Consider the following 55,578-nt stretch of genomic DNA (forward strand, 5'->3'; position numbering starts at 1 on the left):
CGGACAGAGGATGAAGACGTGAAAATGGTTTTAGAATTTGAGCGTTTGACAGAGCATCCTGATGGATCAGATCTGATTTTTTACCCAAGAGATAATAGGGAAGATAGTCCAGAAGGTATTGTGAAAGAAGTTAAAGAGTGGCGAGCCGCCAACGGTAAGCCCGGCTTCAAATCTGCTTAATTGCTCTTTATCAGGCTCAGCCATTCAGTATTCTTGAATGGCTGAGCTTTTTATTGGCTAAACATCCTTGAGGATTAACTTGATTTGATGACCTAACGCTCACTTCCCAGGTAGTGAATACACGGCTACAAGGGGGAGAAGCCCCGCCACAAAGTATCGATAAACGCGGCTGCGTAACTCCGAATGGGTATATCGCAACCTGTGTGTTTCTGGAAAAGCTGAAGGGGGCGAACTAGGTTTAAAGGGTGTTTTTCCCACAACAGGATGGAAATCGCCATGAAGCTTTTTCAACGCATTGTATTGTTGCTCAAAGTGCTGGTGTTGCTGGCGGTGAGTGCTTCTGCGGCATGGGCGAGCAATCCGCTGAGCAGTGCCGGGGCAGGATTTTCGGCAACAGGCGTGCCGGGGCCGACGATTCATGCGCTCTACAAATCGGACTCGGAGCCGGGTGATCAGGGGCAGGGCGGCAGTTCGGGGGATGACGACCAGACCGATGGTGACGGCGGCGCGGATGGCGGTAGCAGCGGTGATAACGGCGATGACGGTGAAGAGGGCGATGAAGGCGATAGCCAGACGTAGTTTTTTGAACGGTGGGAGCGAGCAAGCCCGCTCCCACATAAGCGTCAGTCAGTTAGAAACTGCTCCGCGTGGTGGCAGGCGACCTGGCGGTTGTCGAGCAGGCGCAAGGCCGGTTCGTCAGTGCTGCACACCTGGGTCGCGTACGGGCAGCGCTTGTGGAAAGCACAGCCTGATGGCGGATTCAGCGGGTTGGGCAGTTCGCCAACAATCTTGATCTTCGGCTTGTCCGGATCCGGGTGGATGGTCGGGGTCGCCGAAAGCAATGCCTGGGTGTAGGGGTGCAACGGGCGGGTATAGATCTCTTCCTTGGGACCCATTTCTACCGGGCGACCCAGGTACATCACCAATACCGTGTCCGCCACATGCCGCACCACTGCCAGGTTGTGCGAGATGAACACATATGCAGTGTTGAATTCCTGCTGCAGGTCCATGAACAGGTTGAGCACTTGCGCCTGGATCGATACGTCCAGCGCAGACGTCGGTTCGTCCGCCACCAGCACTTTGGGTTGCAGCATCATGGCCCGTGCCAGGGCAATCCGCTGGCGCTGACCACCCGAGAACATGTGCGGATAGCGATGGTAATGCTCAGGGCGCAAACCGACCTGCTTCATCATGGCCTGCACTTTTTCGCGACGTTCGCTGGCGCTCAGGTTGGTGTTGATCAGCAGCGGCTCAGCCAGTTGATCACCCACTTTTTGCCGAGGGTTGAGCGAGGCGTATGGGCTCTGGAACACCATCTGCACGTCTTTGCGCAGTTGCTTGCGCTCGGCCTTGTTGGCCCCCGTGACTTCTTGACCGGCAATTTTCAATGAACCGGAGGATGGCTCTTCGATCAGGGTCAGGGCGCGGGCCAGGGTGGACTTGCCACAGCCAGATTCACCCACTACGGCCAGGGTTTTGCCGGCTTCAAGTTCAAACGACACACCGTTGAGTGCGCGCACCAGTGCATGGCCTTTGAACAGGCCGCGGGATACTTCGTAGTGACGGGTTAGGTCGCGGGCGGTAAGAACAACAGTCATTACGCCACCTCCTGATTCAAGGGGAAGAAGCAGCGCACCTGGCTGTGAGCCTTTTGCTCCAGCACAGGACGTTGTTGACGGCATTGTTCTTGTACGTAGGGGCAGCGCGGCGACAACAGGCAGCCTTGAGGCCGGTCGTAACGCCCCGGCACGATGCCGGGCAAGGTGGCCAGGCGTGCGGCGCCCATGCTGTGTTCCGGGATCGCGGCCAGCAGGGCTTCGCTGTACGGGTGCGCCGGTACGTCAAACAGCCCCGGCACGTTGCCGACTTCAACCGCTTGGCCGGCGTACATCACGCACACTCGCTGGGCGGTTTCGGCGACCACGGCCAGGTCGTGAGTGATCAGTACCAGGCCCATGTTTTGCTCGCGCTGCAGGTTGAGCAGCAACTCCATGATCTGGGCCTGGATGGTCACGTCAAGCGCGGTGGTCGGTTCGTCAGCGATCAGCAGTTTGGGTTCGCCTGCAATGGCCATGGCAATGGCCACGCGTTGGCTCATGCCGCCCGACAACTGGTGCGGGTAAGCGTCCATGCGGCTGGCGGCGCCAGGGATTTCGACTTTTTCCAGCAGCTCGATGGCCCGTTTGCGGGCTTCTTTTTTCGACATCTTCAGGTGCAGGCGCAGCACCTCTTCAATCTGGAAACCCACGGTGTAGCTGGGGTTCAGCGCGGTCATCGGGTCTTGAAAGACCATTGCCATGTCTTTACCGACGATTTGCCGGCGTTGACGGGCGCTGAGGGTAAGCATGTTCTTGCCGTCGAAGTTCAGCGCGTCGGCGGTCACGATGCCGGGGTGCTCGATCAGGCCCATCAGCGCCATCATGGTGACCGATTTGCCGGAACCCGATTCGCCAACAATGGCCAGAACTTCGCCTTTATCCACAGACAGACTCAGGCCATCAACCACCGGCACGGCCGTTGAGTCGCCAAAGCGGACGTTGAGATTCTTGATTTCTAACAGTGACATGGGAATCTCCTCAGGCGGCGTTCTTGAGTTTCGGGTCCAGCGCATCGCGCAGACCGTCGCCCATCAGGTTGATTGCCAGCACGCTGAGCAAAATGGTCAAGCCGGGCAGGCTTACGACCCACCACGCACGTTCGATGTAGTCACGGGCTGATGCCAGCATGGTGCCCCACTCAGGGGTTGGCGGTTGTACGCCAAGGCCCAGGAAACCCAATGCCGCAGCATCGAGAATCGCCGAGGAGAAGCTCAAGGTGGCCTGAACGATCAACGGTGCCATGCAGTTGGGCAGCACGGTGATGAACATCAGGCGTGGCAAGCTGGCGCCGGCCAGGCGGGCAGCGGTCACGTAGTCGCGGTTCAGTTCGCCCATGACGGCGGCACGGGTCAGTCGCACATAAGAGGGTAACGAAACCACGGCAATGGCGATGACGGTGTTGATCAGGCCAGGGCCGAGGATGGCAACAATCGCCACGGCCAGCAGCAAGGACGGCAGGGCCAGCATGATGTCCATCAACCGCATGATGCCAGGGCCGAGGATGCGCGGGAAAAATCCGGCAAACAGACCCAGGATCACGCCCGGGATCAGGGAGATCACCACGGACGACAAACCGATCAGCAGCGACAGGCGCGAACCTTCAATCAAACGTGACAGCAGGTCACGGCCCAGTTCGTCGGTCCCGAGCAGAAACTGCCACTGACCGCCTTCAAGCCAGACCGGTGGGGTCAGCAGGAAGTCGCGGTATTGCTCACTCGGGTTATGGGGGGCAACCCACGGCGCAAAGATCGCGCAGAACACGATGATGCTCATGAAGATCAGGCCCGCTACGGCGCCCTTGTTTCTGGAGAAGGCATGCCAGAATTCTTTGTAAGGCGATGGATAAAGCAGGCTTTGATCCAGTTCGGTAGTGCTTGGAGAAGTGCTCATGGTCAGGATCTCAGCGCTGGTGACGGATGCGTGGGTTGGCAAAGCCGTAGAGGATGTCCACTACGAAGTTGACCAGAATCACCAGGCAGGCGATTAGCAGGATGCCGTTTTGCACCACGGGATAGTCCCGGGCACCGATGGCTTCGATCAGCCATTTACCGATACCGGGCCACGAGAAGATGGTTTCGGTCAGCACGGCACCGGCCAGCAGGGTACCGACTTGCAGGCCGACCACGGTCAGTACCGGGATCAGGGCGTTGCGCAGGCCGTGCACGAACACCACGCGAGCCGGGGACAGGCCTTTGGCGCGGGCGGTGCGGATGTAGTCTTCGCGCAGCACTTCGAGCATCGATGAACGGGTCATCCGCGCGATTACAGCCAGCGGGATGGTGCCCAGCACAATGGCCGGCAGAATCATGTGGTGCAGTGCATCCCAGAAAGCTTCGGGCTGGTCGCTGAGCAGGGTGTCGATCAGCATGAAGCCGGTCTTGGGCTCTATGTCGTACAAGAGATCGATACGTCCGGACACGGGCGTCCACCCCAGGCCTACGGAGAAGAACATGATCAGGATCAGGCCCCACCAGAAGATCGGCATCGAATAACCCGCCAGGGAGATACCCATCACCCCATGATCAAACAATGAGCCTCGCTTGAGTGCTGCGATAACCCCGGCCAGCAACCCAAGGATACCGGCGAACAGTAACGCAGCGGCGGCCAGCTCCAGAGTGGCGGGGAACAGTGCGGCGAACTCGGTCCACACGCTTTCGCGGGTGCGCAATGACTCGCCAAGATCACCATGGGCGAGCTTGGTGACGTAGTCGATGTACTGCTCATAAAGGGGCTTGTTCAGACCCAGGCGCTCCATGGCCTGAGCGTGCATTTCAGGGTCTACCCGACGCTCACCCATCATGACTTCGACCGGGTCACCCGGGATCATGCGAATGAGTGCAAAGGTGAGCAAGGTGATGCCGAAGAAGGTGGGTATCAACAACCCTACTCGGCGGGCAATAAAACTAAACATCGTGTGGTGTTCCTTATCAGCCGGTTAGGCAAGTCCGCCAGGGTTCAGGTAAACCCTGGCGGGTTTTTTATTGTTCTACTTCACCTGGGTTGTGGCGAAGTTGTTGTTGGTCAGTGGACTCAGCGTATAGCCCTCGACATTTTTGCGCATCGCAGTAAACAGCATAGGATGGGTCACGTTTATCCAGGGTTGATCCTGATTAAAAATCAGCTGTGCCTGTTGATAGAGTTCTGCGCGTTGTGAGGGTTCAGTGATGCTGCGCGCCCGGGTGATCAAGGCTTCGAAATCCTTGTTGCACCAGCGTGCATAGTTTTCGCCGTTCTTGGCCGCCTCGCAGCTGAGCAGCGGGGTCAGGAAGTTATCCGGATCCCCGTTATCGCCCCCCCATCCGGTAGAGACCAGATCATGCTCGCCACTTTTGGCGCGCTTGAGCATTTCGCCCCATTCCATGACCCGGATATCCAGTTTTAGGCCGATCTTCTGCAGGTCCGACTGCAGCAACTGCGCGCCCAGCATCGGGTTGGGGTTGCTCGGGCCGCCACCGTTACGGGTAAACAGAGTCAGCACGGTGCCCTCGGGCACACCGGCTTCCTTGAGCAGCGCCCGCGCCTTGTCCAGGTCCCGGGGCGGGTTCTGGATGCGGGTGTTGTAGCCAAGCATGGTGGGCGGGTACGGGTTGATCGCTATCAGCGCATTGCCTTCGCCGTGCACGGTGTTGAGGTACGTCTGCTTGTCGAAGGCCATGTCGATGGCTTTGCGCACGCGTACATCGCCCAGGTACTTGTGGCTGGAGTTGATGGCGATATAGCTGGTCATGAGGGCCGCCAGTTCATCGACCTTGAGGTTAGGGTCTTTGCGGATGTTTTTGACGTCATCGGGTTTGGGGTACAGCGCGATCTGGCATTCGTTGGCCTTGAGTTTTTGCAGGCGTACGTTGCTGTCGGTGGTGATGGCGAAAATCAGCGCATCGCTCGGTGGCTTGCCGCGGAAGTAGTCCGGATTGGCCTTGAAGCGTACCTGGGCATCTTTGTTGTAGCGCACGAAGATAAACGGGCCGGTGCCGATGGGCTTGTTGTTCAGGTCTGCTGTTTTGCCTGACTTGAGCAACTGGTCGGCGTACTCAGCGGAGTAGATGGACGTGAAGGGCATCGCCACGTCACGCAAGAACGGCGCTTCAGGGTGGTTGAGGGTGATTTTTACCGTCAGATCGTCAATTTTCTCGACGCTTTTGAGCAGGTCTTTGAAGCCCATGCTTTCAAAGTAGGGATAACCGACCAGCGAAAGTGCGTGCCACGGGTGATTCGGGTCCAGCTGGCGCTGAAAACTCCAGACCACATCGTCGGCATTCAGGGTTCGCGTCGGTTTGAAATAATCGGTGGTGTGAAACTTAACGCCGGGGCGCAGGTAAAAGGTGTATTCAAGCCCGTCGGGGCTGATGTCCCAGCGTTCCGCCAGGGCTGGCTCCACATCCGTCGTGCCGGGTGCAAAGTCGGCCAGGCGGTTGAGTATGGTTTCAGCCGATGCATCGGCGGTGACGGCAGTGGTGAATTGGGCGATGTCGAACCCTTCAGGGCTGGCTTCAGTGCAGACCACCAGGTTCTTGGCGCACACACTGACCGTTGTGCTCAGCAGCGCCACGGCCAGGGCGGTGCGTAGTGGAAGTCTTTTCATATCAACCCTCTCCAGAATGGGGTAAGCCTGCGTAACGACTACGGCTGATTCGTCGAATCAGCCGCGATCTTTGGGTGTGTTATGGGCGTTACAGAATGTTGAATGGAATGGTGGTCACCAGGCGGAACTCGTTGATGTTGCCGTCAGACTGGTTTTTGCTGGCACGGTGCGTGGTGTAAGTGGCGCGAATCGCGGTGGCTTTCAGTGGGCCGCTCTGAACTGCATACGACGTGCCAATGCTGTATTCGGAGTGATCTTCGCCGTCCATGTTCTTCACGTCGTAAGCGGTGCCTTTGTAATTGGTACCGTCAATGTCCCAGCCACGAGCGTGGTAAGCGTTGAACTTCAGGCCCGGAATACCGTACTGCGCCATGTTGATGCTGTAGGCCAGTTGCAGCGACTTTTCGTTCGGGCCGTTGAAGTCCGAGAGCAGGGAGTTGGCCAGGTAGATACCGTTGGTTTCGTGCAGGTAATCGAAGTATTCGTCGCCGCTGACTTGCTGATACGACAGTGTCACGGTATGAGCCAGATGACTCAGGCCGAAGGCCAGGCTGAAGGTGTCGTTGTTGATGTTGCCCAGGGCCTTGCTGCCGGTGTCGAGGGTCTTGTAGTAGTTGAAGTTGGTGTTCAGGCCGAGCGTGGCGTTGTCGCCCATGTCGTGCACTGCACCGAAGTAGTACTGGTTCCAGAAGTCTTCAACGTGGGTCGCGTAAAGCGTGGTTTTCAGGCTTTTAAACGGCTGGTAGTTGAGGCCTGCAACGCTGGCGCGATCGGTTTCGACGCCGGTGGCGCCGTACTCGCTGCGGAACTTGCTCAGGCTTGCTTCTGTACGTGGGGATACGCGGTCAAAGGAGCCTGCATCGAAGGACAAGTTGTTGAACTCTTCGCTGTGCAAGCCCACCCCTTGAAAGCTTGAAGGCAGTGCACGGTTACCGATCACATCGATGGTCGGGCTGCTGAAGTTCTGTCGGCCTACGGTCAGCGTGGTGTTGGAGATGCGGGCGCTGAGATTGGCCAGGCCCAGCTTGCTCCACTGGCCGACCGCATCGCCATCGCTGTGGGTCAGGGTCCGGTTGTTGGGACCGGCAATGTCCTTGGCGTCACGGTCCAGTGCCACGGCGTTGTAAGCCGCTACCTGGGTGCTGAAACCGACAGTGCCTTCGGTGAAGCCCGAGGTGTAGTTGAGGATCGTGCCCTGTACCCAGTTGATCCGGCGCGGGGTGGATTCACGGGTGCCGTGGTTGTTGTAGCTGAAGCGATCATCGCGACGCTTGAGTTCATTGGCGTACCAGTTGCGGGTAGTGCCGCCCAGCGTCTGCTCTTCGACAAAACCCTTGGTTTCGCTTTGAGCGCTGGTTGCCTTCAGTTCGGTAGGCATGAACTCATCGGCATTGGCCATCGCGGCGAGGCTGCTGATGGACAAGGCTAGTAACGTGCTGCTGGTGACTTTCATGGTTGGGGCTCCTTTGGTTTCTTTTTTATTGCCGGTCTTTATTTGTTTTGACTCGGCTGTTGTGAAACGTCTTAAAGCATTGCAAACGTTTGCTTGGTACACGATTGGCGAAGCTAGAGCGGGCCACCGGTTAAGTGACCTGCTGATGCAACGGTGTTGTTTGTGGACTCTGGTGTGGGAGCGAGCCTGCTCGCGATGCTCTTGAAAACTTCGCGAGCAGGCTCGCTCCCACAGTGGCACTGTTCTATTGGTGTGTTTAGTCGTTGAGGCTGACGCCCGAGAAGGCGTTGCGCCCGAAGGGGCTGACCGTGAATCCTTCGACCTTGGCACTCAGTGGCTGGTTGACCGTGGAGTGCGCAATGGGAGTGATCGGCACCTGTTGCTTGAGCAACTGCTGGGCCTGTTTGTAGAGCACGGTGCGTTGATCGCGGTCGGTCACGATCTTGGCGTTCTTGACCAGCGTGTCGTACTCCTTGTTACACCACATGGAGTAGTTGTTACCGCCAATCGCGTCGCAGCTGTAGAGCGTGCCGAGCCAGTTGTCCGGGTCACCGTTGTCGCCAGTCCAGCCAATCAGGCTGATGTCATGCTCACCGTTTTTGGTGCGCTTGATGTACTCGCCCCATTCATAGCTGACGATCTTGACCTTGAGCCCGATCTTGGCCCAGTCCGACTGAAGCATCTCGGCCATGAGCTTGGCGTTCGGGTTGTAAGGGCGCTGTACGGGCATGGCCCACAGGGTGATTTCAGTGCCGTCCTTGACCCCGGCTGCCTTGAGCAGTTCTTTGGCTTTTTCGGGATTGTAGGCGGTGTCGGTGATGGTCTCGTCGTAGGACCACTGCGTTGGCGGCATGGCGTTGACCGCTTTCTGGCCAGCGCCCTGATAGACGGCCTTGAGGATCTCGTCCTTGTTGACGGCCATGTCCAGCGCCTGGCGAACCTGCAACTGATCAAGCGGTTTGTGCTGCACGTTGTAGGCGATATAGCCGAGGTTGAAGCCTGGCTTTTCGATGACCTGCAATTTCGGGTCGGCCTTGAGGCCGGCAACGTCGGCAGGCCGCGGGTTCAGCGAGACCTGGCACTCGTTTTTACGCAGCTTTTGCATGCGCGCCGAGGCGTCGACGCTGATTGAGAAGATCAGGTTGTCGAGCTTGACCTGGCTTGGGTCCCAGTAGTCCTTGTTGGCGGCGTAACGGATGTTGGAGTCTTTTTGATAGCGCTGGAACACGTATGGGCCGGTGCCGACGGGTTTCTGGTTGATATCGCTGGGCTTGCCGGTCTTGAGCAACTGATCGGCGTACTCGGCCGACAGGATGGCGGCGAAGCTCATGGCCAGGTTTTGAATAAAGGCGGCGTCGACCGAGTTGAGTTTCATGACCACGGTCTGCGGGTCGGTTTTTTCGACGCTGGCGATGTTCTTGTCCAGGCTCATCCCGGTGAAATACGGGAATTCGGTCGGGTAGGCCTTACGGAACGGGTGGTCGGGGTTGAGCATGCGGTTGAAGGTGAAGAGCACGTCATCGGCGTTGAAGTTGCGGGTCGGGGTGAACCATTTGGTGGTGTGGAACTTCACATCGTCGCGCAGGTGGAACGTCCAGGTCAGGCCGTCTTCAGACACATCCCAGCTTTTTGCCAGTGCCGGGCCTGCGGCGGTGCCGCCTTTTTCGAATTCGGCGAGGCGGTTGTAAATGGGTTCGGCCGCGTCGTTATCGGTAGCTGTGGTGTACTGCGCGGTATCAAAACCGGCCGGGCTGCCTTCGGAGCAAAACACCAGGCTGTTGGCAGCGTTTGCGATCGGGCTGCCGGCAAGTACGCCGGCGCTGAGTAACACAGATAAAACCAGAGGGTTGCGCATGGCGTTCCCTATCCTTTTCTTGTTTTTGAGTCCTGAGCGCGTGCCCTGGGTAAAGGCGTGCGGTTCAGGGCGTCGATTTCATCAGCTACGATGCCGCACCCGGCGCAATAGACTGTTTGGATGACGACGTTATGGCGTCGGTCCACAGCAGTAAATGCGTCAGGCCTGACAAACTTGTAGGAATTGTCTTGGCGTCCTATAGCCTCTGATGTAGTCAGAAGTGGCTTTAGGCTGTAGGTGATTTCCACCGTCCTGGTAGATGAGTGAATGCGGCCTTGTAGCCGCATTCACCGGTCCTTTTATTTGCCGACGCTGACCCCGTAGAAGGAGTTCAGGCCAAACGGGCTGATCTTGAAGTCCTCTACGTTCTTGCGCATGGGTTGATACACCGTCGAGTGTGCGATGGGTGTCATCGGAACCTGGCTTTTGAGTCGCTGCTGCGCCTGTTGATACAGTTTTGTGCGCTCAGCAACATCGGTGGTGGCCTTGGCGGCCTTCACCAGCTTGTCGAACTCGGGGTCACACCACTTGGAGAAGTTGTTGCCTTCCAGTGAGTCGCAGCCGAACAGGGTGCCGAGCCAGTTGTCCGGGTCACCGTTGTCGCCGCTCCAGCCAATCAGCATCGCGCCGTTCTCACCGCCCTTGGAGCGCTTGATGTACTCGCCCCATTCGTAGCTCATGATCTTGGCCTTGAGGCCGATCTTGCTCCAGTCCGACTGGAGCATTTCAGCCATCAGCTTGGCATTGGGGTTGTACGGGCGCTGAACCGGCATGGCCCACAGGGTGATTTCGGTGCCTTCCTTGATCCCTGCTTCCTTGAGCAGTTCCTTGGCTTTTACCGGGTCGAACGGTGCGTCCTTGATGCTGGTGTCATAGGACCATTGGGTCGGCGGCATGGCGCCAACGGCCAGCTGGCCTGCGCCCTGATACACCGAGTCGATGATTTGCTGCTTGTTGACCGACATGTCCATTGCCTGACGGACCTTGAGCTGGGCCATCGGGTTGGGTTCGTTGCTGCCCTTGATCTTGTCCATCACGTTGTAGGCGATGTAACCCAGGTTGAAGCCTGCCTGGTGGGGCATCTTCAGGTTCGGGTCTTCGCCAAGGGCCTTGAGGTCAGCCGGGCGCGGGAAGAGGGTGACCTGGCACTCGTTCTTCTTGAGCTTCTGGATGCGCACCGACGGGTCGGTGGTGATGGCGAAGATCAGGTTGTCGATCTTGACGTCTTCAGGCTTCCAGTAGTCCTTGTTGCCGGTGTAACGGATGTTTGAGTCTTTCTGGTAGCTCTTGAATACAAACGGTCCGGTGCCGATCGGCTTCTGGTTGATATCGGCAGGCTTGCCTTCCTTGAGCAGTTTGTCGGCGTACTCGGCCGACTGGATGGAGGCGAAGCTCATGGCCAGGTTCTGGATAAACGCGGCATCGACCGTGTTCAGAGTGAAGCGAACGGTCTTGTCATCGATCTTTTCCACCTTGGCGATGTTTTTATCCATGCCCATGTCGGTGAAATAAGGGAATTCGGTGGGGTAGGCCTTACGGAACGGCTGGTTGATGTCGAGCATGCGGTTGAAGGTGAAGAGCACGTCGTCGGCATTGAAGTCGCGGGTTGGCTTGAAGTACGGCGTGGTGTGGAACTTGACGCCATCACGCAGATGGAAGGTCCACGTCAGGTTGTCGGGCGAGACATCCCAGCTGGTTGCCAGGCCCGGCTCAACCTTGGTGCCGCCACGTTCAAACTGGCTCAGGCGGTTGAACATGGTTTCGGCCGACGCATCGAAGTCAGTACCGGTGGTGTACTGGCCCGGGTCAAAACCCGCTGGGCTGCCTTCAGAACAGAACACCAGGTTGGTCGCTGCGTGGGCGAAAGGTGCGCTTGCCAGCAGGCTGGCGCCTACTAAAAACGGAATGACCGCGTGTTTGAACATGGTGGCCTCATGATTTTTGTCATTTTTGGTTTGAGGGCGACCTTGTGAGTCGACCCGGCGATACTTATGCACAGCCCATACCCAATGCAATATGTGTAGGCGGCTGAAGTTTGAAAATGTGGAACGATCGTACAAGAATGTCGCTTATCTATAAGTTATGACGCATTTGATCGTTTGCGTCCGGCTTTTAGACTCATTTTCTTACGTGCTTTGGAGCCTTAAGCGTTGCGCATGCACTGTTTTGGTACAGCGTTGTTACTTATCTAGACTCTCGCCTTGGAAAGATGTAAGCCGGTGCTGACAGCGTCTGTAGGCCTATGCCTTTTAATATTAGGACCGTCTGTAGGTGTTTTCCGAAGGGCATAAAAAAACCCCTGAAGCCTCAAGGCTTCAGGGGTTTGTAGGACGTTTAAGGCTTATTGCATCTGTACTTCAATCACGCCATCGGCGCTCATGCTGACTTCGCTGGTGCCGGCTTCGACTTCTGGCGTTGGTGCAGAGTCCATCGCAGGCGCTGCGGCTTTCATCATCATCTCGCTACGCATGTAAGGCTGCGGGTAACCATTGGTGTTGAGGTTCAGGTTGACGATTTTGTAACCCTTGCCGCCCAGTGCGTCGGTGGCCATTTGAGCGCGAGCCTTGAACGCGTCTACGGCATCCTTGAGGAGCGCGTCTTCGCTGGTTTTACGAGTGGCTTTGGCGACGGTGAATTGCATGCTGCCCATTTTCAGGGTTTGCATCAGATCACCGGTGAGCTTGGACAATGCAGCGAAATCGGTGCTTTCCAGGCGCAATTCGGCGCGCTCGCGCCAGCCGGTGATCTTCTGGGTTTTATTGTCGTAAATCGGGTAGCTGTTGCGGTTGCCTTGACGCAAGGTCACTTCCTTGACGGACTTGGCCTGGCCGATGGCCTTGTTCATGGAGGTGGTGATTTCTGCGGCCAGCTTGGCGGCATCAGTGTTTTGCGCTTCGGTGTACAGCGTCACGATCATCAAGTCGCGGGGGACTTCCTGGCTCGCTTCGGCGCGTAGGGAAATCTGGTTGTAATGAATGTCTTCGGCCAGAGCGGGCAGGCTGGCCAGTGCACCGATGCTCAGGGTCAAAAGGGCCGCGGTGCGTTGAATGTTGGACATGGAAGCTCCTTGAATGAGGACAATAATGGCTATATGACTCTAATTAGCGGCCATCAGTTCGCCCGATTACATTTTCGATACATTTGGCGGCTACTTCTTTGTCCACTGTGGGAGCGGGCTTGCTCGCGAAGCAGGCACCAGTGTCTGTCAGCCAGACCGCATCGAAGCCATCGCGAGCAAGCCCGCTCCCACACAGTTTGCCCAGATGCAGGCCATTAGCCGCTTTTTCACAAAAAACACTGTGGCTCTTTGCCGCACTTTTGCCTGTGGGGCCGCCCGCTTGGTTATACTCTCGGCGATCCGCCTGGAGCGCTCATCAGGAGAGCTCATGCTCGCCCCCGTTCAGTTATTGTCCGCGACTCGCCAGAACCTCTGGCGTCTTACGTTTATCCGCATGTTGGTACTGGCCGCGCAAGCAGGTTCGGTTGGCTTTGCCTACCTGTTCAACTTGCTGCCGTTGCCCTGGTTTCAGCTGAGTATCACCCTTGGGTTTTCAATGCTGTTGTGCGCGTTTACCGCGATCCGGTTGCGCACAACCTGGCCTGTGACTGAGCTTGAGTATGCGCTGCAACTGGCCTGTGACCTGTTTATCCACAGCGCCTTGTTGTACTTCTCGGGTGGCTCGGCCAATCCCTTTGTTTCGTATTACCTGGTGCCGCTGACCATCGCCGCGGTCACGTTGCCCTGGCGCTATTCGCTGGTGTTGACCGGCATCGCGCTGGCGCTCTATACCCTGTTGTTGATGCAGTTTTACCCCATAGACACCGTGCCGTTTTTCCGCGAAAAACTGCAGATCTACGGAATGTGGCTGAGTTTTGCCCTGTCAGCGGCAGTGATTACGTTTTTCGCAGCCAAGATGGGTGAAGAGCTGCGCCGTCAGGAAGAACTGCGTGCGCTGCGTCGTGAAGAAGGCCTGCGCGACCAGCAATTGCTGGCGGTGGCAACGCAAGCGGCCGGTGCGGCCCATGAGTTGGGCACGCCGTTGTCGACCATGAGTGTGCTGCTTAAAGAGATGCGCCGCGATCACCAGGACCCTGAGCTGCAGGATGATCTGAGCGTGCTCCAGGATCAGGTCAAGTTGTGCAAGGAAACCCTGCAGCAGTTGGTGCGTGCCGCTGAGGCCAATCGTCGGTTGGCGATTGAGGTCCAGGACGTCACCCAGTGGCTGGATGAAGCCTTGAATCGCTGGCACTTGATGCGCCCTGAAGCCACTTACCGCTTTCAGTGCCTGGGCCACGGCCCTGTTCCACGCCTGGCGCCGCCTCCGGACTTGACCCAGGCATTGCTCAATTTGCTCAACAATGCAGCCGATGCCTGCCCTGAAGGGCTGGAAGTCTGCCTGGACTGGGATGCAGTTGATCTGACCATCAGTATTCGTGACCACGGTCCGGGTGTACCGTTGGCCATCGCCGAGCAAATCGGCAAACCCTTTTTTACCACCAAGGGCAAAGGCTTCGGTCTGGGCCTATTCTTGAGCAAGGCCAGCGTGACCCGCGCTGGCGGCTCGGTAAAACTCTACAGTCATGAGGATGGCGGAACGCTCACAGAGCTGCGCCTGCCACGTGTCGCCCGAGGAAATGAAAATGAGTGAAGAAATTCAGGTCGAAGGCGAAGAGCTGCCGCATTTGTTGTTGGTAGATGACGACGCCACTTTTACCCGTGTAATGGCGCGTGCCATGAGCCGTCGCGGTTTTCGCGTAAGCACCGCGGGTTCTGCCGAAGAAGGGCTGATTCTGGCTCAACAGGATCTGCCCGATTATGCGGCGCTGGATCTGAAAATGGACGGTGATTCTGGCCTGGTCCTGCTGCCCAAGCTGCTTGAGCTCGATCCCGAGATGCGAGTGGTGATCCTCACCGGTTATTCGAGCATCGCCACCGCCGTCGAGGCGATCAAGCGCGGCGCCTGCAACTACCTGTGCAAGCCTGCGGATGCCGATGACGTGCTCGCCGCCTTGCTGTCCCAGCATGCCGACCTTGAAACCCTGGTGCCGGATAACCCGATGTCGGTTGACCGCTTGCAGTGGGAGCATATCCAGCGTGTGCTGGGTGAGCATGAAGGCAATATCTCGGCCACTGCCCGTGCCTTGGGCATGCACCGTCGTACCCTGCAGCGCAAATTGCAAAAGCGTCCGGTCCGGCGCTAAGCCATTTGTAGTGAATGAGGCTAGTGGGGATGTCATGCCTGGGCTGCGGGGCGTTCTGGCACCGTGCTAGAGTGCGGCACCCCGCTTTTTGGAACCCGACATGAGCCTTCTGATTCGTAGTGCTGCGTTGAGCCTGCTGCTGGCCAGCTTGCCTTTGGCGGCAGCCCCTGTTGCTACACCGCTGCTGCATGGGCAGTTTCTGCCTGCGGATGATCTGCAAGTGCGCAGCGAGGTGCCCGAGCAACAGCAATTGATGCTGGTGACATCCTATTCGGTGGTGGTGGGGAGCCAGCGTCAATCCAATCAGCAACCGATCCCGGTGACCTCGCCTTTATTGGTGCGCTTGAAAGGCAAGCCCATGAGCCAAGGTGCTACGGTGCGCCAGGTGCTGATTTCGTTTGATGGCGAAAGTAAAAGCCTGAAAAAGCCCGTGTTTGACAGTAAAACGCGGACTTTGAGCCTTTCGTATCCGCTGTCCCAATACCGCGTCGTGATTGATTTGTTGCGCAACGACACGGTCTATTGCCAGTTTTTGACCTATGCCAATGGCCATATCTGGGCCGACTTGCACACCGGTAGCGTGCGCGCACGTTGAGCCTTGGGTAAACTGCGGGCCCGTGAAGTATCAGCAGGCTGGAGCCGGACATGCGTAAAGACAAGAAGCAGTTGATTGGTGACGAGATCGGCGACGAGCAGATCAAGTTGTTCCTGGATTTCGAGCCCGTAGACGCTACCTCGCCCTCGCTGCACAAACTGATCAAAGCCTATCGTGGCCTGCGTATCGATGACTTTGGGCGCTTCCTGACGTTCTTCAAGGAAGCCGGTTTTGACCTGGATGGCAAAGACGAGCACGGCCAGACCTTTGTCGACATCATCAAGGATCAGCGCAACGCCGACGAGTACATCGAACTGATTGACCAGGCTCGCGGTTGATTAGCCTGTAGGAGCGGGCTTGCTCGTGATTCTGGCGCCTCGGTCTTCAAGTTGAACCGCGTCGATTTCATCGCAAGCTAGCTCGCTCCCATTTAAAGCACTAACCCTCTCCTGATTAAAGATTGATCCCACACCACGCATGGGTTTTGCGGCGGGGAGCTTTTGTGTGGGCGATCAATACTCAAGGCTCAACTGCTCACAAGGGCTATGGGCAGGCCGCTCAGGGAAGGGGGTCGAACAATGAATCATTTATTCACGTGTTTCAGTGCGCTGTTTTTTGCAATCGTCAGTGGCTGGGCATTGGCTGGCGATGAGGTGCTGGAGGTTGAGATCTTCAATGCCACGGCTCAGGCGATTGTTCCGGGCAAGGATTTTTCGTGGCTTGAAGCGCCCGACGCTACCGGCCATGATTTTGTAATCGAGCCGCACTCCAGCCTGGAGTTGCTGTACTACTTGCCCACGTCCCGTGGTGCGGATCTGTTCACCTATCAGCAAGGTGAGCAGGCGTGCCTGTTCGGCTTCGGCCATCTCACGCCGGGGGGTGGTAACCTCGACCGCTGGGCTCAGGCCAGGTCGATTGGGTCAGTCCCCATTAGCTGTGCCGCTGAGCTGATTGCAGTCCCCGACGACGATGAATATTCGCTCAACGGCGGCTCGCGGGTGTTATTCACCATGGGCTGATGCTGCGGGATGGAACCACAAAAAAGCCCCTCGGCCTGAAGCAGGACGAGGGGCTTTTTTTGACGCCTCAAGACGTCGGTGGTGCGTTACGCGATGCTGGTGTTGGCGCTCTGTGGCTCAACCAGTTCCAGCAACTCGGAGTTGCGGGTGCTGATTTCGCGGTACAGCTGGGCGTCGGTCTCGAGAACGTGTTCCCGTGCCGGGAAGATTTCCTTGAGTTTGGTCGCCCACTCGCCAGTGGCTTTCTGCGGGAAGCAACGCTCGATCAGGTCCAGCATGATCGAAACGGTGACCGAAGCGCCCGGAGAGGCACCCAGCAGGGCGGCCAACGAACCGTCCTTTGCCGCAACCAGTTCGGTACCGAACTGCAATACGCCGCCTTTTTTCGGGTCTTTCTTGATGATCTGAACCCGTTGACCGGCAATCTCAAGACGCCAGTCTTCGGCTTTGGCCTGCGGATAGAAACGACGCAGGGAGTCCAGGCGTTGTTCCATCGATTGGCGCACTTCGCTGACCAGGTACTTGGTCAGGTCCATGTTGTCGCGAGCAACGGCGAGCATTGGCCCGATATTACCCAGTCGGATCGACATCGGCAGGTCAAGGAACGAGCCGTGCTTGAGGAACTTGGTGGTGAAGCCGGCATAAGGTCCGAACAGCAGGGACTTTTTGCCATCGACCACACGGGTGTCCAGGTGCGGCACCGACATCGGTGGCGACCCGACTGCGGCCTGGCTGTAAACCTTGGCCTGGTGCAGCTTGACCACTTCAGGGTTGTCGCAACGCAGCCACTGGCCACTGACCGGGAAGCCGCCATAACCTTTGCTTTCTTCGATGCCCGAAGCTTGTAGCAGCGGCAAGGCCGCACCACCTGCACCCAGGAACACGAACTTGGCATCAACGTGGCGGGTATTGCCGCTGTTGGTGTCTTTGATGCTCACCGTCCAGCCGCTGCCATTGCGCTTGAGGCCCGTGACCTTTTTGCTGTACTTGATCTGGGTGTCTGCTGCGCTGGCCAAATGCTTGAGCAACTGCTGGGTCAGGGCGCCGAAGTTCACGTCAGTACCCTGCAGTACACGGGTGGCCGAGATCTGCTGGTCCGCAGGGCGGCCCGGCATCATCAAGGGCATCCACTCGGTCATTTTGGCTTTGTCTTCGGTGTATTCCATGTCTGAAAACGCATGGTGCTTGCTCAGCACTTCAAAACGTTTTTTCAGGAAGGACACGCCTTTTTCGCCTTCAACGTAGCTCAGGTGAGGTACCGGGCTGATGAAGGATTTGCACGAACCGAAAGTCCCTTTTTGTGCCAGATAGGCCCAAAACTGCTTCGACACCTCGAACTGGGCATTGATATGCACAGCTTTTTTGATGTCGATCGAACCATCAGCCGCCTGCGGCGTGTAGTTCAGCTCACAAAGGCCAGCGTGACCGGTACCTGCGTTGTTCCACGGGTTGGAACTCTCCGCAGCACCTGAGTCCATCTGCTCAACAACTTCCAGCTTGACGCCGGGGTCGAGCTCTTTGAGCAGTACGGCGAGGGTGGCACTCATGATGCCCGCTCCAACCAGTACTACGTCGACTGCTTCGTTATGCGCCATTAACGCGTCTCCAAAATCTACGGCACCAAATTGACGGCATAGCTGCCAGGTGTTCCGAGGCGGGGTTCTGATTTGCCTCGGGTCACTCATGGCCGGGATCGCCATGTCCGATTCTTCGCAATTTCTTGCAACTTTAGCGGACGCCACCAACCGGGCCTTCAAGGTTCATATGAACGCATTTCAGTACTCGGGAGGCAATTCGACTTAAGGTCTAGAGCGTCCGTTTGTGCAACCAAATCCGTAAGCGGACAGGCTTCAGTCTTGTGCTGTGGAGCCGACTTCGATCCTGCTTGGTGGGGCAATTTCAGACGCTAATGGTGCATGTTCAGACGCAAAACTTTTCATTTGCTCGCCACACTCTTGTGAAGTTGTGAAACCCGTTTTTTTTCACGCTCTCTTGAAGACGTGAACCTCAAAAAAGGGCTACCGCACGCCGGGTACCGAACCCAGTGACCGAGCGTTATGGCAGCTCTGGCAGACCCTGTAAAAAGTGGGGATACGCAATAAAACGCAAGCGCACCTGCTTCACATGGTCTGTGTGGGCGGCTCTCTGTGGGCGGTGCGGGGGAGCTAATACAAGCGCATTAGCGATGCTGCGAGGCCCGATCAGGAGACGTCCTTATAATCGGGGGGAGATTGTAGCGAAGAAACGCGGGCAATTGATCCTGTTAAATGACTTTTATTGGTGCGTTGGTCAAAGTCCCAGCAGGGGTTGCACTGCTGAACGTGGTGCGGACGAGGCAATACGGGCGCTGGCGGGTAGTACCTGGTGCAACCAGTTGAGGCGGATTTCTTCGATTTCGACCCAGCTGTCGCCGACCGGCGGTTGTTTGCATTGCTTGAATGCCTGGCAGCGACCCGTCGGGTCGAGGCGGGCGAAGCAGCGGTGAGGGCGATTCAGGCCCAGCAACGATAAGAACCTGTTCATGGCAGCACCTGTTGAGTCAGTCAGTCAGACAATGCCCTGTTGACGTGACATCACGATGTAATGGCGATGACAGGGTGGTGACAGCATGCGGCTAGTTCGCAGGCGCACAGCACCCTATACTGACGGCCTGTTTTACCCAGTCCTGGAGAGATGAGCATGTTGCAACGCCTGTTGTTCGGTTTGATTACTGTGACCAGTTTGACTCTGGTCGGCTGCGCCCACAGCCCGCAACAACTCAGCCCGCAACCCAAGCTGACCACCCAGCTTGCGCCAGTGGGTCGTGGCCAGCCGGTAGTGGTGCGTGTGGTCGACGGTCGTCCTTCGCCAACCCTGGGTACCCGTGGTGGCATGTACCCCGAGACCAGCGCAATCAGCGTCAGCAGTGCCGACCTGATTCCCAAGCTACAAGCCCAGGCTGAAGCCGCCGTGCGTTTGCTGGGCTACACGCCTACATCCAATGCGATGAATGCCCCGACGTTGACCGTGACCCTGGCCGAACTGAAGTACCAGTCGCCCAAGGACACCATGTACGTGACCGAAGCGACCATTGGCGCGACCTTCCGCTCCGATGTGAAGAACGGTGGCCGTACTTACAGCGGTCGTTATGGCGCCTCCCTTGATCAGCGCTTCGGCATGGCGCCCAATCAGGAAACCAACACCAAGCTGGTGAGCGATGTGCTCAGTGACGCACTGACCCGTGTGTTCAAGGATCCAACCATCGGTCGTTTGCTCGGCGAGTAAATGCTGCAAAACAAAAAGCCCGAACTCAGTGAGTTCGGGCTTTTTTGTGTCTGGCTTCAGGCCGCTTCGGCATACAGCTCAAGGCGGCTGACGCCGGTGAGCAAGTCCAGTTCAGGCAAATCGGCATGGGTATGGCCGCTCAAGGCGCAATAGACCAGCCAGTGGCGATCCTGAACGTTAAAGGCCAAGCCCTCGATCAGTGCCTGTTGTTCGTCGCTGGGAGCGATGAGGTAAAGGCGGTCCTGGTTTTCTGCGTGCAACATGACAAGCTCCGTGTCGGTGTCGAGGGGCCACAGAGTGGCCTCTCTTCATGACGATACGGTGACAGCAGAAATTAAGCATTGCTGTGGGAGCGAGCCTGCTCGCGATGCGGGCGGCTCAGTTTGTCGGTGCATCGAGTCGATGCAATCGCGAGCAGGCTCGCTCCCACGGGTCTTATCGGGTTACAGGGGCAGCCCGGCCTTGACCCGATACTGATTACGTACCGGCATCGCATATTGCAGCACCAGGTACGGGCGGTGTTCGGCCGGGCAGGCGTCCAGGCGGCGCTGCCATTCCTGTTGTGCCTTGGCCAGTTCTTCGGCGCTGAATACCTCGGCAGCCGTTGGTACTTGCAACTCGGGCTCGGCATCAGCCCACTGCGCATACGCCAGGTAGTGCGCAGGGAACAGGCGGTAACCGCTGAGGATATGGCGATCCATTTCCGTGGCCAGCAATTTGCTGTCCTCGAAAAGCTCGGTAATGGGCGCGGCAAAGTTCACGTGTACGCGACCTTTGTAACCGGTAATGCCGTTGGCGATACTGGTGTCGTCTTCGCCCGGCGCCTTGCTGTATGTGCCCGTGGTTGCGCGGATATACAGCTCTCGAGCTTTGGCCTGATCGCAGGGGTCGTATTCGTAGCTGATCGAAACCGGGGTCAGGTTCAGAGACTGAATGACCTCGGCGAACGGCTCGCTTTTACGGCTCATGTGAAACATTTTCAGGATCGCCGAGTCGGTGCGGTCATCGCCGTCCTTGGCCCGGCCTTCAGCCTGGGCAATCCAGATTGACTGGCAGTCCGTGCGGATCGAGTGATTGATGTAAGCCGACAGCAGTTGATAAGCAGCAAGCTTTTCACGGCGCCCGGTGATCGAGCGGTGAACGATGAAGCTTTTGTTCAGGCGCATCAAATCGCTGACAAAGGGCTTTTGCAGCAGGTTGTCGCCAATGGCGATACGGGGTGTTGGCAGGCCCGCGTGATAAACCGCGTAGTTGACGAAAGCCGGGTCCATCACGATGTCGCGGTGGTTGGCCAAAAACAGATAGGCACTACCCGTCTTCAACTGTTCAACGCCGGTATAGGTCACACCATCAGTGGCATGCTCGATGGTGCGGTCGACGTAAACCTCGACCTTGTCTTGCAAAGTGGCGACGGAGGTCACGCTCGCGAACTCTTTACGCAGACGATGGGCTATAAGTGGTTTTAACAGCCAGCCGAAAGCGCCTGCCAGGCGCGGGAAGCGAAAGTGGGTCAGGATATCTAGAAACGCCTTGTCGCTGAGCAACCGGGCCAGCACTGCTGGGACTTCGGCGTCGTCGTAAGGTCGGATGGTATCGAATTCGCCCATCATGCTCTCTTGTTGGAAACGGCTAGGGTTGGTACGCAGGGCAGGGCAAAAAAATAGCCCTGCTAATAGACAGGCGATTATACGCACAAGTCACTCAGGAGACCGCGATGCTTGAAACTGAGCACTATGAATGCCCTTATTGTGGCGAGCAGGCAGAAGCTGTACTCGACCTATCCGGTGGCGATCAAAGCTACATTGAAGACTGCCCGGTGTGTTGCCGGCCCATTATGTTTCATCTACAGACCGACGGTCGGGAATGGATGCTCGATGTTCATACCGAAAATGAGTAGCGAGTGAAGCTCATGCAGCGCATCTACGAGCCGGAAAACCTGATGGAAGCCGAGCTGTTGCTGGGCATGCTTGCCAGTGAAGGGGTGGAAGCGCGGCTGGAGGGGCGCGACCTGATCGGGGCTACGGGCGAATTACCCGTGTTCGGTCTGCTGGGCTTGGCGGTTGCCAATGATCGCGCGCAATACGCGCGAGAGTTGATCGATGCGTACAATGCCGCGTCACCGGTGGCGGGTGATGAGCCCGAGAGTTTCCCCGATGTGCTGGATTGCTGAAGCCAGCGACGGTTTTTTCACTGCTTTATAGAAGAAGAGTTGTGCTGCCCCATGTGTGGACGTTTTGCCCTGTTTCGCTGGAACCCTGCGTTTGCAGCCTTGCCCGGTTTCCCCGCTGATCAGCAGGCCCAGTGGAATATTTCGCCCAATGACGCGGTGTTGATCCAACGGGTGGGTGCCGAGCCTGGCCAGCGCGAACTGGCACGGGCGCGCTGGGGGCTGACCCCGGCCTGGCTGACCGATCTGTCACGCACTCCTGCCCATGCCCGGGCTGAAACCGTGGCCGAGCAGCCTATGTTTCGCGACGCCTTGCGCCAGCGGCGCTGTCTGATCCCGGCCAACGGTTTTTACGAATGGCGCGGCACCACCCGCAAACGTCCCTATTGGCTGACACCGGGGGAGGGGGCTTCGCTGTTTTTTGCCGGTATCTGGGAGGCGTACCCGGTTGAGGGGCATGTGTGGTTGAGTACCGCGGTGATCACCCAGGCAGCGGCCAGTCAGCGTCGGCCGTTGATTCTGGATGAAGCGGGTCAGCAAGCCTGGCTTGATCCAGAAACGCCGCTTCATGTATTACAGGCGCTGCTTGCCAGCCCGCAGATGCCGTTGCGTGAACGACCGTTGGCCAATCTGGTCAATGATCCCAAACTCAATGCACCCGAGTGCCTGACGCCGGGTTGAGATACGATGCGCACCCTCTTTATGGAGATAGTTGATGGGTAAGTTAGCGGTAGTGTGCGCGATGGGCGCCGGGTTGTTGCTCGGCGGTTGCCAGGCGGTGAATACCACCAGTGGTGGGGCGGTCGGCGTTGAGCGCAAGCAGTATATGTTCAGCATGTTGTCGAGCCAGCAAGTTGACCAGATGTATGCGCAGTCGTACCAGCAGACAGTGAGCGAGGCGAGCACCAAGGGTGCACTGGACAAGACCAGTGCCAACGCCAAGCGCCTGCAGGCAATTGCCAACCGACTGATTGCCCAGGCCCCGGCCTTTCGCCCGGATTCCGCGCAATGGAACTGGGAAGTCAATCTGATCAAGAGTGATGAGCTCAACGCCAACTGCGGTCCTGGCGGCAAGATCATCTTTTACAGCGGGATCATCGATCAGCTCAAACTCAGTGATGATGAAATCGCCGCGATCATGGGCCATGAAATTGCCCACGCCTTGCGTGAGCACGGGCGTGAATCCATGTCCAAGGCTTATGGCATCGAGATCGCCAAGCAAGGCGCCGGTGCATTGTTGGGGTTGGGGCAAGACAGCCTTGGGCTGGCCGACACGGTGGTGAATTACAGCCTGACCTTGCCCAACAGTCGCAGCAATGAAAACGAAGCAGACTTGATCGGCCTGGAGCTGGCAGCGCGTGCGGGTTACAACCCGAATGCGGCTATTACCCTGTGGCAGAAAATGGCCCAGCAATCACAGGATGGACCGCCTGAATTCATGAGCACTCACCCGGCCTCCAGCAGTCGTATTACGGCGCTGCAAGCAGCCATCCCCAAGGTAATGCCGCTTTATCAGCAGGCCCCGAAATCGTAACCCCCTCGTGGGAGCGGGCTTGCTCGCGATTGGATCGCTGCGGTCTGACACTTAAACCGCGTTGCTGCCATCGCGAGCAAGCCCGCTCCCACACTCAAAAGCGGGCTACACCCAGCCGCTGATCTGCATTGCCTTGTACACCGCCACGATGGCCAGTACGACGAACGCGGCAGCTGCCAGGCGTCGAATCAGGGTCAGCGGCAGTTTGTCAGCCGCAAAGTTACCCGCCAATACCACCGGTACGTTGGCAATCAGCATGCCCAGGGTGGTACCGATAATCACCAGCCACAGATCCGGGTATTGCGCCGCTAGCATCACGGTCGCGACTTGGGTCTTGTCGCCGATTTCGGCAATGAAGAACGTGATCAGAGTGGTAACGAAAGGTCCGTACTTGCGCGCGGTGCTGGCTTCGTCGTCATCCATCTTGTCGGGCACGAGAGTCCACAACGCAGTAGCGGTAAAGCTCGCAGCAAGGATCCAGTGCAACATGGCGTCACTGAAGAAGGTGCTGAACCAGGCGCCTACGGCACCGGCCGCCGCATGGTTGGCCAGCGTCGCGACCACGATGCCGGCAATAATCGGCCAGGGTTTGCGAAAGCGTGCGGCGAGAATGAGGGCAAGCAGCTGCGTCTTGTCGCCGATTTCGGCCAAGGCAACAATTGCGGTAGGAACGAGTAAGGAGTCGAGCATCATCAGGTAGCTTCCAGGGGCGGGTCGACACGGCTATGACACGTACAGCCTTCCCGCCCCGGGTAAGGTGTTCGTGTCATAGGTCTTGTCAAACCCCGGTCCGTCTGTGCGGACACCTGGGTCGCATACGCCATGGTCTGTTGACCAAGTATGTTGACGTATGCCGGACGAGCGTGGCGCTCGTGGGAGACTACTCCCCTAGGACGGAGCGGATTCTGCCTAGGCAAATCCGATCCGGCAAGCCCTTATTTCACAATGTGTTCAACGGCGCTTGGCGCTGTAAATCCGGAAACCCTGACCTTCTGCCTTGACCGCGCAGGCACCGAAATGCTCTTCGATCAGCGGTTGGTAACGCAGGAAGCTGTTGGCAACAATCCGAAGTTCGCCGCCTGTTTTCAGATGTTTGACTGCTTTTTGCAGCAAATTTTCAGTGGCGTGGTAATCGGTGTGCACCCCGACATGGAACGGCGGATTGCTCAGAATCGAGTTCAAGCCCATGGGCGCTGCATCAATGCCGTTGCCTGTAATCACTTCGCCTTCCAGGCCGTTGGCGGCAAGGGTCAGACGGCTGCTGGCCGTGGCGAAGGCATCCACGTCGAGCAAGGTGACAGTGTTATGCGGGTAGCGCCGTTTGACCGCAGCGCCGAGCACGCCTGCGCCACAGCCGAAGTCCAGCACGTGACCGCTGGGCAGTTTGTCCAGATGCTCAAGCAGCAAGGCGCTGCCGCGATCCAGGCGCCCGTGGCTGAACACGCCCGGCAGGCTGACGACCTTTAGCGGGCCTTCAGCCAGCGGCAGTTCGTAATGGTGCGCGAGGTCTTCAAGTACCGGCACGTTCGGAGCGTTATCCACAGTCACTTGCCACAACTGGCAGTGCCGCGCGCTGTCGAGCTTGCGCGGCTTGCCGAACGGGATCAGCTGTTTGGAGGCGCCTTCAATGCCGCCCTTTTTTTCGCCAACCAGAAACACATCGGCATTGGGTAAGCGAGCGGCCACGGCCTTGAGCACGTAGTCGCTCAGTTCCTTGGACTTGGGCAGAAACACCACGGCAGTGTCGAATGCCCGTTCGGGGATTTCGACACCAAACTGCACACGACCTTCAAAGCGGGCGTCGAGTACGGCCTGGTCGCCGGCGTGCCAGCACCAGCCGTGTGCATCGGGCAATTCGCCGAGTAGTTCGTCAGCCGGCAAGCCGACTAACAGCACCGAACCCTGAAAGTATTCAGGCTGACGAAGCAGTACTTCACTGCGCGGATCCATAATCTGCTCCTCAAAAAGGGGCGCAGTCTATCAACTGACGACCCGCAGCGCTGTACCGTTGAAGAACGCTTCGGCGTTTTGCGCCAGTTGGCCGACGATACGCTGCCGGGCCTCGCGGCTGCCCCACGCGCTGTGCGGGGTAATGATCAGGCGCGGGATGTCGGCTGCCAGCAGCACGTTGCCGTCGCGGGGAGGCTCGACGCTCAGCACGTCGGTCGCCGCGCCGCCCAGATGGCCGCTGCGCAGCGCGTCGGCCAGAGCCTGTTCGTCGATGATGCCACCGCGTGCGGTGTTGATCACAAAGGCCCCGGGCTTGAGCAGTGCCAGCTCCCGGGCGCCGATAAAATTGCGTGTGTGCTCGGTGAGCGGGCAGTGGAAGGTCAGGGCGTCGACCTGAGGCAGCAGCTCGTCCAGGGTCAGGCGGTCGGCGTGGGCCGGGCGGCCGGGGATCTGACCGATCAATACGCGCATGCCGAAGGCTTCGGCCAGTCTGGCCACTGCGCTGCCCAGTTCACCATGACCGAACAGACCCAAGGTCTTGCCTTCCAGCTCCACAATCGGAAAGTCCAGCAGGCAAAACTGTTTGGCTTCCTGCCACTGACCGTCGGTGACGGCTTTTTGATAGTCGATCAGGCGTGTGGCCATTGCCAGCAGCAGGGCAAGGGTGTGCTGTGCCACGGATGGCGTACCGTAGCCCTGGCAGTTGGCAACGGTGATCCCCTGAGCGCGGGCGGCCTCAAGGTCTACGTTGTTGGTGCCGGTGGCCGCCACCAGAATCAGCTTGAGGTCCGGGCAGGCGGCGAGAGTGTGGGCGTTGAGTTGGACTTTGTTGCTGATGGCTACACTGGCGCCTTGCAGGCGTTCGATCACATTCGCGGGGGTAGTGTCCGACCACACCTGCAGATCGCCGAAGCTGCGACGCAGCGGGCCCAGGTCGAGGTCGCCCAGATCCAGTGACGTGTAATCAAGGAATACGGCGCGCTGAGTGTTAGTCATCAACTGTACCTTTTGTGCTGTGAAATGAAGGCGTAATGTGGCGAGCCTAACAGAAGAAACAATTTGTAATGGAGCCGTACATGTACTGGACAGAATTTTTGACCGTTGCCCTGATTCACCTGCTGGCGGTGGCCAGCCCCGGGCCGGATTTTGCCGTGGTGGTACGCGAGAGCGTGACCCACGGTCGCCGCGCCGGTATTTTTACCGCCTTCGGTGTAGGCACGGCGATTTTCGTCCATGTCGGTTATTCGCTGTTGGGTATCGGGATTATTGTGTCGCAGTCGATTGTGCTGTTTAACGCGCTGAAGTGGCTGGCTGCGGCTTACCTGCTGTACATCGGCTTCAAGGCGCTGCGGGCCAAACCGGCCGATCCGGCCGCACTGGCCGCCGCGTTGCCGGTGGGTGAGCGTACGGCTCGCGGTGCGTTCACTTCGGGTTTTGTCACTAATGGCCTGAACCCCAAGGCGACGCTGTTTTTCCTGTCGTTGTTCACCGTGGTGATCAACCCGCATACGGCGCTGTCGATCCAGGCTGGCTACGGCGTGTACCTGGCGGTCGCCACCGGGCTGTGGTTTTGCATGGTCGCCATGCTGTTCAGTCATCAGCGTGTACGCACCGGCTTTGCCCGCATGGGGCATTGGTTTGATCGCACCATGGGGGCGGTACTGGTGGCGCTGGGCATAAAGTTGGCGTTTACCGAGATGCATTGATCCCTATGCGTAGTCGCTGCCGCAGGCTGCGAGCTTTTGATCTGATAGCGATTAAAAGCTCGCAGCCTGCGGCAGCGACTACGGGAGTGGGAGTGTTCTTGTCAAAATCTGGATTTGCTTCATCCTTGCGGGCTTATTGCAGTGTGCCCACGGAGAAGTATCGATGTCCTCAGTCAACCGGTCCTGGCGCCGCGCCAAGCTGGCGCTGGCAGTCAGCCTCGCGTCGACGTCCGCCTGGGGCGTGAGCTTCAATGTCGGCCCGGTCGAGGGCCAGATCGATTCCGAGTTGTCCATCGGTGCCAGTTGGTCCACCGCCAAGGCCGACCGTAACTTGATTGGCGCCAACAATGGCGGCAAGGGGCAATCCGAAATCTCGGATGATGGCCGCCTCAACTTCAAGCGCGGCGAAACCTTCTCCAAGCTATTCACCGGCATGCACGCACTGGAGCTGAAGTACGGCGACAGCGGCCTGTACGTACGCGGCAAGTATTGGTACGACTTCGAGCTGCAGGACGACAGCCGGCCCTTCAAACCCGTCAGCGACAGCGGGCGCAAAGCCAGTGCGCAATCGGCCGGGGCGCAACTGCTGGATGCCTTCGTGTACCACAACTATGAGATCGCCGATCAGCCCGGCGCGGCGCGCCTGGGCAAGCAAGTGGTCAGTTGGGGCGAGGGCGTGTTTATCGGCGGCGGGATCAATGCGATCAACCCCACCGACGCGTCTGCCTATCGGCGGCCAGGGACTGAATACAAAGACGGCCTGGTACCGGTCAACCTGTTTTATATCTCGCAAAATCTGACTGACAATCTGTCGGCTGAAGCTTTTTATCAGCTGGATTGGGAGCAGTCGCAAGCAGATAACTGCGGGACGTTTTTCTCCCAATCCGATGTGATGGCTGACGGGTGCAGCGGCAATTACCGGGTGATGAGCAAACGCTCGGCGTTAGATGTGGCAGACCTTGCGGCGCTCACGGGTGCGGGTGTCGACGTAAACGGCGAGGGCGTGCTGGTGCGTCGTGGCGCTGATCGCAATGCGCGCAACGGTGGTCAGTTTGGCGTGGCCATGCATTATGTGTTTGAGCCGCTGGACACCGAGTTTGGCGCCTACTTCATGAATTATCACAGCCGGGACCCGATCCTCAGTGCGGGCGCTGCGCCGCAGTCGGCCTACAACGCTGCGGCAGGTGCGGGCGGGCTGGGGTCGATGATCGTTGCCGGCAACTCCAGCTACTACGTCGAATACCCCGAAGACATCCACCTGTATGGCTTGAGCTTCGCTACCAGGTTATCCACAGGCACGGCCTGGAAAGGCGAGCTGAGCTATCGTCCCAATGCGCCGGTGCAACTCAACAGCAACGATTTGCTGTACGCCAACATCACGTTGCTGCCTGGACTTGCAAGCGCATCGCCATTGACCGTGACTCCCGGCGCGGATGTACAGGGCTATCGGCGTAAGGAAATCACCCAGTTCCAGACGTCCCTCAGCCATGTTTTCGACAACGCCATGGGTGCCAATCGCCTGACCGTGACCGGCGAGGTAGGGGTCACCTACGTGGGCGGGCTGGATAGCTCATCAGACTTGCGTTATGGCCGTGATCCGGTGTTCGGTTCAGACGGCCATGACGGCTTCACCACCGCCACTTCCTGGGGCTATCGTGGTCGGGCGGTGTGGGAGTACAACAGTGTTTTACCCGGTGTGAACCTGAAGCCCAATCTGGGCTGGTCCCACGACATCAGCGGCTATTCCCCTGGTCCCAATGCCAACTTCGAAGAGGGCCGCAAAGCCATCTCCGTTGGCCTGGACGGCGAATACCAAAACACCTACACCAGCAGTCTGTCGTACACCAACTTCTTTGGCGGGCGCTACAACACGCTCAGTGACCGCGACTTTGTGGCGCTGACGGTGGGGGTGAAGTTCTAAGTCGGAGTTTGTGAGGTGGCGATCGGGCGACTATGGTTTGCGTAGTGCAAATGTCAGCGACCAAAGGAATTTTTACAGCGGGTCGTGTTCTAACGCCCACAAAGGTCCAATGCCAACGGCCTTTGCCCCAGAAAGATTGATCAGGAGCTTCACCATGTTCATTTCGCGTCGTTTGATTGTTGCTGCAAGTGCGGTTGCCTTGCTGGCCGGCTGCGCTTCGCCTAACCCGTATAACAACCAGGGCCAGGCGTCTTCCGGGACGGGCATGAGTAAAACCGCCACCTACGGTGGTCTTGGGGCATTGGCTGGTGCTGTAGCCGGTGCTGCCATCGACCACAACAACCGTGGCAAGGGTGCGCTGATCGGCGCCGCTGTGGCGGGTCTGGGTGCTGCAGGTTATGGCTACTACGCTGACAAGCAAGAAGCGGCATTGCGTGCAAGCATGGCCAATACCGGCGTAGAGGTTCAGCGTCAGGGCGATAACATCACTCTGGTGATGCCGGGCAACATTACCTTTGCCACCAACTCCGCCAACATCGCCCCAAGTTTCTATCAGCCACTGAACAACCTGGCGAACTCGTTGAAGCAGTTCAACAACCAAAACCAGATTCAGATCGTGGGTTATACCGACAGCACCGGTAACTACAACTACAACATGCAGCTCTCGCAGCAGCGTGCGCAGAGCGTGGCGACCTACCTGACGTCCCAGGGTGTGAGCGGTCAGTACCTGTCAGTACGTGGCGCCGGCCCGGCCGACCCGATTGCCAGTAACGCAACAGCTGACGGTCGCGCGCAAAACCGCCGCGTTCAAGTCACACTGGCGCCGATCCCTGGCATGCAATACCAGCAGCCAGGTCAGGTGCAGCAGTACCCGTAAAGGCAAGGCACTTCGTAGCAGCTGCTACGGGTTAGTCACAAGCCATACAAAAAAAGCCCCGCGATCCTTGCAGATCGCGGGGCTTTTTATTGGGCGTGACGTTTACTTTTTCAGGCCGTAATGCTCATCGAGCATACCCGGGCCATTGGGGCTCTTTGGGGCGTAATCCAGTGGAGGCTCAGTACTGTGCGGCGGAGTGATGCGCTCGCGATGCGGTTGTGGCACATCGGAGTGCAGAGCAGCCAGCAGGCGTTGGCGAGTTTGCTCGTCCAGGGCCAAACGGTTGGCGCCCTCGGCGAGGTGTTCTTGCACGTCCTGATAGCTCTGAGTGAGCTTTTTGACCAGATTGGCGGTGGTGTTGAAGTGGGTCACCACTTCACTTTGGTAACTGTCAAAACGTTCCTGGATGTCGTCGAGCTGACGCTGCGTACGGTTAGGCACGGCATTTGGCAGTAGACGAGCAACCAGAAAACCAATGGCGACACCGGCAACCAGGGCGAGAGTCGGCAACAACCAAATCAAGAGCGAGTGTTCCACGAGTCCTTCCTCTATAAACGGCTTTGCTTTACGTTAACGGCTCGGACCTGCGCTGTATACCGCGATGCACTCGCAAATATGTCAGACAGAATCTATCAGCTAGACGAGTCGACCCAATTTGAGGTCACGGAGTTCCTTCTTGCTTACCCGCGAAACCCCCGTAGTAATTGATGGCCCGGTCGGCCAACTGGAAGCCTTGTACCTTGATTCTGCTGAGCCACAGGGCCTTGCGCTGCTGTGCCACCCCAATCCGGTGCAGGGCGGAACAATGATGAATAAAGTGGTTTCGACCCTGCAGCGCACTGCCCGCGATGCTGGCCTGATTACCTTGCGATTTAATTACCGTGGCGTCGGCACGAGCGCTGGCAGTCATGACATGGGCACCGGCGAAGTCGACGATGCACTGGCTGCGGCTCATTGGTTGCGCGCCAAACACCCTGAATTGCCAATCACCTTGCTCGGCTTTTCGTTTGGCGGCTTTGTTGCAGCCAGCCTGGGTGGCCGGCTTGAGGCCGAGGGCGAGCATTTGTCGAGGGTGATCATGGTCGCCCCGGCGGTGATGCGTCTGCGCGACGAAGATGCCTTGCCCCACAACTGCCCGCTAACGGTTATCCAGCCCGAAACCGATGAAGTGATCGATCCGCAGCTGGTCTATAACTGGTCAAACGACCTGTCGCGCCCCCATGAGCTGCTGAAAGTGGCAGAATGCGGACACTTTTTTCACGGCAAGCTGCCCGAGCTCAAAGAGTTGGTAGCGCCACGCCTTTCGAATTGATTGCAGCCTGATAAGCGATTACCCATGACCACTCGTACTCGTATCCTCACCGGTATCACCACCACCGGTACGCCGCACCTGGGCAACTACGCCGGGGCCATTCGCCCTGCGATCGTGGCCAGTCGCGACCCCAATGCCGACTCGTTCTACTTTCTGGCCGACTACCACGCCCTGATCAAATGCGATGACCCGCTGCGCATTCAGCGCTCGCGTCAGGAAATCGCGGCGACCTGGCTGGCGGCCGGTCTTGATGTAGATCGTGTGACGTTCTATCGCCAGTCAGATATCCCGGAAATCCCGGAACTGACCTGGTTGCTGACCTGCGTGGCGGCCAAGGGGCTGCTCAACCGGGCTCATGCCTACAAGGCTTCGGTCGACAAGAATCTGGAAAATGGCGAAGACCCGGATGCGGGCATCACCATGGGGCTGTACAGCTACCCGGTGTTGATGGCCGCAGACATCTTGATGTTCAACGCCAACAAGGTGCCGGTCGGTCGCGACCAGATCCAGCACGTTGAAATGGCCCGCGACATTGGCCAGCGTTTTAACCACTTGTTCGGTAATGGCAAAGAGTTTTTCGCCATGCCTGAAGCGCTGATCGAAGAAAGCGTGGCTACCTTGCCAGGCCTCGATGGTCGCAAGATGTCCAAAAGTTACGACAACACCATTCCGTTGTTCAGCAGCGCCAAAGACATGAAAAGCGCTATTTCGCGCATCGTCACTGATTCCCGTGCGCCGGGCGAGGCGAAAGATCCGGACAACTCGCACCTGTTCACCCTGTACCAGGCATTCTCCACGCCTGAGCAGGCGGCAGAGTTGCGCAGTGAGCTGTTGCAGGGCCTGGGCTGGGGCGAAGCGAAAGAGCGTCTGTTCAAGCTGCTGGACGCCGAACTGGGTGAGTCCCGCGAGCGTTATCACGACTTGATGTCACGACCTGCCGACATGGAAGACATTCTTCTGGCTGGCGCACAAAAAGCGCGTCAAACCGCGAGTCCATTCCTGGCGCAATTGCGTGAGGCGGTGGGTCTGCGATCGTTTGTCAGCGTGGCTCAAACCGCCGCTGCCAGCAAAAAGAAGGCCGCCAAGGGCCCTCGCTTTGTAAGTTTTCGCGACGAAGATGGCAGTTTCCGTTTCCGTCTGCTCGCCGCCGATGGCGAGCAACTGTTGTTGTCGCGCAATTTTGCCGATGGCAAAGCCGCGGGTCAGGTCACCAAGCAACTGCAATCCGGTGAGCCACTGGATGTGCGCAGTGACGAGCTGAGCTTCAGCGTCTGGCTGGGTGACGCCTGTGTGGCCGACAGCCCGGCGTTTGCCGACAGCGTGGCGCGTGATGCGGCTATCGAAGCACTGCGACTGGCGCTATTGCCCGCGCAAGACTGAGAAAGTGCGACGTTTCGTCTCAGGTTTGATTGCCATTCTTAAGGGCCGTCGCTACAGTGTCGGCCCGTTTTTGTTGCCTTGCTAACGAATTATGACGCCTCTAGAACGATATCAAGTTGATCTGAAACGCCCGGACTTCTTTCACGATGCCGCACAGGAAAACGCCGTGCGCCATCTGCAGCGCCTGTACGACGACCTGGTGGCTGCTTCGCAGAGCAAGCCGGGTCTGTTCGGCAAGCTGTTCGGCAAAAAAGAGCAGGCGCCGGTCAAAGGCCTCTATTTCTGGGGAGGCGTGGGCCGGGGCAAGACTTATCTGGTCGATACGTTCTTCGACGCGTTGCCGTTCAAGCAGAAGATGCGCACTCACTTCCACCGCTTCATGAAGCGCGTGCATGAAGAGATGCGTACCCTCAATGGCGAAAAGAACCCGCTGACCATCATCGCCAAGCGCTTCTCTGATGAGGCGCGGGTGATTTGCTTTGATGAATTCTTTGTGTCGGACATTACCGATGCAATGATCCTCGGCACCTTGATGGAAGAGCTGTTCAAAAACGGCGTTACCCTGGTCGCGACGTCGAACATCGTGCCGGACGGTTTGTACAAGGACGGCTTGCAACGTGCGCGTTTCTTGCCTGCTATTGCACTGATCAAGCAGAACACCGAGATCGTCAACGTCGACAGCGGCGTCGACTACCGTCTGCGCCATCTGGAGCAGGCTGAGCTGTTCCACTTTCCGCTGGATGAAGCCTCCGAGAAGAGTTTGCGCGAAAGCTTTAAAGCGCTGACGCACAACTCTACCCGGGCGATTGAAGGCGATGACTTGATCATCGAAAACCGCACCATTCGCGCTCTTCGCACTTGTGATGACGTGGCCTGGTTCGATTTTCGCGAGTTGTGCGACGGCCCGCGTAGCCAGAATGACTACATTGAGCTGGGTAAAATCTTCAACGCTGTGATCATCAGCGGTGTAGAGCAGATGGACGTTAAAACCGACGACATCGCCCGACGCTTTATCAACATGGTCGATGAGTTTTATGACCGCAACGTAAAGCTGATCATCTCGGCTGAAGTTGAGCTCAAGGACTTGTACACCGGCGGGCGCCTGAACTTCGAGTTCCAGCGCACTCTCAGCCGTTTGCTGGAAATGCAGTCTCACGAATACCTGACCAGGGCGCACAAACCCTAGTCGAGAAAAAGGCCTGCATTGCAGGCCTTTTTTTTACCCTCCTGAATCTGGAGGGCGTCTTCAGCATCGGGCTGTCACAGTCATGGCCGGAATTTAAGCGACTTGTTTTACGCCCGCCTGCAGGAACTGCTGCCGATACTGGTTCGGTGACAGCTCGGTGTGCTGGCGAAACAGTCGCGCAAAGAAACTCGCGTCGTCATAGCCCACGTCGTAGCTGATGGTCTTGATGCTTTTGCGCGAGGCCGAGAGCAGTCCCTTGGCGGTTTCTATGCGCAGGCGTTGCAGGTAATGCAAGGGCTTGTCGCCTGTTGCGAGCTGAAAACGGCGCATGAAATTGCGGATACTCATGCCGTGATCGCGAGCGACGTCTTCAAAGCGAAACTTGTCGGCAAAGTGATCTTCGAGCCATTGCTGAATTTGCAGAATGATCACGTCCTGATGCAGTTTTTGGCCGCCAAAACCAATGCGCCCCGGGGTGTAGTTGCGCTGCACCTCGTAAAGAATGTCCCGGGCCACGGCCTGGGCAATATTGGCGCCGCAGAAACGCTCGATCATGTAGATATAGAGGTCGCAGGCAGAGGTCGGCCCGCCGGCGCAGTAAAGGTTGTCGGCGTCGGTGAGGTGCTTGTCCTGGTTGAGGTGGACCTGAGGATAGCGCTGGGCAAACGTGTCGAAAAAGCGCCAGTACGTGGTTGCTTCCTTGCCATCCAGCAGCCCGGCTTCGGCGAGCCAGAACACCCCTGTGGCTTCTGCACACAAGACTGCCCCGCGAGCATGCTGCTCGCGCAGCCAAGGCAGGACTTGCGGGTAGCGCTGGCAGATCGTGTCGAAGTCTTCCCCGAAGGCCGGGAGGATGATGATGTCGGAGTCCTCCAGGCCGCCATCGACGGGGAGTACCACATTGCTGAAGCTGACTGCGGGTTGGCCGTCAGGGCTCACCAGTCGCGTTTCGAAGGTGGGGGTCAGGCCCCGGCCTAATTGCTTGCCATGACGCAGGCTGGCGAGATGAAAGAAGTCCTTGGCGTGCATCAGGGTCGAGGCGAATACCCGATCGATGGCCAGGATGCTGACGCGCCTCAGGGGCGTGGAGCGTTGAGTAGACATAGACATATTTTGATTATTCTTATAGGTGAAATTGGTCAACTTACGGCTGGATCGTCTTATTTTTTTCCCTGTGTGTCTAGGGGGAGGTTACGCCGCCCCTGTAGCAGCTGCCGCAGGCTGCGTCCGGCAGCGTAGCCGTCGTAAGGTCGGAGGTTGCGCACTGACAGTTAGTCGGCGCTCTCAGGTTTACGATTGCTTGGAAATCGGACGTCGCCTTCGGCAACTGCTACGAAAACGGTTTACAGCAGGATCAAGGCGCCGGGTTTGGCTGCTCCTTGTGAATCGCTTCGATGCCGGCCAGTACTTCATCCGATAGTTTCAGGTCGTGGCTGGCGATATTGCTTTTGAGTTGCTCCATTGACGTCGCCCCAATGATGTTGCTGGTGACGAACGGTTGCTGGGTGACGTAAGCCAGTGCCATCTGGGCCGGGTCCAGGCCGTGTTCGCGGGCCAGGGCCACATAACGCTCGCTGGCAGCCACGGCCTGCGGGTTTGAATAGCGCGAGAAGCGGCTGTAGAGGCTCAGGCGGCCTTTAGGCGGCTGGGCACCGCCACTGTACTTGCCCGACAGCATGCCGAACGCCAGGGGCGAGTAGGCGAGCAGGCCGCATTGTTCGCGAATGGCAATTTCGGCCAGGCCCACTTCAAAGCTGCGGTTGAGCAAGTTGTAGGGGTTCTGGATCGATACGGCGCGTGGCCAGCCACGGCTTTCGGCCAACTGCAGAAACTTCATCGTGGCCCATGGCGTTTCGTTGGACAGGCCTATGTGGCGGATCTTGCCAGCCTTGACCTGTTCGTCGAGTGCCTCAAGAGTGTCTTCCAGGGGGGTGAAGTCCTCGTCGGCGTTGTGCTTGTAGCCCAGCTGACCGAAAAAGTTGGTACTGCGTTCAGGCCAGTGCAGTTGGTAGAGATCGATCCAGTCGGTTTGCAGGCGTTTGAGGCTGGCGTCCAGGGCTTGCACGATGTGAGTACGGTTGTGTTTCAGGTTGCCGTCGCGGATGTAGTCGATGCCGTTGCCGGGGCCAGCGATCTTGCTTGCCAGGATCCAGTCGGCACGATCGCCGCGTTCCTTGAACCAATTGCCGATGTAGCGCTCGGTGCTGGCGTAGGTTTCGGCCTTTGGCGGCACCGGATACATCTCGGCGGTGTCGATAAAGTTGATGCCGGCATTTTTCGCGTATTCGATCTGCTCGAAGGCTTCAGCCTGGGTGTTCTGCTCGCCCCAGGTCATGGTCCCGAGGGCGATTTCGCTTACTTTCAGTTCGGTCCGGCCTAGCTTGCGGTAATCCATCGTGTGCTCCTTCGGGTAAACAAACATAAAAGCAGGTTGTAATTTTTTGCGCAATCTGGATAATTGCCGACCTCTTTCTGCAGTGGAAGTGATGCGCCGCCTGCCGAAGAATCTTGCCGTTGAACGGACGCGCTGACCCGAGCCCCCGATAGCGTCTGTATCCGGCTGCCTTTGACTTGTCAAAGTACGCACTATTCAGTAAGATCTGCCGTCTAATTTACAGGGCGGCCCCTGAGGCTATAAAGAATGAAAACTTTTACTGCTAAACCAGAAACAGTAAAGCGCGACTGGTTTGTCGTCGACGCTGCTGGTCAGACCCTGGGTCGTCTGGCCACCGAGATCGCGAGCCGTCTGCGTGGCAAGCACAAGCCGGAATACACTCCGCACGTTGACACCGGTGACTACATCGTTGTTATCAATGCTGAGCAGATCCGTGTTACTGGTGCTAAAACCACTGACAAGATGTACTACTCTCACTCCGGTTTCCCGGGCGGGATTAAGTCGATCAACTTCGAAAAGCTGATCGCCAAAGCTCCTGAGCGCGTGATCGAGACCGCGGTTAAAGGCATGCTGCCTAAAAACCCACTGGGTCGCGACATGTACCGTAAGCTGAAAGTCTATGCGGGCGCTGCTCACCCTCATACTGCTCAGCAGCCCCAAGAACTGAAGTTTTAACGGAATAGTTCATTATGTCGGCGACTCAAAACTACGGCACTGGCCGTCGTAAAACCGCAACCGCTCGCGTTTTCCTGCGTCCGGGTACCGGTAACATCTCGATCAACAACCGCACTCTGGAGAATTTCTTCGGTCGCGAAACTGCCCGCATGGTAGTTCGTCAGCCGTTGGAACTGACTGAGACTGTCGAGAAATTCGACATCTACGTCACCGTGATCGGTGGTGGTGTAAGTGGTCAAGCTGGCGCAATCCGCCACGGTATCACTCGCGCACTGATGCAGTACGACGAAACCCTGCGTGGCGCTCTGCGCAAAGCTGGCTTCGTAACTCGCGATGCTCGTGAAGTTGAACGTAAGAAAGTCGGTCTGCGTAAAGCGCGTAAGCGTCCGCAGTACTCGAAGCGTTAATTCGCAGCTTCGTTCAAAAAAGCCCAGTCTCCTTCGGAGCTGGGCTTTTTTTATGGGTGATGAATTATTGGTGTGACAACTTGCCACATCCAGCAAACGCCTATACTACAAGGCTTGTAGCCGCCCGAGAGCGGTAATTACCTTGTCAGAGTAGGGGCTTTTCATTACCATTCTGCAAAATTTTTATAAGTTCAGATGCAAATTTAGTAGATGCCTGATTTAACAGGCCACAAAGCTGATGGGAGAGGACTGAATGAGCAATGACGGCGTAAATGTCGGCCGGCGTCGCTTCCTCGTAGCAGCCACATCCGTGGTGGGTGCTGCAGGAGCGGTGGGGGCGGCGGTCCCGTTCGTGGGGTCGTGGTTTCCCAGTGCCAAGGCGAAAGCCGCTGGCGCACCGGTGAAAGTGAATATTGCAAAGGTCGAGCCAGGTCAGCAAATGATTGCTGAATGGCGTGGTCAGCCGGTATTCATCGTACGTCGCACCGAGGAAATCCTGGCAAATCTGAAGAAGATTGAAGGGCAGCTTGCTGACCCTGATTCCAAGCAATCTGATCAGCCTGCTTATGTGAATCCGGAGTTGCGGTCGATCAAGCCAGAGATTCTGTTGTTGATCGGTATTTGCACCCACTTGGGTTGCTCGCCTACGTTCCGTCCTGAGGTCGCGCCCGTTGATCTTGGCAAGGATTGGGTAGGTGGTTATTTCTGCCCTTGTCATGGTTCGCACTATGATCTGGCCGGCCGTGTTTACAAGTCGCAGCCAGCCCCGCTGAACCTGCCAGTACCGCCCTACTATTATGAGTCGGACAACATTGTTGTCGTTGGCCTCGATGGGGAGAACGCGTAATGAGCAAGTTCATGGATTGGGTAGACGCCCGCTTCCCTGCAACCAAAATGTGGGAAGATCACCTCAGCAAGTATTACGCCCCGAAGAACTTCAACTTCTTCTATTTCTTTGGCTCCCTCGCATTGCTCGTTCTGGTTAACCAGATCGTTACCGGCGTGTGGCTGACCATGAGTTACACGCCGTCGGCAGAAGAAGCCTTTGCTTCTGTCGAATACATCATGCGTGACGTCGAATACGGCTCCATCTTGCGTTACCTGCACTCTACGGGTGCATCGGCGTTCTTTGTTGTCGTCTATCTGCACATGTTCCGCGGCTTGCTCTACGGCTCCTACCAGAAGCCCCGTGAGCTGGTGTGGCTGTTCGGCATGATGATTTATCTGGCCCTGATGGCAGAAGCCTTCATGGGCTATTTGTTGCCTTGGGGTCAAATGTCCTACTGGGGCGCCCAGGTAATCATCTCGCTGTTTGGCGCGATTCCGGTTATCGGAAACGACCTGACCCAGTGGATCCGTGGTGACTACCTGATCTCCGGGATTACCCTGAACCGCTTCTTCGCCCTGCACGTAGTGGCCTTGCCGATCGTGATTCTGGGGTTGGTGGTGTTGCACATTCTGGCGCTGCACGAAGTCGGGTCCAACAACCCGGACGGCGTGGACATCAAGAAACATAAAGACGAAAACGGCATACCGCTGGACGGCATTCCCTTCCATCCGTACTACACCGTGAAAGATATCGTCGGCGTTGTGGTGTTCCTGTTTATCTTCTGCTCGATTGTGTTCTTCTTCCCGGAAATGGGTGGTTACTTCCTGGAAAAACCGAACTTTGAACAGGCCAACGCCTTTAAAACGCCGGAGCACATTGCACCTGTCTGGTACTTCACGCCCTTCTACGCGATCTTGCGTGCGATTCCGGACAAACTGCTTGGCGTAATTGCCATGGGTGCCGCCATTGCGATGTTGTTCGTGCTGCCCTGGCTTGACCGCAGTCCTGTGAAGTCCATGCGCTACAAAGGCTGGATGAGCAAGGTGTGGCTGTGGGTGTTCTGCATCTCCTTCGTGATTCTGGGTGTGTTGGGTGTATTGGCACCGACCCCGGGCCGCACGCTGCTGTCGCAGGTCTGTACGTTCCTGTACTTCGCCTACTTCATTCTGATGCCGTTCTACACCAGGCTTGAGAAGACCAAACCGGTTCCGGAAAGGGTGACTGGCTGATGAAAAAGCTATTTGCTGTATTGATGCTCGCAGTTATGCCTGTGTTCTCCTTTGCGGCTGAACAAGGTGTGCAGCTCGACAAGGTCGACATCGATGTTTCTGACAAGGCTGCCATGCAGGATGGCGCGCGCACGTTCGCCAACTACTGCATGGGCTGTCACAGTGCCAAGTTCCAGCGTTACGAGCGCGTAGCAGACGACCTGGGTATTCCCCATGACGTCATGCTCGACAATCTGGTGTTCACCGGTGCCAAGATTGGCGACCACATGAACATCGGCATGCAGCCAGCTGATGCCAAGGCTTGGTTCGGTGCTGCACCGCCAGACCTGACTCTTGTTGCTCGTGTTCGTGGTACTGACTGGCTGTATAGCTACCTGCGTGCTTTCTACGAAGACCCGTCTCGCCCTTGGGGTGTGAACAACAAGGTTTTCCCGAACGTGGGTATGCCTAACGTTCTGGCGCCGCTGCAAGGGCGTCAGGTTGTGGGTTGCAAGCAAGTACAGATCGTCGAAGACGGCAAGAAGCAGTATGATCCGCTCACCGGCACGCCTTTGACGCATGAAGCGTGCGACCAGCTGACAGTGCTGCCTAAAACCGGCGCGCTGACTGAAGAGCAGTTCGATGAGAAGATCAAGAATCTTGTGACCTTCCTGGCCTACTCGGCCAATCCGGTGAAGCTGGAGCATCAGCGCATCGGTACTTACGTGCTGATCTACCTGGCTTTCCTCTTTGTATTCGCTTATCTGCTCAAGCGCGAATACTGGAAGGATGTGCACTGATATAGTTACACGCAATGCTGTTAATCGTGCGCGCCCGAGGGTGTCTCTGAAAAGGTAACAGTGCAGGACGGGTGGCAAGCGGGGTCTAGCGACTCTGTTTGCCCAGGTTCTGCGGTTATCAGAGGCGTTCCTTGGGCGCGTTCGTTTTTCTGCTCCCGATAATTTCAACAAGCGAGGAGGACCGCCATGGGCGTGACCAATCGGTTGGCCTGTTACTCCGACCCCGCCGACCACTATTCCCATCGAGTACGTATTGTGCTCGCAGAGAAAGGTGTCAGCGCCGAGATCATCAGTGTGGAGGCGGGCCGTCAGCCGCCGAAGCTGATCGAAGTGAACCCTTACGGCAGCCTGCCAACCCTGGTCGATCGTGACCTGGCGTTGTGGGAGTCGACTGTGGTGATGGAATATCTGGATGAGCGTTACCCGCATCCTCCGCTGTTACCGGTTTATCCGGTTGCGCGGGCCAATAGCCGTCTGCTGATTCATCGTATCCAGCGTGACTGGTGTGCTTTGGTTGACTTGATCCTTGATTCGCGGACCAAGGAGCCGGCACGTGTAGTGGCTCGTAAAGAGTTGCGCGAGAGCTTGACGGGTGTTTCTGCATTATTTGCCGACAAACCTTTTTTCCTCAGCGATGAGCAAAGTCTGGTCGACTGCTGCCTATTGCCGATACTCTGGCGCTTGCCTGTTTTGGGTATTGAATTGCCGCGGCCAGCCAAGCCGCTGCTCGACTATATGGAGCGCCAATTTGCGCGTGAGGCTTTCCAGGCAAGTTTGTCTGGTGTCGAACGCGACATGCGCTAAAGCTTAGGAGCCCTCGATGAATTCAAGTCGACCTTATCTGGTGCGTGCGCTCTATGAGTGGATCGTTGATAACGACTGCACTCCGCACATGCTGGTTAACTCTGACTACCCGAAGGTGCAAGTGCCTGCGGGTTTTGCCAGTGACGGGCAGATTGTCCTGAATGTTTCGCCAACCGCCGTGCGTCAATTGCACATGGACAACGAAGCAGTAAGCTTTGAAGGGCGTTTTGGTGGTGTGCCGCACACGTTGTACGTGCCTATCCCTGCAATCATGGGTGTTTACGCCCGCGAGAACGGCCAGGGTATGGTATTCGACCTGGAAGAGCCTCTTGAGGCTGATGACGAGGTTGAGCCGGATGACGATGGGCCGCCACCAGGATCTGAGCCGCCTCGACCTACGGGTCGGCCAAGCCTGAAAGTGGTGAAGTAATAAAAAAGGCGACCTGAGAAGGTCGCCTTTTTTGTGTCTGGCAGTTGGGTGCTGTCAGTCGATGTACTCGAACAGTTTGACGATTTTTTGCACGCCGGAAACACTCTGCACCAGGCTGGTAGCGCGGGCTGCTTCCTGCTTGGTCACCAGGCCGAGCATGTAGACGATGCCGTTTTCCGTCACGATTTTGATCCGCGAGCCGGGAATCGCGTTATCGGTCAGCATTTGGGTCTTGATCTTGGTGGTCAGCCAGGCGTCGTTGTTACGCGCCAGGATCGAAGACGGCGCCATGACTTGCAACTCGTTGTTGACCTTCTTCACGCGTTGAACGGCGGCGGCAGCTTGCTCGGCCTGGGCCTTCAGGTCGGCGCGCGGGGTTTGGCCGGCCAGCAGCACGATGCCGTTGTAACTGGTGACAACGATATGCGAGCCGGTGTCCAGATCCGGATTGGCCTTGGCCACGTTCACGGCTACCTTGGTTTCAATCAGGGAGTCGTCGATTTTGCTGCCGAAGGTGCGGGTGCCGCGATCATCCTCAATAGGCTTGTCGCGGGTGGCGGTCAGTACCGAGCTGCAACCGGCAGTCAGACCAAGACACAGGGTCAGGGCTATCAGGCCAAGGCGATTAAAAGTCATTCTTCACTCCCGAACAGTTGGCTGTCGATCAGATCGCACAAGCAGTGGATCGCCAGCAGGTGGACTTCTTGAATTCGTGCGGTGACATTGGAAGGTACGCGAATCTCTACGTCCTCGGGCAGCAGTAGTGAGGCCATGCCGCCGCCATCACGGCCAGTCATTGCGACTACGACCATCTCGCGATCGTGGGCAGCTTGAATGGCCTGGATGATATTGGCCGAATTGCCGCTGGTTGAAATAGCCAGCAGCACATCGCCGGGTTGGCCGAGTGCGCGGATCTGCTTGGAGAAAATCTCGTTGAAGCTGTAATCGTTGGCGATCGAAGTGATCGTCGAAGTGTCGGTGGTCAGTGCAATCGCGGGCAGGCTGGGCCGCTCGCGTTCAAAGCGGTTGAGCAGCTCGGATGAAAAGTGCTGGGCGTCACCTGCCGACCCGCCATTGCCGCACGAAAGCATTTTGCCCTCGTTGAGCAGGGCATTGACCATCACCTGGCTGGCTAGCTCGATGTGAGGGGCAAGCACTTCCATCGCCTGCTGCTTGGTGTCGATGCTGGCTTGGAAAAGCTGGCGAATCCGGGATTGCATGTCCATCTATGTGACCTTAAGTAGGGCGGCTGGTCGGGCGTTATCCAGGTGTTCCTGAGTGACTTCCCGGCACAAGAATGTGCAGCCAGCAAAGCAAAGCAAAATCGTTCAAAAAAGGGTGCTGGAATCGGTCTGGCAGCGTTATTGGCTGTCAAAGGCATTCCGTAGCCAGTTCAATTGGGGTGTTGCGCTGTCCATTGTCACCACGTCAAATCGGCACGGGTGATTGGCCCAGCGTGTCTCCCGCTGCAAAAAATGCTGGGCGGCAAGTATCAGCTTTTGGCACTTGCGTGCGTCAATGCTGGCCAGAGCGCCACCCCATTGCGTGTGTTGTCGGTAACGAACTTCGACGAATACTACTGTATCGCCGTCAAGCATGACCAGATCCAGCTCGCCGCGCTTGCATGACCAGTTTTGCGCCAGCAGGCGCAAACCCTGTTGCTCAAGATGCCGCAGCGCCAAGCGCTCGGCATCCTTGCCAATGTGTTGGCTTGAGCGCTCGGGCATCAGTTTGGGGTAGCAGGCAGGCGTTGAGGCTGGCCATTGATGAACTCGGCCCATGGCAGCTGACGCTCGACACGCTGTGCCGGGCTCATGCTCAGGCTGCCGGAAAAGCCGTCGATCCGGCTGTCGGGCAGTGCCTTCAACTGACCCAGGCTCGGTGCCAGGCGATAGGCGTCGATACCCATAGCGTATAGGCGTCCCAGGCTACCGCCTGCTTGTGGCCATTGTGCGGTCACTTGTTGGCGCACCGGGTTGGATGGATCGAGCAACCAGGGTGTTTCACAAAAGCGGATGCCGTTCATGTCGTTGTACTGGTTCTGGTCGCCACTGGCGCTGAATACGTGGGAGGTCGCGTAAACAGGGAGGTCACCAGCGTACTGATAGTTCAGGGTCGGTTTGATCTGCTGGGCTTGCTGAGGGGTGGCGGCCAGGAAGATAAATTCCATGTCCTGTCGGCGCGTAGGTTGTGCGGAGCCACCGCTTTTGCGCAACTGCACCAGATCGGCAACTTGCTGGGCCAGTGCTACGGGCTTGTCGATGTGTTCTATGCCAACGATGGTGCCGCCGTGGGCTTCCCACTCCTGGCGAAACGCCTTGAGTACACGGTCGCCCCATTCGCCGACTGGCACCATTGCGCCAGCGCGGGTTAGGCCATCGGCGCGTGCACGTCGAGCTACTTCGCGGGCTTCATCTTCAGCCGCCAGGCCAAACTGGAACAGTTGTGCAGGACCTTGAGCGCCCTCGCTGTAGTTCAGGGCCAGTGTGGTGATCGGCAATTGCGGGCGAGCACTGAGTTGCTTGACCAGGTTTTTTTCCAGTGGCCCGACCACCAGTTGCACGCCGTCGGCTTGCGCCTGGCGATAGAAGTCGTCCAGCGAGGTCAGGCGCGAGCTGTTATAGAACTGAATGCTTGGCGGGTTCTGGCCTGCTTGTTGGGCCTGATAGTGAGCAGCCATGAAGCCATCACGCAGTGCTTTGCTCACAGAAGCCAACTGGCCGTCCTGTGGCAGTAGCAATGCAATTTTGGTCAGGGGCTGGCTGGCCAGTTCCTTGAGCTTGATCAGTGGTGCCGGCAGTTGGATGGCAGCAGGGTGGGCAGGGTTTTGTGCACGCCATTGATCGATAGCGTTTTGCTGATCCTGCAGGGTGCTCGCGCTCTTGACGGCCAGGGCCAGAGACATCCAGCCGCCCAGTACATCGTTGCTCTGGGCGTGCAGTTGATCGACCGGCAAGGCGGCCACCAGTGCCCAAATGGCTTCGTTGTTGCTACTGGCGGCGTCGCCGGTCAGGTTCGGGCTCATGGCTGCGCGTTCGCGGGCCGCTGCCAGCGTCTGGCCATCAGCTTCGAGGGCGAGGGCGTGGACGGTATGGGTACGCACCTGCAGGTCGGCTGGCAGTTGGCCGAGGATCGACGTGCTTGGGTGGTTCAAGGCCGCTAACGCTGCTTTGTGGTCATTGCGGCTCATCGCCAGCTCGGCTGCCAGGGTGTTGGCAAAAACTTGCTGGGCAGGTTTGAGTTGATCCAGTGCAACCAGCCCCAGAATCTGTGCCGCGCGCGCCGAATTCTGCTGGCGCTGGGCAAGGTCGGCTGCCGACAGGCGCAGCAGGGCGGCCTTTTCCGGATTTGTGGTTTCGGATGCCTGCTGGAGCAATTGCTCAAGACTGGCGTCCGGGGTCCGTGGAAGTTCGCCAAGGCTGGACGAGGGCGAGCTAGCGCAAGCCGCCAACAGGGCAGCGAGGCAGAGGGCAGTGAACAGCCGCAGGCAAGCGATCATGTAGTGTTCCTGATACTCGATCAAATGAGTGGGGAAGTGTACCCAAGCACTGGCCGGGGCGCGATGTTAGAGGCAATAAAGCCTGAATTTAGATGCTATCTGTACGTTGTGGAGGTGAAAGTTTCCCCGCTTGGCGGTTTGCGGCCTGCAGGGTGGGTGCGTTCATGAGGGCTCTACGCGCTACAATGGCGGCTTTAACTCTTATGAGGTGTGCGTTTTGACTGCTCCAGGTGATTTGAATTCCGTTCTTGGCTCACTTTATGTGGTGGCCACGCCCATCGGTAACCTGGACGACATCAGTGCGCGCGCGCTCAAGGTCTTGCGTGACGTGTCACTGATTGCGGCCGAAGACACGCGCCACTCCCTGCGCCTGCTGCAGCATTTTGGTATTTCAACGCCGCTGGGCGCCTGTCACGAACATAACGAGCGTGATGAAGGCAGCCGCTTTATTCAGCGTTTGCTGGCCGGTGAAGATGTCGCATTGATTTCTGATGCGGGTACGCCGCTGATCTCCGACCCGGGTTATCACTTGGTGCGTCAGGCGCGAGCGGCTGGCGTCAGGGTTGTGCCGGTGCCGGGTGCCTGCGCCTTGATCGCGGCCCTGTCTGCGGCGGGGCTGCCTTCTGATCGCTTTATTTTTGAAGGGTTCCTGCCTGCCAAGGCTGTCGGGCGTCGTTCGCGTCTGGAATTATTAAAAGAAGAGCCCCGCACGCTGATCTTTTACGAGGCGCCGCACCGGATTCTTGAGTGCCTGCAAGATCTTGAGCTGGTATTTGGGTCAGAGCGCCCGGCATTGCTGGCGCGCGAGCTGACCAAGACATTCGAAACACTCAAGGGTTTGCCCCTGTCCGAGTTGCGTGCATTTGTTGAAGGCGACAGTAATCAACAGCGCGGCGAATGTGTTGTGCTGGTTGCGGGCTGGACCGCGCCAGAAACAGATGAAGTGGTCAGTAGTGAGGCGATGCGTATTCTCGACTTGCTGCTTAAAGAAATGCCACTCAAGCGTGCGGCTGCACTTGCCGCTGAAATAACCGGTGAACGCAAAAACGTCTTGTACCAAGTTGCACTTGAAAAGCAGAAAGCAGAGTAACAATTGATATCAGGTGATGGCGTTTTGATGTCTTTGCATGTATTGCCCCGTGACTAAAGGCCGCAACTCAGGCAATTCAACCTGCCTTGCGGCGTTTAACGCTTGTTCTATACGCTCTGTACAGTTAATCTTCGCCCCGGAGAGTCGATTGGACAGTCGCTGCCTTCTATGAAAATTAGGGGGGGGAGGAAAGTCCGGGCTCCATAGGGCGAAGTGCCAGGTAATGCCTGGGAGGCGTGAGCCTACGGAAAGTGCCACAGAAAATAACCGCCTAAGCGCTTCGGCGCCGGTAAGGGTGAAAAGGTGCGGTAAGAGCGCACCGCACGACTGGCAACAGTTCGTGGCTAGGTAAACCCCACTTGGAGCAAGACCAAATAGGGTTCCAAGGCGTGGCCCGCGCTGGAACCGGGTAGGTTGCTAAAGATGTCCAGTGATGGCCATCGTAGACGAATGACTGTTCACGACAGAACCCGGCTTACAGATCGACTCTCCACCTTTTTTTCTTCTGCTTGCCCTGCAGGCAGAATGCTATATCAGACAGCGCTTAATCCCCCGCCGACATTTGCAAGATTAATTCCCGACGTAATGCCGAAAAGTTCTTACTCTTAACAAACTACTTTAAGTTTGAAGTCCAGGGCTTTGAATTCGCTGCGCCTTGCTCGTCAAAAAACCCCTCCGCTTACTGCTCTACGTCTATTTACCCTCCTAAATCTCAGTTATGTAAGGGTTTTCCTGTGGGTCGCTCCTTGACGGTGTGGTGGGCGCATTCCTATAGTGTGCATAAGTGGTGGAAAGTGGCATAAAGTGGGTTTTCTAGACGTAAAACGCTAATATTTGGAGATGCGACCAGTGTTTCGCGGAGCCAACGCAATCAGTCTCGATGCCAAGGGCCGTCTCGCAATGCCGAGCCGGTACCGTGACGAGCTGATTTCGCGAAGTTCCGGGCAGCTGATCGTGACCATCGATGCGGTAGATCCCTGCTTATGTGTGTACCCCCTTGATGAGTGGGAATTGATTGAAACCAAGCTACGGGCGTTGCCTTCGTTGCGTGAAGAAAACCGCCGCTTGCAACGTCTGTTGATTGGTAATGCCGTCGATCTTGAACTCGATGGCAGTGGTCGTTTTCTGGTGCCGCCGCGTTTGCGTGAATATGCCAAGTTGGATAAGCGCGCGATGTTGGTAGGCCAGCTAAACAAGTTTCAACTGTGGGACGAGGATGCCTGGGAAGCTGTTTCTGCCGCTGACCTTGCAGCCATTCAACAACCGGGCGCGATGCCTGACGAACTGCGTGATTTAATCCTGTGACTATAGATAGCGGCTTCAACCACATCACCGTACTGCTCGACGAAGCCGTAGAGGCTCTCGCCGTACGTCCTGATGGATGCTATCTGGATGGCACCTTCGGTCGCGGCGGACATAGCCGCCTGATACTCCAGAAGCTTGGCCCTGAGGGGCAATTGCTCGGGTTTGATAAAGATCCACAGGCGATTGCCACCGGGCAAGCGCTAGCGGCCGAAGACGGCCGCTTTGTTATTGTGCAGCGCAGTTTTGCTGAAATGGGATCCGAAATTGCCGATCGCGGTCTGGCCGGTAAGGTTGACGGTGTGCTGCTCGATTTGGGTGTGTCTTCACCGCAACTTGACGATCCGGAGCGCGGCTTCAGCTTCATGAATGACGGCCCTCTGGACATGCGCATGGATCCGGACCGCGGCATCAGTGCTGCCGAGTTCGTTAACACAGCATCCCAGGAAGAAATCGCCCGCGTCTTCAAAGAGTATGGCGAAGAGCGCTTTTCCGGTCGCATGGCTCGCGCGGTTGTAGAGCGTCGAGATATCAAGCCGTTTGAGCGCACCGGCGATCTGGCTGAAGTGTTGAAAGTGGCCAATCCGGCCTGGGAAAAGGGCAAGCACCCTGCAACCCGTACTTTCCAGGGTTTGCGTATTCACGTGAACAACGAACTGGGTGACCTTGAGGCTGGCCTTGAGGCTGCATTGGAGTCCCTGGCAATCGGCGGCCGTCTGGTGGTGATCAGCTTTCACTCCCTGGAAGACCGTATCGTCAAATTGTTCATGCGCAAACTGGTCAAGGGCGAACCCGACAACCTGCCGCGCGGCTTGCCCGTTCAACACGTTGCTTTTGTTCCGAAAATCAAAATTCACGGCAAAGCCCAGACCGCGTCCGATGCCGAACTCAAAGCCAATCCACGCTCGCGCAGCGCTGTAATGCGCGTCGCGGAGAAGCTTCGTTGAACAAGCTCTTCGCCAAACCACTTCCCGGCGGAAGTTTTTTCATGCTGCTGCTGTTTATTGGCGTCCTGGTTTCGGCTGTGGGCGTTTCTTACAGCGCCCACTGGAACCGCCAGTTGCTCAACACCCTATACGGTGAACTGAGTGTGCGTGACAAGGCACAGGCGGAATGGGGGCGTTTGATTCTCGAACAAAGCACCTGGACCGCCCATAGCCGTATCGAAACACTGGCCAGCGAACAACTGAAAATGCGCATTCCTGGCGCAGCAGAAGTTCGAATGGTGGCGCCATGATCAAACTCGAGGGCGCGCTCTATCCGTGGCGTTTTCGTGTGGTGCTGGCATTGCTGGCACTGCTGGTAGGCGCGATCGCGTGCCAGATCGTTTACCTGCAAGTGATCGACCATGACTTTCTCAAGGGGCAGGGCGATGCGCGCAGCTTGCGACATATCCCGATCCCTGCTCACCGTGGCCTGATTACCGATCGCAATGGTGAGCCGCTGGCCGTTAGTACGCCGGTGACCACCCTGTGGGCCAACGCCAAGGAAATGCAGGTTGCCAAAGACCGTTGGCCAGCCTTGGCGCACGCGCTCGGGCAAGACCCTAAAGTGCTGACGGCGCGTCTGGAACAGCAAGCCAATAAAGAATTTATCTACCTGGTCCGGGGCCTCACCCCTGAGCAGGGCCAGGTTGTGCTCGACCTCAAGGTGCCGGGCGTTTATGGCATTGAAGAGTTCCGCCGTTTTTACCCTGCCGGTGAAGTTACGGCCCACATGGTCGGCTTTACCGATATCGACGATAAAGGTCGTGAAGGCGTTGAGCTGGCCTATGACGAATGGCTGGCCGGAGTTCCGGGCAAGCGGCAGGTGATCAAGGACAGGCGCGGGCGTCTGATCAAAGATGTGCAAGTGACCAAAAACGCCAAGGCAGGTAAGACCTTGGCGTTGTCGATTGACCTGCGCCTGCAGTATCTGGCCAACCGCGAACTGCGCAATGCGCTGGTCGAGAACGGCGCCAAGGCCGGTAGCCTGGTGATCATGGATGTGAAGACCGGCGAGATTCTGGCGATGGTCAACCAGCCTACCTACAACCCCAACAACCGTCGCAACCTGCAACCGGCGATGATGCGTAACCGCGCCATGATCGACGTGTTCGAGCCGGGCTCGACGGTCAAGCCGATCTCCATGAGTGCTGCGCTGGAAACCGGGCGCTGGAAGCCTACTGACAAGGTTGAGGTTTATCCGGGCACCCTGCAGTTGGGCAAGTACACCATTCGTGACGTATCCCGTTCCGAAGGTCCGGTCCTCGACCTGACCGGCATTCTGATCAACTCCAGTAACGTGGGCATGAGCAAGGTTGCCTTCGATATCGGTGGCGAAGCGATCTTCCGCCAGATGGCCAAGATGGGCCTGGGGCAAGACACCGGCCTGGGCTTTCCGGGTGAGCGCGTCGGCAACCTGCCTAACTACCGCGAGTGGCGCAAGGCTGAAACCGCGACCCTCTCTTATGGCTACGGCGTGTCCGTAACGGCGATCCAGCTGGTCCATGCGTTCTCGGCATTGGCCAACAACGGCAAGCTTGCTCCGCTGACGCTGCTAAAAACCGACCGCCCGCCCGAGTCTGCGCAGGTCATGCCTGAGCAAGTCGCCAAAACGGTGCAGGGCATGCTCCAGGAAGTGATCGAAAACCCTCGCGGTGTATGGCGTGCCAAGGTGCCGGCGTATCACGTTGGCGGCAAGTCGGGTACAGCGCGTAAAACATCTTCGGGCGGCGTCAAAGGCTACGCAGTGAACTCTTATCGTTCCCTGTTCGCCGGCTTCGGCCCCATGAGCGACCCGCGTTACGCGATCGTTGTAGTGATCGATGAACCGAGCAAGGCGGGCTACTTCGGTGGTCTGGTTTCCGCTCCGGTATTCAGCAAAGTCATGTCCGGCACGCTGCGTCTGATGAACGTGACCCCGGATAACCTGCCGACGGCAGCGGAGCAACAAGCAGCCGCAGCCGCGGCAGCAGCCAAAGGAGGGCGCGGCTAATGTCCCTGAGCCTGAACAAGATTTTTCCTCATGCCGGCCACGATCTGCTTATTCGTGAGCTGACTCTGGACAGCCGCAATGTACGCGCAGGTGATCTGTTCCTTGCGGTGCCCGGCGGCAAGCTCGATGGTCGTGAGCACATCGCTGACGCGTTGAAGCGCGGCGCGGCTGCCGTAGCCTATGAAGTGCAGGGTGCAGACGTACTGCCCATCTCTTCTGTTCCCTTGATTCCGGTCAAAGGTCTGGCGGCTCAGCTGTCCGATATCGCCGGGCGCTTTTATGGTGAGCCGAGTCGTCATCTCAACCTGGTCGGCGTGACCGGTACCAACGGTAAAACCAGCGTCACTCAGTTGGTGGCGCAAGCGCTGGATCTGTTGGGGCAGCACTGCGGCATCGTCGGCACGCTGGGCACGGGCTTTTATGGCGCGCTGCAAAGCGGTCGCCACACCACGCCGGACCCTATTGCCGTACAAGCCATGTTGGCCGACCTGAAAAAGGCCGGTGCCAAGGCCGTCGCAATGGAAGTCTCTTCCCATGGCCTGGATCAGGGGCGTGTCAGCGCATTGGCGTTCGACGTTGCCGTGCTGACCAACCTGTCCCGTGACCACCTGGATTATCACGGCACCATGGAGGCTTATGCTGCCGCCAAGGCCAAGCTGTTTGCCTGGCCGGATCTGCGTTGCCGCGTACTGAACCTGGACGATGAGTTCGGTCGCCAACTGGCCGCTGAAAAGCATGGTTCGCGCCTGATTAGCTACAGCCTTGAGGACAGCAGTGCCACGCTGTACTGCCGTGATGCGACCTTTGATGATGACGGTGTCCGCGCCACCGTGGTGACGGCTCAAGGCGAGCACCTCCTGCGCAGTTCCTTGCTCGGGCGTTTCAATTTGAGCAACGTGTTGGCCGCTGTTGGCGCCTTGCTGGGGCTGGATTACGCACTGGACGAAATTCTGGCCGTGCTGCCGAAGCTGGAAGGTCCGGTCGGGCGCATGCAGCGTCTGGGTGGCGGCACCAAACCGTTGGTGGTGGTTGATTACGCCCACACCCCGGATGCGCTGGAAAAAGTATTGCTGGCGCTGCGTCCCCACGCCAAAGGCCAATTGCTGTGCCTGTTCGGCTGCGGCGGCGATCGAGATCGCGGCAAGCGTCCGTTGATGGCGCACGTGGTTGAGCGTCTGGCTGATGGTGTTCTGGTCACCGACGACAATCCGCGTACAGAAGCACCGACGCAAATCTTTGACGACATTCGTGCTGGTTTTGTAGCACCGCAGAACGTCATCTTTGTAGCCGGTCGCGGTGATGCAATCGCTCAAGTCATTGCCAACGCCCACGCTGAAGACGTGATCGTGCTGGCCGGTAAAGGTCATGAGGACTATCAGGAAATCAATGGCGAGCGTCATGATTTCTCTGATCTGGTCGAAGCCGAAAAAGCCCTGAGTATCTGGGAGGTGGCCAATGCTTAAGCCTCTGTTGCTGAGTGAAGTGGCTACTGCTCTGCAGGGGCGTCTGGTTGAAGCGGACTGCCGCTTCAGTGGTGTCAGCATCGACAGCCGGGCGATTACGAAAGGTCAGTTGTTTATTGCCCTGACCGGTCCGCGCTTTGATGGTCATGATTACCTGAATGAAGTAGCTGCCAAAGGCGCCGTTGCCGCCCTGGTCGAGCGCGAAGTACCTGAGTCAGCACTGCCTCAACTGGTGGTCAAAGACACGCGAGAAGCACTGGGTCAGTTGGGCGCGCTCAATCGTGCCGGCTATGACAAACCGGTCGCGGCCATTACCGGCTCCAGTGGCAAGACCACCGTCAAAGAAATGCTCGCCTGCATCCTGCGTACCCGTGGTCCGGTACTGGCGACCAAAGGCAACCTGAACAACGATCTGGGCGTGCCGCTGACGCTGCTCGAACTGAGCGCCGAACACACTGCAGCGGTCATTGAGTTGGGTGCTTCTCGTGTTGGCGAAATCGCCTACAGCGTGGCCTTGACCAAGCCTCATGTTGCCGTGCTCAACAATGCAGGCACAGCCCATGTGGGTGAGTTCGGCGGGCCGGAAAAAATCGTCGAGGCCAAAGGCGAGATTATTGAAGGGCTGGATGCCAATGGCATCGGCGTTCTGAATCTGGATGACAAGGCATTCGCCATCTGGAAGAACCGTGCAGCAGGGCGCAAAGTGCTGAGCTTTGCCCTGGAAAACCCTCAGGCCGACTTCCATGCCAGCGATCTGGCCCGTGACGCACGGGGTTGCACGGGCTTCACGTTGCACAGCCCGTTGGGCGCCGAACGAGTTCAACTCAATCTGCTGGGCAGCCATAACGTGGCCAACGCATTGGCGGCCGCAGCCGCAGCCCATGCCCTAGGTGTCTCGCTATTTGGCATCAAAACCGGCCTCGAAGCCGTGTTGCCAGTGAAAGGCCGGGCAGTTGCCCAATTGACTGCCGATGGCCTGCGAATTATTGATGATACTTACAACGCAAACCCCACCTCAATGTGCGCTGCCGTTGATATACTCGCCGCCTTTTCCGGCCGCACCGTCCTGGTGCTCGGAGATATTGGCGAACTGGGTGAGTGGGCGGAGCAAGGACATCGTGAAGTAGGCGCTTATGCCGCCGACAAAGTTTCAGCGCTCTATGCGGTGGGACCCATGATGGCTCATGCCGTCACAGCATTTGGACACCAGGCTCGTCACTTCGCCAATCAGGCTGACCTGATCAAGGCGCTTCGCGCTGAGCACGAAACAAACACCACTATTTTGATCAAGGGCTCGCGCAGCGCAGCGATGGAAAACGTCGTTGCGGCTTTGTGCGGTTCCAGCGGGGAGAAACATTAATGCTGCTGCTGCTAGCGGAGTATCTGCAACAGTTCTACAAAGGCTTCGCGGTCTTCCAGTACCTGTCCCTGCGCGGGATTTTCGGGGTGCTGACCGCGCTGACCTTGTCGCTGTGCCTGGGGCCGTGGATGATCCGCACCCTGCAAAACCGTCAGATCGGTCAATCGGTCCGTAACGACGGCCCGCAATCCCATTTGTCCAAATCCGGCACCCCAACTATGGGTGGCGCGTTGATTCTGTCGGCAATCACCATCAGTACCCTGTTGTGGGCTGACCTGAGCAACCGCTATGTGTGGGTTGTGATGATCGTGACCCTGCTGTTCGGCGCCATTGGCTGGGTCGACGACTATCGCAAGGTCATCGAGAAAAACTCCCGTGGCCTACCGAGCCGCTGGAAGTACTTCTGGCAGTCGGTGTTTGGTCTGGGCGCTGCGATCTTTCTGTATGCGACGGCGCCAAGCGCGGTCGAAACCACACTGATCCTGCCAATCCTCAAGGACGCCAGCATCCCGCTGGGTATCGGCTTTGTTGTACTGACCTACTTTGTGATCGTAGGGTCTAGCAACGCGGTCAACCTGACTGACGGCCTTGATGGTCTGGCGATCATGCCTACGGTGATGGTGGGCGGTGCGCTGGGTATCTTCTGCTACCTGTCGGGCAACGTTAAATTTGCCGACTACCTGCTGATCCCGTATGTCCCGGGCGCTGGTGAGTTAATCGTTTTCTGCGGCGCGCTGATTGGTGCCGGTCTCGGATTTTTGTGGTTCAACACCTACCCGGCACAAGTGTTCATGGGTGACGTCGGCGCGCTGGCGCTGGGCGCGGCCCTGGGCACTATCGCCGTGATCGTGCGTCAGGAAATCGTGCTGTTCATCATGGGCGGTGTGTTCGTGATGGAAACCCTGTCCGTGGTGATCCAGGTAGCGTCTTTCAAGTTGACCGGCAAGCGGGTGTTCCGCATGGCGCCGATTCATCACCACTTTGAACTTAAAGGCTGGCCCGAGCCTCGCGTGATCGTCCGTTTCTGGATTATCACCGTGATCCTCGTGTTGATCGGTCTCGCCACGCTGAAGCTGAGGTAGAACCTGTGTCTCTGATCGCTTCTGACCACTTCCGCATCGTTGTCGGCCTCGGCAAGAGCGGCATGTCCCTGGTGCGCTTTCTGGCGCAGCGGGGCGTGTCGTTTGCTGTGGCAGACACGCGGGAAAATCCACCGGAACTGGCCACGCTGCGCCGTGACTACCCGCAAGTGGAAGTGCGTTGTGGCGAACTGGATGTCGAATTCCTGTGCCGTGCCGACGAACTGTATGTGAGCCCCGGCCTGGCACTTGCGACTCCGGCCCTGCAGGCGGCGGCGGCCCGTGGCGTGAAACTGTCGGGCGATATCGACCTGTTCGCGCGTAACGCAAAGGCGCCCATCGTTGCAATCAGCGGCTCCAACGCCAAAAGCACTGTGACCACCCTGGTCGGTGAAATGGCGGCGGCAGCCGGCAAGCGCGTTGCGGTCGGTGGCAATCTCGGCACGCCTGCGCTGGATCTTCTGAACGATGACGTCGAGCTGTACGTGATGGAGCTGTCGAGCTTCCAGCTGGAAACCACCAACCAGCTGGGTGCTGAAGTGGCCACCGTGCTCAATGTCAGCGAAGACCATATGGATCGCTACAGCGGCCTGCCGGCGTATCACCTGGCCAAACACCGGATTTTCCGTGGTGCCAGGCAAGTCGTGGTCAATCGTCAGGATGCGCTGACGCGTCCGCTGATGAGTGAAGGTCAGCCGTGCTGGACCTTCGGCCTGGGTGCGCCGGATTTCAAGGCTTTTGGCCTGCGTGAAGAAAACGGCGAAAAATACCTCGCGTTCGAATTTCAAAACCTGATGCCCGTTCGCGAATTGAAGGTGCGTGGTGCTCACAACCAGGCCAATGCCCTCGCTGCATTGGCTCTGGGCCACGCAGTGGGCTTGCCGTTCGATGCCATGCTGCAAAGCCTGCGTCATTTCACCGGCCTTGAGCATCGCTGCCAATGGGTACGCGAGCTTGATGGCGTGAGCTACTACAACGACTCCAAAGCTACCAACGTCGGTGCGGCACTGGCTGCCATCGACGGCTTGGGCATGGACATGGACGGCAAGCTGATCCTGATCGCTGGCGGCGACGGCAAGGGGGCAGACTTCAGCGGCCTGCGTGACTCAGTCGCCAAGTACTGCCGCGCAGTTGTGCTGATGGGTCGTGATGCAGAGTTGATCGCAGAGGCGGTGGGCAATTCGGTGCCTTTAGTGCGCGTCAGTTCGCTGGACGAAGCCATCGAGCAAAGCCGTGCGTTGGCCCAGCCAGGCGATGCTGTGCTGCTGTCGCCCGCCTGCGCCAGTTTTGACATGTTCAAAAATTACGAAGACCGCGGCCAGTTGTTCGCCCGCGCCGTGGAGGTGCTGGCATGATTTTCGGCATCCTCAAACCTTACCCTTCGCCGCTGATCACGGGCCGTGGCATCGACCTCGACTTCCCGTTGCTGGCCGGTTGCCTCGCGTTGCTAGGCCTTGGGCTGGTGATGATTACTTCGGCA

At 57.7% G+C, this 55,578-nt stretch carries 58 protein-coding genes, 1 other RNA gene and 1 riboswitch (2 of these 60 only partly in view); of the genes, 36 read left to right on the forward strand and 23 right to left on the reverse strand.

The window, feature by feature from the left end; translation table 11 throughout:
• Positions 1-180, forward strand: partial view of a bacteriocin immunity protein gene (locus RGV06_RS18280; protein WP_322150782.1) — the 3' portion only. 75 nt of this gene lie to the left of the window's left edge; 180 of the gene's 255 nt are visible here — the last part of the coding sequence; its start codon lies beyond the left edge, outside the window; the stop codon is at positions 178-180.
• A gap of 276 nt (positions 181-456) precedes the next feature.
• Complete coding sequence (locus RGV06_RS18285) at positions 457-759, forward strand: hypothetical protein (RefSeq protein ID WP_019823901.1); 303 nt, start codon at positions 457-459, stop codon at positions 757-759.
• Between the two features lie 44 nt (positions 760-803).
• Here the strand turns inward: RGV06_RS18285 and RGV06_RS18290 are convergent, their stop codons facing one another.
• The 9 genes from RGV06_RS18290 to RGV06_RS18330 all read right to left on the reverse strand — a co-directional run bounded on the left by RGV06_RS18290 (position 804) and on the right by RGV06_RS18330 (position 12,726).
• Positions 804-1,778 carry a peptide ABC transporter ATP-binding protein gene (locus RGV06_RS18290; RefSeq protein ID WP_019823900.1) on the reverse strand — a complete coding sequence of 325 codons (975 nt, stop codon included), beginning with the start codon at positions 1,776-1,778 and terminating at the stop codon, positions 804-806.
• Positions 1,778-2,746: an ABC transporter ATP-binding protein gene (locus tag RGV06_RS18295; protein ID WP_019823898.1), complete on the reverse strand. Its 969-nt coding sequence runs from the start codon at positions 2,744-2,746 to the stop codon at positions 1,778-1,780. Before RGV06_RS18295 ends, RGV06_RS18290 begins: the two co-directional genes overlap by 1 nt.
• A 10-nt stretch (positions 2,747-2,756) precedes the next feature.
• Complete coding sequence (locus RGV06_RS18300) at positions 2,757-3,668, reverse strand: ABC transporter permease subunit (protein ID WP_019823896.1); 912 nt, start codon at positions 3,666-3,668, stop codon at positions 2,757-2,759.
• 10 nt (positions 3,669-3,678) lie between these two features.
• On the reverse strand, positions 3,679-4,689 hold the full coding sequence (locus RGV06_RS18305) for an ABC transporter permease subunit (protein ID WP_322150785.1): 1,011 nt from the start codon (positions 4,687-4,689) through the stop codon (positions 3,679-3,681).
• A gap of 75 nt (positions 4,690-4,764) precedes the next feature.
• On the reverse strand, positions 4,765-6,360 hold the full coding sequence (locus RGV06_RS18310) for an ABC transporter substrate-binding protein (RefSeq protein WP_198822908.1): 1,596 nt from the start codon (positions 6,358-6,360) through the stop codon (positions 4,765-4,767).
• A gap of 88 nt (positions 6,361-6,448) precedes the next feature.
• Complete coding sequence (locus RGV06_RS18315; RefSeq protein ID WP_046809755.1) at positions 6,449-7,813, reverse strand: OprD family porin; 1,365 nt, start codon at positions 7,811-7,813, stop codon at positions 6,449-6,451.
• A 256-nt stretch (positions 7,814-8,069) separates the two neighbouring features.
• Positions 8,070-9,668: an ABC transporter substrate-binding protein gene (locus RGV06_RS18320; protein WP_019823888.1), complete on the reverse strand. Its 1,599-nt coding sequence runs from the start codon at positions 9,666-9,668 to the stop codon at positions 8,070-8,072.
• 299 nt (positions 9,669-9,967) lie between these two features.
• Positions 9,968-11,593, reverse strand: a complete 1,626-nt coding sequence (locus tag RGV06_RS18325; protein ID WP_048351165.1) for an ABC transporter substrate-binding protein — start codon at positions 11,591-11,593, stop codon at positions 9,968-9,970.
• 416 nt (positions 11,594-12,009) lie between these two features.
• Positions 12,010-12,726, reverse strand: a complete 717-nt coding sequence (locus tag RGV06_RS18330; protein WP_019823885.1) for an SIMPL domain-containing protein — start codon at positions 12,724-12,726, stop codon at positions 12,010-12,012.
• 328 nt (positions 12,727-13,054) lie between these two features.
• Between RGV06_RS18330 and RGV06_RS18335 the strand changes: the two genes are divergently transcribed.
• From RGV06_RS18335 to RGV06_RS18355, 5 genes are all read left to right on the forward strand, one after another.
• Complete coding sequence (locus RGV06_RS18335) at positions 13,055-14,317, forward strand: ATP-binding protein (protein ID WP_019823884.1); 1,263 nt, start codon at positions 13,055-13,057, stop codon at positions 14,315-14,317.
• Positions 14,310-14,870 (forward strand): response regulator transcription factor, encoded by a 561-nt coding sequence (locus tag RGV06_RS18340; RefSeq protein WP_019823883.1) that lies wholly within the window; start codon positions 14,310-14,312, stop codon positions 14,868-14,870. The genes RGV06_RS18335 and RGV06_RS18340 overlap by 8 nt, the downstream gene beginning before the upstream one ends.
• A 100-nt stretch (positions 14,871-14,970) precedes the next feature.
• Positions 14,971-15,465 (forward strand): hypothetical protein, encoded by a 495-nt coding sequence (locus RGV06_RS18345; protein WP_046809753.1) that lies wholly within the window; start codon positions 14,971-14,973, stop codon positions 15,463-15,465.
• Positions 15,466-15,515: 50 nt separating this feature from the next.
• Positions 15,516-15,803 carry a PA4642 family protein gene (locus tag RGV06_RS18350; RefSeq protein WP_019823879.1) on the forward strand — a complete coding sequence of 96 codons (288 nt, stop codon included), beginning with the start codon at positions 15,516-15,518 and terminating at the stop codon, positions 15,801-15,803.
• A 240-nt stretch (positions 15,804-16,043) separates the two neighbouring features.
• Complete coding sequence (locus RGV06_RS18355) at positions 16,044-16,484, forward strand: hypothetical protein (protein ID WP_019823877.1); 441 nt, start codon at positions 16,044-16,046, stop codon at positions 16,482-16,484.
• 86 nt (positions 16,485-16,570) lie between these two features.
• Here RGV06_RS18355 and mqo read toward each other — a convergent pair whose 3' ends face one another.
• Both mqo and RGV06_RS18365 read right to left on the reverse strand, forming a co-directional pair.
• A complete protein-coding gene (mqo, locus tag RGV06_RS18360) occupies positions 16,571-18,079 on the reverse strand; it encodes a malate dehydrogenase (quinone) (RefSeq protein WP_019823875.1) in 1,509 nt (502 codons plus the stop codon).
• 694 nt (positions 18,080-18,773) lie between these two features.
• Positions 18,774-19,007, reverse strand: a complete 234-nt coding sequence (locus RGV06_RS18365; RefSeq protein ID WP_198822905.1) for a hypothetical protein — start codon at positions 19,005-19,007, stop codon at positions 18,774-18,776.
• Positions 19,008-19,163: 156 nt separating this feature from the next.
• Here RGV06_RS18365 and RGV06_RS18370 point away from each other — a divergent pair, with 156 nt between their 5' ends.
• Positions 19,164-19,748 carry a YajG family lipoprotein gene (locus RGV06_RS18370; protein WP_019823871.1) on the forward strand — a complete coding sequence of 195 codons (585 nt, stop codon included), beginning with the start codon at positions 19,164-19,166 and terminating at the stop codon, positions 19,746-19,748.
• Positions 19,749-19,804: 56 nt separating this feature from the next.
• On the opposite strand, the gene RGV06_RS18375 is transcribed toward RGV06_RS18370, so the two are convergent.
• Together RGV06_RS18375 and RGV06_RS18380 are read right to left on the reverse strand one after the other, a co-directional pair.
• Positions 19,805-20,011 carry a hypothetical protein gene (locus tag RGV06_RS18375; RefSeq protein WP_019823869.1) on the reverse strand — a complete coding sequence of 69 codons (207 nt, stop codon included), beginning with the start codon at positions 20,009-20,011 and terminating at the stop codon, positions 19,805-19,807.
• Between the two features lie 180 nt (positions 20,012-20,191).
• Positions 20,192-21,358, reverse strand: coding sequence for a 1-acyl-sn-glycerol-3-phosphate acyltransferase (locus tag RGV06_RS18380; protein WP_037031942.1), 1,167 nt, complete (start codon positions 21,356-21,358; stop codon positions 20,192-20,194).
• 104 nt (positions 21,359-21,462) lie between these two features.
• Here RGV06_RS18380 and RGV06_RS18385 point away from each other — a divergent pair, with 104 nt between their 5' ends.
• Genes RGV06_RS18385 through RGV06_RS18400 form a run of 4 tightly spaced genes read left to right on the forward strand, consistent with a single transcriptional unit; the run spans position 21,463 to position 23,449 of the window.
• Positions 21,463-21,645, forward strand: coding sequence for a CPXCG motif-containing cysteine-rich protein (locus RGV06_RS18385; protein WP_019823864.1), 183 nt, complete (start codon positions 21,463-21,465; stop codon positions 21,643-21,645).
• A 12-nt stretch (positions 21,646-21,657) separates the two neighbouring features.
• Entirely contained in the window at positions 21,658-21,918 is a 261-nt protein-coding gene (locus RGV06_RS18390; protein ID WP_037032031.1) for a putative signal transducing protein, read from the forward strand.
• Between the two features lie 51 nt (positions 21,919-21,969).
• On the forward strand, positions 21,970-22,596 hold the full coding sequence (locus RGV06_RS18395) for an SOS response-associated peptidase (RefSeq protein ID WP_048351162.1): 627 nt from the start codon (positions 21,970-21,972) through the stop codon (positions 22,594-22,596).
• 34 nt (positions 22,597-22,630) lie between these two features.
• Positions 22,631-23,449, forward strand: coding sequence for a M48 family metallopeptidase (locus RGV06_RS18400; protein ID WP_019823857.1), 819 nt, complete (start codon positions 22,631-22,633; stop codon positions 23,447-23,449).
• A gap of 105 nt (positions 23,450-23,554) precedes the next feature.
• Here RGV06_RS18400 and RGV06_RS18405 read toward each other — a convergent pair whose 3' ends face one another.
• The 3 genes from RGV06_RS18405 to RGV06_RS18415 form a co-directional block, all read right to left on the reverse strand.
• Complete coding sequence (locus RGV06_RS18405; RefSeq protein WP_019823855.1) at positions 23,555-24,139, reverse strand: TMEM165/GDT1 family protein; 585 nt, start codon at positions 24,137-24,139, stop codon at positions 23,555-23,557.
• 91 nt (positions 24,140-24,230) lie between these two features.
• A riboswitch (yybP-ykoY riboswitch) is annotated at positions 24,231-24,350 on the reverse strand.
• A gap of 50 nt (positions 24,351-24,400) precedes the next feature.
• On the reverse strand, positions 24,401-25,399 hold the full coding sequence (locus tag RGV06_RS18410; RefSeq protein ID WP_322150791.1) for a class I SAM-dependent methyltransferase: 999 nt from the start codon (positions 25,397-25,399) through the stop codon (positions 24,401-24,403).
• A gap of 30 nt (positions 25,400-25,429) precedes the next feature.
• Positions 25,430-26,395: a 2-hydroxyacid dehydrogenase gene (locus tag RGV06_RS18415; RefSeq protein WP_019823851.1), complete on the reverse strand. Its 966-nt coding sequence runs from the start codon at positions 26,393-26,395 to the stop codon at positions 25,430-25,432.
• Positions 26,396-26,475: 80 nt separating this feature from the next.
• Here RGV06_RS18415 and RGV06_RS18420 point away from each other — a divergent pair, with 80 nt between their 5' ends.
• The 3 genes from RGV06_RS18420 to RGV06_RS18430 all read left to right on the forward strand — a co-directional run bounded on the left by RGV06_RS18420 (position 26,476) and on the right by RGV06_RS18430 (position 29,903).
• The gene (locus tag RGV06_RS18420; RefSeq protein WP_322150793.1) at positions 26,476-27,105 is read left to right on the forward strand and encodes a LysE family transporter; all 630 of its coding nucleotides are present in this window, start codon (positions 26,476-26,478) and stop codon (positions 27,103-27,105) included.
• Positions 27,106-27,268: 163 nt separating this feature from the next.
• Positions 27,269-29,026 carry a DUF1302 domain-containing protein gene (locus tag RGV06_RS18425; protein ID WP_322150795.1) on the forward strand — a complete coding sequence of 586 codons (1,758 nt, stop codon included), beginning with the start codon at positions 27,269-27,271 and terminating at the stop codon, positions 29,024-29,026.
• Between the two features lie 154 nt (positions 29,027-29,180).
• Positions 29,181-29,903: an OmpA family protein gene (locus RGV06_RS18430; protein WP_019823846.1), complete on the forward strand. Its 723-nt coding sequence runs from the start codon at positions 29,181-29,183 to the stop codon at positions 29,901-29,903.
• 102 nt (positions 29,904-30,005) lie between these two features.
• Here RGV06_RS18430 and RGV06_RS18435 read toward each other — a convergent pair whose 3' ends face one another.
• Positions 30,006-30,440, reverse strand: coding sequence for a YhcB family protein (locus tag RGV06_RS18435; RefSeq protein ID WP_019823844.1), 435 nt, complete (start codon positions 30,438-30,440; stop codon positions 30,006-30,008).
• A 139-nt stretch (positions 30,441-30,579) separates the two neighbouring features.
• On the opposite strand from RGV06_RS18435, the gene RGV06_RS18440 reads away from it, so the two are divergent.
• From RGV06_RS18440 to zapE, 3 genes are all read left to right on the forward strand, one after another.
• Positions 30,580-31,215 (forward strand): alpha/beta hydrolase, encoded by a 636-nt coding sequence (locus RGV06_RS18440; RefSeq protein WP_019823843.1) that lies wholly within the window; start codon positions 30,580-30,582, stop codon positions 31,213-31,215.
• A 24-nt stretch (positions 31,216-31,239) separates the two neighbouring features.
• The gene (locus tag RGV06_RS18445; protein WP_048351160.1) at positions 31,240-32,595 is read left to right on the forward strand and encodes a tryptophan--tRNA ligase; all 1,356 of its coding nucleotides are present in this window, start codon (positions 31,240-31,242) and stop codon (positions 32,593-32,595) included.
• Between the two features lie 91 nt (positions 32,596-32,686).
• Entirely contained in the window at positions 32,687-33,781 is a 1,095-nt protein-coding gene (gene zapE / locus RGV06_RS18450; RefSeq protein WP_019823840.1) for a cell division protein ZapE, read from the forward strand.
• A gap of 93 nt (positions 33,782-33,874) precedes the next feature.
• On the opposite strand, the gene RGV06_RS18455 is transcribed toward zapE, so the two are convergent.
• Together RGV06_RS18455 and RGV06_RS18460 are read right to left on the reverse strand one after the other, a co-directional pair.
• On the reverse strand, positions 33,875-34,810 hold the full coding sequence (locus tag RGV06_RS18455) for a GlxA family transcriptional regulator (protein ID WP_322151917.1): 936 nt from the start codon (positions 34,808-34,810) through the stop codon (positions 33,875-33,877).
• Positions 34,811-35,135: 325 nt separating this feature from the next.
• Positions 35,136-36,176 carry an NADP(H)-dependent aldo-keto reductase gene (locus tag RGV06_RS18460; protein ID WP_019823838.1) on the reverse strand — a complete coding sequence of 347 codons (1,041 nt, stop codon included), beginning with the start codon at positions 36,174-36,176 and terminating at the stop codon, positions 35,136-35,138.
• Positions 36,177-36,422: 246 nt separating this feature from the next.
• Between RGV06_RS18460 and rplM the strand changes: the two genes are divergently transcribed.
• From rplM to RGV06_RS18495, 7 genes are all read left to right on the forward strand, one after another.
• Complete coding sequence (gene rplM / locus RGV06_RS18465; RefSeq protein ID WP_007917032.1) at positions 36,423-36,851, forward strand: 50S ribosomal protein L13; 429 nt, start codon at positions 36,423-36,425, stop codon at positions 36,849-36,851.
• Positions 36,852-36,865: 14 nt separating this feature from the next.
• Positions 36,866-37,258 carry a 30S ribosomal protein S9 gene (rpsI, locus tag RGV06_RS18470; protein WP_003216038.1) on the forward strand — a complete coding sequence of 131 codons (393 nt, stop codon included), beginning with the start codon at positions 36,866-36,868 and terminating at the stop codon, positions 37,256-37,258.
• 253 nt (positions 37,259-37,511) lie between these two features.
• On the forward strand, positions 37,512-38,105 hold the full coding sequence (gene petA, locus RGV06_RS18475; protein ID WP_019823829.1) for a ubiquinol-cytochrome c reductase iron-sulfur subunit: 594 nt from the start codon (positions 37,512-37,514) through the stop codon (positions 38,103-38,105).
• On the forward strand, positions 38,105-39,316 hold the full coding sequence (locus RGV06_RS18480) for a cytochrome b (protein WP_019823828.1): 1,212 nt from the start codon (positions 38,105-38,107) through the stop codon (positions 39,314-39,316). Before petA ends, RGV06_RS18480 begins: the two co-directional genes overlap by 1 nt.
• Positions 39,316-40,095, forward strand: a complete 780-nt coding sequence (locus tag RGV06_RS18485) for a cytochrome c1 (RefSeq protein ID WP_019823826.1) — start codon at positions 39,316-39,318, stop codon at positions 40,093-40,095. Before RGV06_RS18480 ends, RGV06_RS18485 begins: the two co-directional genes overlap by 1 nt.
• Before the next feature lie 186 nt (positions 40,096-40,281).
• Complete coding sequence (locus RGV06_RS18490; protein ID WP_019823824.1) at positions 40,282-40,899, forward strand: glutathione S-transferase N-terminal domain-containing protein; 618 nt, start codon at positions 40,282-40,284, stop codon at positions 40,897-40,899.
• A gap of 16 nt (positions 40,900-40,915) precedes the next feature.
• Positions 40,916-41,329, forward strand: a complete 414-nt coding sequence (locus RGV06_RS18495; protein ID WP_048351156.1) for a ClpXP protease specificity-enhancing factor — start codon at positions 40,916-40,918, stop codon at positions 41,327-41,329.
• Positions 41,330-41,383: 54 nt separating this feature from the next.
• On the opposite strand, the gene RGV06_RS18500 is transcribed toward RGV06_RS18495, so the two are convergent.
• From RGV06_RS18500 to RGV06_RS18515, 4 genes are all read right to left on the reverse strand, one after another.
• Positions 41,384-41,965, reverse strand: coding sequence for a BON domain-containing protein (locus RGV06_RS18500; RefSeq protein WP_019823820.1), 582 nt, complete (start codon positions 41,963-41,965; stop codon positions 41,384-41,386).
• Entirely contained in the window at positions 41,962-42,555 is a 594-nt protein-coding gene (locus RGV06_RS18505; protein ID WP_048351155.1) for a phosphoheptose isomerase, read from the reverse strand. The genes RGV06_RS18500 and RGV06_RS18505 overlap by 4 nt, the downstream gene beginning before the upstream one ends.
• A gap of 135 nt (positions 42,556-42,690) precedes the next feature.
• On the reverse strand, positions 42,691-43,056 hold the full coding sequence (locus RGV06_RS18510) for a YraN family protein (protein WP_048351154.1): 366 nt from the start codon (positions 43,054-43,056) through the stop codon (positions 42,691-42,693).
• Positions 43,056-44,828: a penicillin-binding protein activator gene (locus RGV06_RS18515; RefSeq protein ID WP_322150809.1), complete on the reverse strand. Its 1,773-nt coding sequence runs from the start codon at positions 44,826-44,828 to the stop codon at positions 43,056-43,058. The genes RGV06_RS18510 and RGV06_RS18515 overlap by 1 nt, the downstream gene beginning before the upstream one ends.
• 235 nt (positions 44,829-45,063) lie before the next feature.
• Between RGV06_RS18515 and rsmI the strand changes: the two genes are divergently transcribed.
• The 11 genes from rsmI to ftsW form a co-directional block, all read left to right on the forward strand.
• Positions 45,064-45,918 (forward strand): 16S rRNA (cytidine(1402)-2'-O)-methyltransferase, encoded by an 855-nt coding sequence (rsmI, locus tag RGV06_RS18520; protein ID WP_037032029.1) that lies wholly within the window; start codon positions 45,064-45,066, stop codon positions 45,916-45,918.
• Between the two features lie 140 nt (positions 45,919-46,058).
• An RNA gene (gene rnpB, locus RGV06_RS18525) (RNase P RNA component class A) lies at positions 46,059-46,412 on the forward strand.
• Positions 46,413-46,767: 355 nt separating this feature from the next.
• Positions 46,768-47,223, forward strand: coding sequence for a division/cell wall cluster transcriptional repressor MraZ (gene mraZ / locus RGV06_RS18530; protein ID WP_019408593.1), 456 nt, complete (start codon positions 46,768-46,770; stop codon positions 47,221-47,223).
• The gene (rsmH, locus tag RGV06_RS18535) at positions 47,220-48,167 is read left to right on the forward strand and encodes a 16S rRNA (cytosine(1402)-N(4))-methyltransferase RsmH (protein ID WP_019823810.1); all 948 of its coding nucleotides are present in this window, start codon (positions 47,220-47,222) and stop codon (positions 48,165-48,167) included. Before mraZ ends, rsmH begins: the two co-directional genes overlap by 4 nt.
• Complete coding sequence (ftsL, locus tag RGV06_RS18540; RefSeq protein WP_019823808.1) at positions 48,164-48,457, forward strand: cell division protein FtsL; 294 nt, start codon at positions 48,164-48,166, stop codon at positions 48,455-48,457. Before rsmH ends, ftsL begins: the two co-directional genes overlap by 4 nt.
• A complete protein-coding gene (locus RGV06_RS18545) occupies positions 48,454-50,196 on the forward strand; it encodes a peptidoglycan D,D-transpeptidase FtsI family protein (protein ID WP_019823807.1) in 1,743 nt (580 codons plus the stop codon). The genes ftsL and RGV06_RS18545 overlap by 4 nt, the downstream gene beginning before the upstream one ends.
• Positions 50,196-51,659, forward strand: coding sequence for a UDP-N-acetylmuramoyl-L-alanyl-D-glutamate--2,6-diaminopimelate ligase (locus RGV06_RS18550; RefSeq protein WP_322150811.1), 1,464 nt, complete (start codon positions 50,196-50,198; stop codon positions 51,657-51,659). Before RGV06_RS18545 ends, RGV06_RS18550 begins: the two co-directional genes overlap by 1 nt.
• Positions 51,652-53,019, forward strand: a complete 1,368-nt coding sequence (locus tag RGV06_RS18555; RefSeq protein ID WP_322150812.1) for a UDP-N-acetylmuramoyl-tripeptide--D-alanyl-D-alanine ligase — start codon at positions 51,652-51,654, stop codon at positions 53,017-53,019. Before RGV06_RS18550 ends, RGV06_RS18555 begins: the two co-directional genes overlap by 8 nt.
• The gene (gene mraY / locus RGV06_RS18560) at positions 53,019-54,101 is read left to right on the forward strand and encodes a phospho-N-acetylmuramoyl-pentapeptide-transferase (RefSeq protein WP_019823801.1); all 1,083 of its coding nucleotides are present in this window, start codon (positions 53,019-53,021) and stop codon (positions 54,099-54,101) included. Before RGV06_RS18555 ends, mraY begins: the two co-directional genes overlap by 1 nt.
• Before the next feature lie 5 nt (positions 54,102-54,106).
• Positions 54,107-55,453, forward strand: a complete 1,347-nt coding sequence (gene murD, locus RGV06_RS18565; RefSeq protein ID WP_019823799.1) for a UDP-N-acetylmuramoyl-L-alanine--D-glutamate ligase — start codon at positions 54,107-54,109, stop codon at positions 55,451-55,453.
• Positions 55,450-55,578: the 5' portion of a putative lipid II flippase FtsW gene (gene ftsW / locus RGV06_RS18570; RefSeq protein WP_416194560.1), read on the forward strand. The gene runs 1,086 nt beyond the window's last position; 129 of the gene's 1,215 nt are visible here — the first part of the coding sequence; its start codon is at positions 55,450-55,452; its stop codon lies beyond the right edge, outside the window. The genes murD and ftsW overlap by 4 nt, the downstream gene beginning before the upstream one ends.

Origin of the sequence: Pseudomonas sp. CCI3.1 (assembly GCF_034313985.1) — a bacterium.
Classification (GTDB): Bacteria; Pseudomonadota; Gammaproteobacteria; order Pseudomonadales; family Pseudomonadaceae; genus Aquipseudomonas; species Aquipseudomonas psychrophila.

Coding starts and splice junctions, on each gene's coding strand:
- RGV06_RS18445 (WP_048351160.1), top strand. CDS start 31,240: ATGACCACTCGTACTCGTATCCTCACCGGTATCACCACCACCGGTACG.
- RGV06_RS18455 (WP_322151917.1), bottom strand. CDS start 34,810: ATGCACGCCAAGGACTTCTTTCATCTCGCCAGCCTGCGTCATGGCAAG.
- RGV06_RS18415 (WP_019823851.1), bottom strand. CDS start 26,395: ATGACTAACACTCAGCGCGCCGTATTCCTTGATTACACGTCACTGGAT.
- RGV06_RS18285 (WP_019823901.1), top strand. CDS start 457: ATGAAGCTTTTTCAACGCATTGTATTGTTGCTCAAAGTGCTGGTGTTG.
- RGV06_RS18370 (WP_019823871.1), top strand. CDS start 19,164: ATGTTGCAACGCCTGTTGTTCGGTTTGATTACTGTGACCAGTTTGACT.
- RGV06_RS18330 (WP_019823885.1), bottom strand. CDS start 12,726: ATGTCCAACATTCAACGCACCGCGGCCCTTTTGACCCTGAGCATCGGT.
- mraY (WP_019823801.1), top strand. CDS start 53,019: ATGCTGCTGCTGCTAGCGGAGTATCTGCAACAGTTCTACAAAGGCTTC.
- RGV06_RS18310 (WP_198822908.1), bottom strand. CDS start 6,360: ATGAAAAGACTTCCACTACGCACCGCCCTGGCCGTGGCGCTGCTGAGC.
- RGV06_RS18505 (WP_048351155.1), bottom strand. CDS start 42,555: ATGGACATGCAATCCCGGATTCGCCAGCTTTTCCAAGCCAGCATCGAC.
- RGV06_RS18405 (WP_019823855.1), bottom strand. CDS start 24,139: ATGCTCGACTCCTTACTCGTTCCTACCGCAATTGTTGCCTTGGCCGAA.
- RGV06_RS18495 (WP_048351156.1), top strand. CDS start 40,916: ATGAATTCAAGTCGACCTTATCTGGTGCGTGCGCTCTATGAGTGGATC.
- petA (WP_019823829.1), top strand. CDS start 37,512: ATGAGCAATGACGGCGTAAATGTCGGCCGGCGTCGCTTCCTCGTAGCA.
- RGV06_RS18490 (WP_019823824.1), top strand. CDS start 40,282: ATGGGCGTGACCAATCGGTTGGCCTGTTACTCCGACCCCGCCGACCAC.
- RGV06_RS18550 (WP_322150811.1), top strand. CDS start 50,196: ATGTCCCTGAGCCTGAACAAGATTTTTCCTCATGCCGGCCACGATCTG.
- RGV06_RS18315 (WP_046809755.1), bottom strand. CDS start 7,813: ATGAAAGTCACCAGCAGCACGTTACTAGCCTTGTCCATCAGCAGCCTC.
- RGV06_RS18375 (WP_019823869.1), bottom strand. CDS start 20,011: ATGTTGCACGCAGAAAACCAGGACCGCCTTTACCTCATCGCTCCCAGC.
- RGV06_RS18510 (WP_048351154.1), bottom strand. CDS start 43,056: ATGCCCGAGCGCTCAAGCCAACACATTGGCAAGGATGCCGAGCGCTTG.
- rplM (WP_007917032.1), top strand. CDS start 36,423: ATGAAAACTTTTACTGCTAAACCAGAAACAGTAAAGCGCGACTGGTTT.
- RGV06_RS18350 (WP_019823879.1), top strand. CDS start 15,516: ATGCGTAAAGACAAGAAGCAGTTGATTGGTGACGAGATCGGCGACGAG.
- RGV06_RS18555 (WP_322150812.1), top strand. CDS start 51,652: ATGCTTAAGCCTCTGTTGCTGAGTGAAGTGGCTACTGCTCTGCAGGGG.
- RGV06_RS18430 (WP_019823846.1), top strand. CDS start 29,181: ATGTTCATTTCGCGTCGTTTGATTGTTGCTGCAAGTGCGGTTGCCTTG.
- RGV06_RS18385 (WP_019823864.1), top strand. CDS start 21,463: ATGCTTGAAACTGAGCACTATGAATGCCCTTATTGTGGCGAGCAGGCA.
- RGV06_RS18340 (WP_019823883.1), top strand. CDS start 14,310: ATGAGTGAAGAAATTCAGGTCGAAGGCGAAGAGCTGCCGCATTTGTTG.
- RGV06_RS18380 (WP_037031942.1), bottom strand. CDS start 21,358: ATGATGGGCGAATTCGATACCATCCGACCTTACGACGACGCCGAAGTC.
- RGV06_RS18515 (WP_322150809.1), bottom strand. CDS start 44,828: ATGATCGCTTGCCTGCGGCTGTTCACTGCCCTCTGCCTCGCTGCCCTG.
- RGV06_RS18300 (WP_019823896.1), bottom strand. CDS start 3,668: ATGAGCACTTCTCCAAGCACTACCGAACTGGATCAAAGCCTGCTTTAT.
- RGV06_RS18305 (WP_322150785.1), bottom strand. CDS start 4,689: ATGTTTAGTTTTATTGCCCGCCGAGTAGGGTTGTTGATACCCACCTTC.
- RGV06_RS18320 (WP_019823888.1), bottom strand. CDS start 9,668: ATGCGCAACCCTCTGGTTTTATCTGTGTTACTCAGCGCCGGCGTACTT.
- RGV06_RS18290 (WP_019823900.1), bottom strand. CDS start 1,778: ATGACTGTTGTTCTTACCGCCCGCGACCTAACCCGTCACTACGAAGTA.
- RGV06_RS18390 (WP_037032031.1), top strand. CDS start 21,658: ATGCAGCGCATCTACGAGCCGGAAAACCTGATGGAAGCCGAGCTGTTG.
- RGV06_RS18345 (WP_046809753.1), top strand. CDS start 14,971: ATGAGCCTTCTGATTCGTAGTGCTGCGTTGAGCCTGCTGCTGGCCAGC.
- RGV06_RS18545 (WP_019823807.1), top strand. CDS start 48,454: ATGATCAAACTCGAGGGCGCGCTCTATCCGTGGCGTTTTCGTGTGGTG.
- RGV06_RS18400 (WP_019823857.1), top strand. CDS start 22,631: ATGGGTAAGTTAGCGGTAGTGTGCGCGATGGGCGCCGGGTTGTTGCTC.
- RGV06_RS18335 (WP_019823884.1), top strand. CDS start 13,055: ATGCTCGCCCCCGTTCAGTTATTGTCCGCGACTCGCCAGAACCTCTGG.
- zapE (WP_019823840.1), top strand. CDS start 32,687: ATGACGCCTCTAGAACGATATCAAGTTGATCTGAAACGCCCGGACTTC.
- RGV06_RS18325 (WP_048351165.1), bottom strand. CDS start 11,593: ATGTTCAAACACGCGGTCATTCCGTTTTTAGTAGGCGCCAGCCTGCTG.
- RGV06_RS18500 (WP_019823820.1), bottom strand. CDS start 41,965: ATGACTTTTAATCGCCTTGGCCTGATAGCCCTGACCCTGTGTCTTGGT.
- RGV06_RS18425 (WP_322150795.1), top strand. CDS start 27,269: ATGTCCTCAGTCAACCGGTCCTGGCGCCGCGCCAAGCTGGCGCTGGCA.
- RGV06_RS18485 (WP_019823826.1), top strand. CDS start 39,316: ATGAAAAAGCTATTTGCTGTATTGATGCTCGCAGTTATGCCTGTGTTC.
- RGV06_RS18480 (WP_019823828.1), top strand. CDS start 38,105: ATGAGCAAGTTCATGGATTGGGTAGACGCCCGCTTCCCTGCAACCAAA.
- mqo (WP_019823875.1), bottom strand. CDS start 18,079: ATGGCGCATAACGAAGCAGTCGACGTAGTACTGGTTGGAGCGGGCATC.
- RGV06_RS18410 (WP_322150791.1), bottom strand. CDS start 25,399: ATGGATCCGCGCAGTGAAGTACTGCTTCGTCAGCCTGAATACTTTCAG.
- RGV06_RS18420 (WP_322150793.1), top strand. CDS start 26,476: ATGTACTGGACAGAATTTTTGACCGTTGCCCTGATTCACCTGCTGGCG.
- RGV06_RS18460 (WP_019823838.1), bottom strand. CDS start 36,176: ATGGATTACCGCAAGCTAGGCCGGACCGAACTGAAAGTAAGCGAAATC.
- RGV06_RS18355 (WP_019823877.1), top strand. CDS start 16,044: ATGAATCATTTATTCACGTGTTTCAGTGCGCTGTTTTTTGCAATCGTC.
- RGV06_RS18295 (WP_019823898.1), bottom strand. CDS start 2,746: ATGTCACTGTTAGAAATCAAGAATCTCAACGTCCGCTTTGGCGACTCA.
- RGV06_RS18365 (WP_198822905.1), bottom strand. CDS start 19,007: ATGAACAGGTTCTTATCGTTGCTGGGCCTGAATCGCCCTCACCGCTGC.
- rpsI (WP_003216038.1), top strand. CDS start 36,866: ATGTCGGCGACTCAAAACTACGGCACTGGCCGTCGTAAAACCGCAACC.
- RGV06_RS18395 (WP_048351162.1), top strand. CDS start 21,970: ATGTGTGGACGTTTTGCCCTGTTTCGCTGGAACCCTGCGTTTGCAGCC.